The 47744-nt window shown below is 52.0% G+C and carries 42 protein-coding genes, 2 tRNA genes and 1 pseudogene; 27 read left to right on the top strand and 18 right to left on the bottom strand.

The window, feature by feature from the left end; genetic code table 11:
* Nucleotides 1–181: 181 nt before the first annotated feature.
* The 3 genes from dacD (at nucleotide 182) to tmaR (ending at nucleotide 3143) form a co-directional block, all read left to right on the top strand.
* Nucleotides 182–1345, top strand: coding sequence for a serine-type D-Ala-D-Ala carboxypeptidase DacD (dacD, locus tag AC2LB6_RS11965; RefSeq protein ID WP_490093666.1), 1164 nt, complete (start codon nucleotides 182–184; stop codon nucleotides 1343–1345).
* A 252-nt stretch (nucleotides 1346–1597) separates the two neighbouring features.
* Entirely contained in the window at nucleotides 1598–2656 is a 1059-nt protein-coding gene (locus tag AC2LB6_RS11970) for an FUSC family protein (protein WP_490093667.1), read from the top strand.
* Between the two features lie 160 nt (nucleotides 2657–2816).
* The gene (gene tmaR, locus AC2LB6_RS11975; protein ID WP_004571340.1) at nucleotides 2817–3143 is read left to right on the top strand and encodes a PTS system regulator TmaR; all 327 of its coding nucleotides are present in this window, start codon (nucleotides 2817–2819) and stop codon (nucleotides 3141–3143) included.
* 95 nt (nucleotides 3144–3238) lie between these two features.
* Here the strand turns inward: tmaR and AC2LB6_RS11980 are convergent, their stop codons facing one another.
* The 4 genes from AC2LB6_RS11980 to AC2LB6_RS11995 all read right to left on the bottom strand — a co-directional run bounded on the left by AC2LB6_RS11980 (nucleotide 3239) and on the right by AC2LB6_RS11995 (nucleotide 7250).
* Nucleotides 3239–4300: a LacI family DNA-binding transcriptional regulator gene (locus AC2LB6_RS11980; protein ID WP_490093668.1), complete on the bottom strand. Its 1062-nt coding sequence runs from the start codon at nucleotides 4298–4300 to the stop codon at nucleotides 3239–3241.
* A gap of 126 nt (nucleotides 4301–4426) precedes the next feature.
* The gene (locus tag AC2LB6_RS11985) at nucleotides 4427–5341 is read right to left on the bottom strand and encodes a ketopantoate reductase family protein (protein WP_490093669.1); all 915 of its coding nucleotides are present in this window, start codon (nucleotides 5339–5341) and stop codon (nucleotides 4427–4429) included.
* Between the two features lie 180 nt (nucleotides 5342–5521).
* Nucleotides 5522–6295: a phosphate/phosphite/phosphonate ABC transporter substrate-binding protein gene (locus AC2LB6_RS11990; protein ID WP_490093670.1), complete on the bottom strand. Its 774-nt coding sequence runs from the start codon at nucleotides 6293–6295 to the stop codon at nucleotides 5522–5524.
* A complete protein-coding gene (locus tag AC2LB6_RS11995; protein ID WP_490093671.1) occupies nucleotides 6288–7250 on the bottom strand; it encodes a fatty acid desaturase in 963 nt (320 codons plus the stop codon). The genes AC2LB6_RS11990 and AC2LB6_RS11995 overlap by 8 nt, the downstream gene beginning before the upstream one ends.
* Nucleotides 7251–7458: 208 nt before the next feature.
* Here AC2LB6_RS11995 and AC2LB6_RS12000 point away from each other — a divergent pair, with 208 nt between their 5' ends.
* From AC2LB6_RS12000 to katG, 4 genes are all read left to right on the top strand, one after another.
* Nucleotides 7459–8481 (top strand): LLM class flavin-dependent oxidoreductase, encoded by a 1023-nt coding sequence (locus tag AC2LB6_RS12000; RefSeq protein WP_136198062.1) that lies wholly within the window; start codon nucleotides 7459–7461, stop codon nucleotides 8479–8481.
* Between the two features lie 424 nt (nucleotides 8482–8905).
* Nucleotides 8906–10003 (top strand): efflux RND transporter periplasmic adaptor subunit, encoded by a 1098-nt coding sequence (locus AC2LB6_RS12005; RefSeq protein WP_490093672.1) that lies wholly within the window; start codon nucleotides 8906–8908, stop codon nucleotides 10001–10003.
* Nucleotides 10000–13095, top strand: coding sequence for an efflux RND transporter permease subunit (locus AC2LB6_RS12010; protein WP_490093673.1), 3096 nt, complete (start codon nucleotides 10000–10002; stop codon nucleotides 13093–13095). The genes AC2LB6_RS12005 and AC2LB6_RS12010 overlap by 4 nt, the downstream gene beginning before the upstream one ends.
* Nucleotides 13096–13283: 188 nt before the next feature.
* Complete coding sequence (katG, locus tag AC2LB6_RS12015) at nucleotides 13284–15503, top strand: catalase/peroxidase HPI (protein WP_490093674.1); 2220 nt, start codon at nucleotides 13284–13286, stop codon at nucleotides 15501–15503.
* A 100-nt stretch (nucleotides 15504–15603) separates the two neighbouring features.
* Here katG and AC2LB6_RS12020 read toward each other — a convergent pair whose 3' ends face one another.
* From AC2LB6_RS12020 to AC2LB6_RS12035, 4 genes are all read right to left on the bottom strand, one after another.
* Nucleotides 15604–16626 (bottom strand): type II toxin-antitoxin system HipA family toxin, encoded by a 1023-nt coding sequence (locus tag AC2LB6_RS12020; protein WP_490093675.1) that lies wholly within the window; start codon nucleotides 16624–16626, stop codon nucleotides 15604–15606.
* The gene (locus AC2LB6_RS12025) at nucleotides 16623–16934 is read right to left on the bottom strand and encodes a HipA N-terminal domain-containing protein (RefSeq protein ID WP_490093676.1); all 312 of its coding nucleotides are present in this window, start codon (nucleotides 16932–16934) and stop codon (nucleotides 16623–16625) included. The genes AC2LB6_RS12020 and AC2LB6_RS12025 overlap by 4 nt, the downstream gene beginning before the upstream one ends.
* Nucleotides 16919–17263 carry an XRE family transcriptional regulator gene (locus tag AC2LB6_RS12030; protein ID WP_490093677.1) on the bottom strand — a complete coding sequence of 115 codons (345 nt, stop codon included), beginning with the start codon at nucleotides 17261–17263 and terminating at the stop codon, nucleotides 16919–16921. Before AC2LB6_RS12030 ends, AC2LB6_RS12025 begins: the two co-directional genes overlap by 16 nt.
* Before the next feature lie 367 nt (nucleotides 17264–17630).
* Nucleotides 17631–17706, bottom strand: a tRNA-Asn gene (locus tag AC2LB6_RS12035).
* Nucleotides 17707–18039: 333 nt separating this feature from the next.
* On the opposite strand from AC2LB6_RS12035, the gene AC2LB6_RS12040 reads away from it, so the two are divergent.
* Nucleotides 18040–19161 (top strand): Gfo/Idh/MocA family protein, encoded by a 1122-nt coding sequence (locus tag AC2LB6_RS12040; RefSeq protein WP_490093678.1) that lies wholly within the window; start codon nucleotides 18040–18042, stop codon nucleotides 19159–19161.
* 90 nt (nucleotides 19162–19251) lie between these two features.
* Here AC2LB6_RS12040 and AC2LB6_RS12045 read toward each other — a convergent pair whose 3' ends face one another.
* The 3 genes from AC2LB6_RS12045 to AC2LB6_RS12055 all read right to left on the bottom strand — a co-directional run bounded on the left by AC2LB6_RS12045 (nucleotide 19252) and on the right by AC2LB6_RS12055 (nucleotide 22193).
* Nucleotides 19252–20082, bottom strand: coding sequence for a glycosyltransferase family 8 protein (locus AC2LB6_RS12045; RefSeq protein WP_490093679.1), 831 nt, complete (start codon nucleotides 20080–20082; stop codon nucleotides 19252–19254).
* 12 nt (nucleotides 20083–20094) lie between these two features.
* Nucleotides 20095–21477 carry a D-arabinono-1,4-lactone oxidase gene (locus AC2LB6_RS12050; protein WP_490093680.1) on the bottom strand — a complete coding sequence of 461 codons (1383 nt, stop codon included), beginning with the start codon at nucleotides 21475–21477 and terminating at the stop codon, nucleotides 20095–20097.
* A gap of 83 nt (nucleotides 21478–21560) precedes the next feature.
* Nucleotides 21561–22193 (bottom strand): TetR/AcrR family transcriptional regulator, encoded by a 633-nt coding sequence (locus tag AC2LB6_RS12055; protein ID WP_490093681.1) that lies wholly within the window; start codon nucleotides 22191–22193, stop codon nucleotides 21561–21563.
* A gap of 151 nt (nucleotides 22194–22344) precedes the next feature.
* Here AC2LB6_RS12055 and AC2LB6_RS12060 point away from each other — a divergent pair, with 151 nt between their 5' ends.
* Nucleotides 22345–22884 carry a DUF2058 domain-containing protein gene (locus AC2LB6_RS12060; protein ID WP_419138565.1) on the top strand — a complete coding sequence of 180 codons (540 nt, stop codon included), beginning with the start codon at nucleotides 22345–22347 and terminating at the stop codon, nucleotides 22882–22884.
* Between the two features lie 16 nt (nucleotides 22885–22900).
* On the opposite strand, the gene AC2LB6_RS12065 is transcribed toward AC2LB6_RS12060, so the two are convergent.
* Together AC2LB6_RS12065 and AC2LB6_RS12070 are read right to left on the bottom strand one after the other, a co-directional pair.
* Complete coding sequence (locus AC2LB6_RS12065; RefSeq protein WP_490093682.1) at nucleotides 22901–23599, bottom strand: RluA family pseudouridine synthase; 699 nt, start codon at nucleotides 23597–23599, stop codon at nucleotides 22901–22903.
* Between the two features lie 79 nt (nucleotides 23600–23678).
* The gene (locus AC2LB6_RS12070; RefSeq protein WP_490093683.1) at nucleotides 23679–23813 is read right to left on the bottom strand and encodes a hypothetical protein; all 135 of its coding nucleotides are present in this window, start codon (nucleotides 23811–23813) and stop codon (nucleotides 23679–23681) included.
* 199 nt (nucleotides 23814–24012) lie between these two features.
* On the opposite strand from AC2LB6_RS12070, the gene AC2LB6_RS12075 reads away from it, so the two are divergent.
* Both AC2LB6_RS12075 and AC2LB6_RS12080 read left to right on the top strand, forming a co-directional pair.
* On the top strand, nucleotides 24013–24279 hold the full coding sequence (locus AC2LB6_RS12075) for a hypothetical protein (RefSeq protein ID WP_490093684.1): 267 nt from the start codon (nucleotides 24013–24015) through the stop codon (nucleotides 24277–24279).
* 233 nt (nucleotides 24280–24512) lie between these two features.
* Nucleotides 24513–24662, top strand: a pseudogene (locus AC2LB6_RS12080) (hypothetical protein); the annotation flags it as partial.
* Between the two features lie 71 nt (nucleotides 24663–24733).
* Here the strand turns inward: AC2LB6_RS12080 and AC2LB6_RS12085 are convergent.
* From AC2LB6_RS12085 to AC2LB6_RS12095, 3 genes are all read right to left on the bottom strand, one after another.
* Nucleotides 24734–25594: a ketose-bisphosphate aldolase gene (locus AC2LB6_RS12085; RefSeq protein ID WP_490093704.1), complete on the bottom strand. Its 861-nt coding sequence runs from the start codon at nucleotides 25592–25594 to the stop codon at nucleotides 24734–24736.
* A gap of 2 nt (nucleotides 25595–25596) precedes the next feature.
* Complete coding sequence (locus tag AC2LB6_RS12090) at nucleotides 25597–27003, bottom strand: PTS fructose transporter subunit IIC (protein ID WP_490093685.1); 1407 nt, start codon at nucleotides 27001–27003, stop codon at nucleotides 25597–25599.
* Nucleotides 27004–27699: 696 nt separating this feature from the next.
* Nucleotides 27700–29622, bottom strand: a complete 1923-nt coding sequence (locus AC2LB6_RS12095; RefSeq protein ID WP_490093686.1) for a methyl-accepting chemotaxis protein — start codon at nucleotides 29620–29622, stop codon at nucleotides 27700–27702.
* A gap of 480 nt (nucleotides 29623–30102) precedes the next feature.
* Here AC2LB6_RS12095 and AC2LB6_RS12100 point away from each other — a divergent pair, with 480 nt between their 5' ends.
* The 9 genes from AC2LB6_RS12100 to AC2LB6_RS12140 all read left to right on the top strand — a co-directional run bounded on the left by AC2LB6_RS12100 (nucleotide 30103) and on the right by AC2LB6_RS12140 (nucleotide 36486).
* Nucleotides 30103–30375, top strand: coding sequence for a hypothetical protein (locus AC2LB6_RS12100; protein WP_490093687.1), 273 nt, complete (start codon nucleotides 30103–30105; stop codon nucleotides 30373–30375).
* A gap of 109 nt (nucleotides 30376–30484) precedes the next feature.
* Complete coding sequence (locus AC2LB6_RS12105; protein WP_490093688.1) at nucleotides 30485–30886, top strand: cell envelope integrity TolA C-terminal domain-containing protein; 402 nt, start codon at nucleotides 30485–30487, stop codon at nucleotides 30884–30886.
* 388 nt (nucleotides 30887–31274) lie between these two features.
* Nucleotides 31275–31628 (top strand): type II toxin-antitoxin system RelE/ParE family toxin, encoded by a 354-nt coding sequence (locus tag AC2LB6_RS12110; RefSeq protein ID WP_490093689.1) that lies wholly within the window; start codon nucleotides 31275–31277, stop codon nucleotides 31626–31628.
* A 4-nt stretch (nucleotides 31629–31632) separates the two neighbouring features.
* Nucleotides 31633–31935 carry a transcriptional regulator ProR gene (gene proR, locus AC2LB6_RS12115; RefSeq protein WP_490093690.1) on the top strand — a complete coding sequence of 101 codons (303 nt, stop codon included), beginning with the start codon at nucleotides 31633–31635 and terminating at the stop codon, nucleotides 31933–31935.
* A 476-nt stretch (nucleotides 31936–32411) separates the two neighbouring features.
* Nucleotides 32412–33188 (top strand): alpha/beta fold hydrolase, encoded by a 777-nt coding sequence (locus tag AC2LB6_RS12120; RefSeq protein WP_490093691.1) that lies wholly within the window; start codon nucleotides 32412–32414, stop codon nucleotides 33186–33188.
* Between the two features lie 116 nt (nucleotides 33189–33304).
* Entirely contained in the window at nucleotides 33305–33862 is a 558-nt protein-coding gene (locus AC2LB6_RS12125) for a peptidylprolyl isomerase (RefSeq protein WP_490093692.1), read from the top strand.
* A 49-nt stretch (nucleotides 33863–33911) separates the two neighbouring features.
* The gene (locus AC2LB6_RS12130; protein WP_490093693.1) at nucleotides 33912–34238 is read left to right on the top strand and encodes a hypothetical protein; all 327 of its coding nucleotides are present in this window, start codon (nucleotides 33912–33914) and stop codon (nucleotides 34236–34238) included.
* Nucleotides 34239–34248: 10 nt separating this feature from the next.
* Nucleotides 34249–35085: an MBL fold metallo-hydrolase gene (locus tag AC2LB6_RS12135; RefSeq protein ID WP_490093694.1), complete on the top strand. Its 837-nt coding sequence runs from the start codon at nucleotides 34249–34251 to the stop codon at nucleotides 35083–35085.
* A 186-nt stretch (nucleotides 35086–35271) separates the two neighbouring features.
* Complete coding sequence (locus AC2LB6_RS12140) at nucleotides 35272–36486, top strand: acyltransferase family protein (RefSeq protein WP_490093695.1); 1215 nt, start codon at nucleotides 35272–35274, stop codon at nucleotides 36484–36486.
* Nucleotides 36487–36634: 148 nt separating this feature from the next.
* Here the strand turns inward: AC2LB6_RS12140 and AC2LB6_RS12145 are convergent, their stop codons facing one another.
* Nucleotides 36635–37522, bottom strand: coding sequence for a LysR family transcriptional regulator (locus tag AC2LB6_RS12145; RefSeq protein ID WP_490093696.1), 888 nt, complete (start codon nucleotides 37520–37522; stop codon nucleotides 36635–36637).
* Nucleotides 37523–37990: 468 nt separating this feature from the next.
* Between AC2LB6_RS12145 and AC2LB6_RS12150 the strand changes: the two genes are divergently transcribed.
* The 4 genes from AC2LB6_RS12150 to AC2LB6_RS12165 are packed head-to-tail and all read left to right on the top strand — an operon-like array spanning nucleotide 37991 to nucleotide 42997.
* Nucleotides 37991–39418, top strand: coding sequence for a bifunctional 2-methylcitrate dehydratase/aconitate hydratase (locus AC2LB6_RS12150; protein WP_490093697.1), 1428 nt, complete (start codon nucleotides 37991–37993; stop codon nucleotides 39416–39418).
* A 48-nt stretch (nucleotides 39419–39466) separates the two neighbouring features.
* Nucleotides 39467–40609, top strand: a complete 1143-nt coding sequence (locus tag AC2LB6_RS12155; protein WP_490093698.1) for a hypothetical protein — start codon at nucleotides 39467–39469, stop codon at nucleotides 40607–40609.
* On the top strand, nucleotides 40606–41586 hold the full coding sequence (locus AC2LB6_RS12160; RefSeq protein ID WP_490093699.1) for an aminoglycoside phosphotransferase family protein: 981 nt from the start codon (nucleotides 40606–40608) through the stop codon (nucleotides 41584–41586). Before AC2LB6_RS12155 ends, AC2LB6_RS12160 begins: the two co-directional genes overlap by 4 nt.
* A gap of 28 nt (nucleotides 41587–41614) precedes the next feature.
* On the top strand, nucleotides 41615–42997 hold the full coding sequence (locus AC2LB6_RS12165) for a DHA2 family efflux MFS transporter permease subunit (protein WP_490093700.1): 1383 nt from the start codon (nucleotides 41615–41617) through the stop codon (nucleotides 42995–42997).
* Between the two features lie 226 nt (nucleotides 42998–43223).
* Here the strand turns inward: AC2LB6_RS12165 and AC2LB6_RS12170 are convergent.
* Nucleotides 43224–43299 (bottom strand) — tRNA-Asn (locus AC2LB6_RS12170).
* 505 nt (nucleotides 43300–43804) lie between these two features.
* Here AC2LB6_RS12170 and AC2LB6_RS12175 point away from each other — a divergent pair.
* The 3 genes from AC2LB6_RS12175 to AC2LB6_RS12185 are packed head-to-tail and all read left to right on the top strand — an operon-like array spanning nucleotide 43805 to nucleotide 47294.
* Nucleotides 43805–44728, top strand: coding sequence for a sugar ABC transporter substrate-binding protein (locus tag AC2LB6_RS12175; RefSeq protein WP_090959767.1), 924 nt, complete (start codon nucleotides 43805–43807; stop codon nucleotides 44726–44728).
* Nucleotides 44729–44760: 32 nt separating this feature from the next.
* Nucleotides 44761–46245, top strand: coding sequence for a sugar ABC transporter ATP-binding protein (locus AC2LB6_RS12180; RefSeq protein WP_490093701.1), 1485 nt, complete (start codon nucleotides 44761–44763; stop codon nucleotides 46243–46245).
* A 23-nt stretch (nucleotides 46246–46268) separates the two neighbouring features.
* A complete protein-coding gene (locus tag AC2LB6_RS12185) occupies nucleotides 46269–47294 on the top strand; it encodes an ABC transporter permease (RefSeq protein WP_175501452.1) in 1026 nt (341 codons plus the stop codon).
* Nucleotides 47295–47744: the final 450 nt, after the last annotated feature.

A 47744-nucleotide genomic window follows, 5' to 3' on the forward strand; every position in this document is an offset into this window, starting at 1 on the left:
CATCTTCTCTTACGCCGCCAGCTGACGACGGTAAGCCGACAACCACGCTTATCTGAGACCAGCCCGGTTCATACTTTTTTTCAATTTATTCAAACCTTCCCAACGCTTTTGCCGTAAAACGTGCGGCTGTTTCCGTTTCGTTTTTAGAAATTTTCTCTCCCGTGCAATTAAGGATGAAGTGTTGAAAAGGCGTCTGCTGTTCACCGTTACCGTTACTGTTTTCTGGGCCTCGCTGGCACAGGCTGATGCGATCCCCTTTCCTGTGACGCCTCCGGCGATTGATGCCGCTTCCTGGGTGCTGATGGATGCCACCACCGGGCAGGTGCTGACTGCGGGCAATCCCGATGAACGCCGTAACCCCGCAAGTCTGACCAAACTGATGACGGGTTATGTGGTCGATCGCGCCATCGACCAGAAAAAAATCAGCCGTGACGACATGGTCACGGTCGGAAAAGATGCCTGGGGGGCAGGTAATCCGGTGTTCAAAGGCTCCTCGCTGATGTTCCTGAAGCCAGGCGATAAGCTGAGCGTCCGGGATTTAAGCCGTGGCGTCATCATCGATTCCGGTAACGACGCCTGCGTTGCGCTGGCTGATTATGTGGCGGGCAGCGAAGCGAACTTCGTCGGCATGATGAATCACTACGTTGAGAAACTCGGCCTGCAGAACACCCATTTTGAAACCGTGCATGGCCTGGATGCGCCGGGTCAGTTCTCCAGCGCGCTGGATATGGCGAAGCTGTCACGCGCCATTATTGACGGTGAGCCTGACTTTTATGCCATGTACAGTGAAAAGACCCTGACCTGGAACGGCATCACTCAGAACAACCGCAATGGTCTGCTGTGGGACAATAATCTCCACGTTGATGGGCTGAAAACCGGTCACACTGAGACCGCAGGCTTCAACATCATCGCCTCGAATGTGGTGGGCAAGCATCGCCTGATCGCCGTCGTCATGGGCGGTAAAAGCCCGAAAGGCCGCGAAGAGCAGGCGCGTAAACTGCTGGTCTGGGGCCAGAACACCTTTGATACCGTTCAGCTGTTCCATGCCGGTAAGAAAATTGGCAGCGAAAACGTCTGGTACGGCAATCCTCATGAGGTGGATGTGGGTACCGCAGAAGATGTTTATCTGTCGCTGCCGCGCTGTGAAGTGCAGAACGTGAAAGCGAAGTACGTGATCGATCGCAAAGATCTGGAAGCCCCGCTGAAAGCCAATGAGGTCATCGGTGAGATTCAGGTGATGGATAAAGATCAGCAGATTGCCCATTATCCGCTGGTGGCGCTGAGTGCGGTTGAACCCGCAGGTGTTATTACCCGCCTGACGGATTATCTCAAGCAGAAGTTCTGATTAGCCGATTGTCAGCACTAAAACGGGTAGCCTGCGGGCTGCCCGTTTTCACGTTGATGCCCTGTGACTGCGTGTCGATAAAAGTTACAAATCCGTGGTCAGTTGTTTTTAACTTCCGGGCAGGTATGTGAGACGGATGTTGATAATTGTAAGCGAACGTCAAAACTGTTTGAAATATCCCGCCCGCGCTAAGCCTGAGCCGGGTTCAGGGTTAAGATAGCCTCATTATGTTCCCGCAACCGGAAAGTCACTTTGCGTCCTGATAAGCCCATATCAAAACTTGAGTTCTGGTTTTATCGCCATTACCGCTCCGTCCACGGCGTGCGCATCGCCATCGCCTTCATACTCTGCTTTATCTTTGTCCGGGCGACCGATATCCCGGAAGGCACCTGGCCGCTGATTACGCTGGTGGTGGTGATGGGGCCGATCTCCACCTGGGGGAATGTCTTTCCGCGCGCGCTGCAACGCATCAGCGGCACGGTGGCGGGATCAATTTCCGGTCTGATTGCCCTGAAGCTGGAGTTGATCTCGATGCCGATAATGCTGCTCTGGTGCGGCATCATCATGGTGATCAGCGGCTACCTGACCCTGGGCAAACATCCCTACATGGCGCTGTTGATCGGGATTACACTGAGCGTCGTGGTGGGTGCGCCAACCGGCGATTTCACCATGGCACTCTGGCGCGGCGGTGATGTGATTCTGGGATCGCTGATGGCGCTGCTGTTTACCGCGATCTGGGCGCAGCGTGCGTATACCCACTGGCGCATTCAGCTCTCTGACGCGCTGGCGGAAATGGCGAAGATCTATCACGCCGGTTTCTCGCCCAACCTGGTTGAAAAGCCGCGTCTCAACAAGCCGCTGAGCAAATTGCTGAGCAGCGTGATTAAGATGCGTGCGCTGCTGGAGCCGTCGAGCAAAGAGACGCGCATCCCGAAATCGGTGCTTGAAGCCATTCAGACCATTAACCGTAATATGGTTAACACCATTGAGATGCAGATTAATGCCTGGTGGGCATCGCGTGAAAGCCATCTGATTATGCTTAATGCGCCCGCACTTCGCCGCACCCAGCAGATGACCGAGAACACGCTGCGGGCGCTGTCGGTGATGGCGATTGAGGGGGAAACGGAAGAGGTGATCGCCAACAGCCATGAGCTGACCGAAATCAGCGGCGAACTGCGGCGGCTGATCGCCGACGCGGGCAGCGATGGTCTGGAAGAGACGCCAATCTACGGCTATGTCTGGCTGACGCTGGAACTGGCGAAACAGCTGGAGCGGATGACCGATCTGATGCGAATGGCGCTGCGCAAATAATCACCTCAGACAATGACTTAATGTAAAACCGGGTTTCTTTGCGCTAAGATAAGAGCCAGTCTGAATTTAGCTGTGAAAATTGCTTACCTGGCGGGCTAGCCGCTAAGCTGATCGTTTTGACTCTCTCCCTGCGTCAGCAGGCTCAAAGTAAGGTGCCATCATGGAAAATGCCAAGCAGTCATTTCAGGACGTACTGGAGTTCGTGCGTATGTTCCGCCGCAAAAACAAACTGCAGCGTGAAATTGTCGACAACGAGAAGAAAATTCGCGACAACCAGAAGCGCGTTCTGCTGCTCGACAACCTGAGCGAATATATCAAACCGGGCATGAGCGTTGAGGCTATTCAGGAAATCATCGCCAGCATGCGTGTGGATTATGAAGACCGCGTGGATGAGTACATCATCAAAAACGCCGACCTGTCTAAAGAGCGTCGCGAGCTGTCTAAAAAGATCAAAGCGATGGGCGTGGGCGAACACCCGAAAGCGTAAGGGCATATAGCCGAGCGCTAAGGCGACTTACCTCCCATGCGAACCCGCTTCCACTCTGGTGGAGCGGGTTTTTTATTGCCCGCGCCAGCGCGGTGTTATTTGCCCGCCAGCCTGCGGGCAATCCCCTGTAATTGCTGTGACAGCGCCACTAAATCGACCTGTTTATCAGCGGGCGGGGCGGTGGTCTCGCGGATCACCAGCAGGGTTTCCAGCGCGATGTGGGAAGCCTCTTCACCCTGAAGTCGGGCCAGCATCCGCTCGACGCTCTGTGCGCCAAGAAAGTGCAAATCCTGCCGCACCGTGGTCAGCGGCGGCTGATACCACGCGCTCTCGGCGGTATCATCATAACCAATCACCGAGATCTCGCCCGGAATGGCCACGCCATACTGATGCAGCGCCCGCATCGCACCCAGCGCCATCTGATCGTTCGCCACCAGCAGCGCCTGCGGCAGGTCGTCGGGTAGCTGCGCCAGCAGCGCCTGGTAACCCGACTGCGCGCTCCAGTCGCCGCGCAGGGAACAGTGCGGCGTTAACTGATGATCGACCAGCGCCTGACGCCATGCGTTTTCACGCTGGCGGGCGGACACCGAGCGCTGCGGCCCGTTTAACAGGCCAATCTGACGATGGCCCAGCGCCACCAGATGGTCCACGGCGGCTTGCGCGCCAGACTCATTCGGGTACTGACACTGCGCCACCGGGGCCTGAGGCTCGACATCCAGAAACAGCACTGGCTTGCTGCCACACAGCAACTGGATCTGTTGCGCCTCATCCGCATCCAGCGGGAGGTTAATCAGTAGCCCGTCGACCCGCTGTGCCAGCAGTTCATTGACGGTAGCGGCCGCATCGTTACCGCTGTCCATGGCAATCACCAGATGATAGCCCGCCCTCGCAGCACGCTGCTGAATCGCCGAGGCGATCTGCGCGGGTGCCATCAGCGCCAGATCGCTGGTAGCGAGACCCAGCGTGCGCGTCGCCTTGCCCGCCAGCTGCTGCGCCACACGATTAGGCACATAATTGAGCTGCTGCATCGCCGCCTCAACCCTTTCCCGCGTGCGGGCGGACACCTGTTCAGAACGATTTAAAACACGTGAAACGGTTTGATATGAGACGCCGGCAAGTTGAGCGACATCATCGAGGGTCACGGAGCGGGAAGTCATTGAACTCTCCAAATATGAAGCGACGAGTGTAGCAAATTTTCCTGCTGCGCTGCTGCTGCCGACCACACTTTTACCATCACGCCGCCGGGGGCCATTGCCGCACCCGGTCAGCGCAGTCGGCCGTTATTAACGCTGTTGCAGATAGACCTGCAGATTCACATCCACTGCGTTCAGCAACGGCGTAGCGAGGCCATTTCGTTTTGCCCGCAGCAGCAAATCGCCTATCACCTGATCAGCTTCGATATCAGAGCCCTGGGTAAGATCGCGATACATGGAGGAGGTCATTGGCGTCGCCGGATTGTTTAACAGCTCAAAAATGCGGGCGGTGACCGCCGGGCGCGGCTGATAGCCTTCGGCAGTGATGACAGACAGAATTTCCGCAAATATCCCCTGTAACAGCGCTTCGCCGCCGCGCGAGGTGAGGATCTGCTGGGTGTTGCCGCGCGCCAGACAGCAGACTGCGCCGAGCGTGCTCAGCAGCAGCCACTTCTCCCACAGCTCATCCATGATGTTATCGCTGAAAAGGGTATCAACCTGACAGTCGCGCAGTGCCGCATCAACCCGCTGCAGCCGCGCGTCGTTGTTGCCGTCCAGCGCACCGTATAAGAGCTGATGCAGCGGCGTCATCTGGATCACTTCGCCATCGTCGCCCAGGGTGGCGTTGATTTTGCACAGGCCGCCAATCACCTGATCTTTGCCGAAACGCTGTTGCAGCGTCGCGATGTGCCGCATTCCGTTGAGAATCGGCATAATTAGCGTGTCCGGGCCGACTGCAGGCGCAATGTCATCCATCACCTGATCAAGCGCAAAGCTCTTCACCGTCACGATGATCAAGTCATAGTGGCCCGTCAGCGTGCTCGCCTGGGTCAGCTGCGGCTGTAACTTTTCCGAGCCCTTTGGCGTCTGCAACACCAGACCATGGGTCTGCAACTGCTGATAACGCCGCTCACGGACCAGAAAAGTCACATCCTGACCCGCCTGAGCCAGTCGTGCACCAAAATATCCGCCAGTCGCGCCGGCACCTGCCATCAGAATGCGCATCCCACTCTCCCTCTGCTGAAAACCTCTACATTAAAACGCCGTGACCGGGCTTACCAGCCTTAGGCTCGGTTGAAGCGCATCGGGGAGCATGAAATAGCAGGCCGGGAAAGCGTGAGCAGGGCGTTGATGATGCTGAGGAATCAGATTTTCCTGTTCAGATGACCGAAAGGGAGTGGGGCATTACAGACGGGTGATGCCCAGCGCGGCGGCCTGCTGTTCCCACGCCAGAACGCCCTGATAATCGTCCCGCTGTACCGGGCTGAATCCGTCGATCAGATTGTCGTCGCAAACGGCGCGAAAGGCGGATTTACTCACCAGCTGATGCAGCGCCGTGCGTAGCGTCTCCAGCCGGGTCCCTGACGTTGAGGCTGCCGTGATCAGCGGTAATCCGGGTGCGGCTGGCGTCTCACCGATAATATGCAGGCCGCGCAGTTCTTCAGGCGCATAGCGCGTCAGCAGCGCCCAGCTGACGCAGTCGATCGCTGCGATATCCGCCTGTGAATCACGCAGTGCCGCCAGCGACTGACGGTGCCCGCCGCTCAGCAACAGCTTCGAAAACGTCACGCCCTGAAGCGCCGCTGCCAGGCGCAGCGCGTTATAGCCGGAGTGAGAATCCAGGCTGTTAGCCACGGCCCGCTGACCGTTAAAATCGGCGAGCGTTGCCTGTTTATCCCGCGCCACCAGCCAGCTGCGATAGTTACGATCAATGCAGCCCGGTGCCCGATAGTGAAATGCGCCGACCAGTTGCACTGCAGGCAACTGACTAACCAGCGGATAGCCGCAGGTCTGGCTCAGCACCAGCCGGTCATCCTGCCAGTGTGCCAGCAGATCGTCAGGCCAGACCGGCTGCGTGGCGATGTCGTGCTGCGCCAGCAGTGCACCCAGTGCCTGCATCAGTGCTCGCGTGGCGGGCGGGTGAATCGCATACATCGGCAAGGCGAGCAGGTTATTCATGCATTTTCTCCGCTGATCGTCCCGGATGGGCATTGACCCCGACCGGTCTGGCCCAGAACTGACGCAGCCAGACCCGATAGCCCGCCACGCGAAAGCCATGATTGCGCTGGTAGTAATGATCGCGGTCGCGCAGATAGAGACGGCGCAGGCCATACCAGGGGACGCCGGGGAGATCGTGATGCACTGAATGGTAGTTCAGATTCAGGAATAGCATGCGCCACGGCCACGACGCTTCATTATTCACCGACCGTGCCAGCGGATCGTCCGCCGCACGATGCTCATAGAAGGATCGCACTTTGGTCAGCGCCAGCGCCGGGTAACTGACCGCCAGCAGATACCACAGCGGCGAAAATCCCTGCCGCGCCATCCAGAAAAACAGCAGTGCCAGCAGCGTTCCGTGCAGCAGCCACATCGCAATCGCGGATCGATCGCCACGGCGCAGTACCTGCAACATTCCGCCCAGGGTTGCCACCACATCCAGCAGCGGGCCGATCAGCAACCGCCCCGGAAAAGTGTTACGCAGATGAACCAGGTGCTGCTGCCAGCGCGGTAACGTCGCCCAGCGAGCAGCGGAGAGGTAGTAGGTTTCCGGATCCTCATCCGGTTCGGTCAGGGTATGATTACGATGATGAGCCAGATGAGAATCGCGATAGAGTCCATAGGGATACCATACCGCCAGCGGCAGGGTGCCAAATAGCTGATTCACCCGCGGCCAGCGCGTGGGATGGCCATGGATCAGCTCATGCTGCAGCGACATATACCAGCTAGTGAAGACGATCAGCAGCAGAGTGGTGGCCAGCCGCCCCAGCGTCTGCACGTTCAGCATCACCGAAAACCAGCCGCCATAGATCGCACCCATTAGCAGCCAGGTCGGCAGTTCGCTGCGCCAGAGCCAGCTGCGTGCGCGCGCTTTAAGCCAGGCGCGCTGCTGTAAAGAGAGATAACCGGTGTGCATGATTCACCTGACAGCGGAAGCGGGAATCTGAACAGTGAAAGAAAGGGCGGGCAAAGGCAAAGTGGATAATCTGCTTTGCTATGTCGAAATTCCTGAATATGGCGCTGAAAGATATTGACTATCAGTGGCGGCTCCAGGGGCGTAACCTTTCTCTATCAAAAATCGCCTTGCATCCACGGGCGTTTACCGCCTGTCAGGAGAAATACAGATGAAAAATATTGGCTTCTTATCCTTTGGTCACTGGACGCCTTCGTCACAGTCCGCCACCCGCACAGCACAGGATGTATTACTGCAATCGATCGACTTAGCGGTCGCCGCCGAAGAGCTGGGCGCAGATGGTGCTTATTTCCGCGTCCACCATTTTGCCCGCCAGCTAAGCTCGCCGTTTCCGCTGCTGGCTGCCGTTGCAGCGCGCACCAAAACGATTGAGATCGGCACCGGTGTTATCGACATGCGCTACGAAAACCCGCTCTATATGGTGGAAGACGCCAGTTCAGCCGATCTGATCTCCAACGGTCGTCTGCAGCTGGGTCTGAGCCGCGGTTCACCGGAGCAGGTGATCGATGGCTGGCGCTATTTTGGCTTTGAACCGAAAGCGGGTGAAAGCGATGCGGATATGGGCCGTCGTCACACCGAAGAGTTTCTGGAAGTGCTGCGTGGGGAAGGCTTTGCCAAACCGAATCCACAGCCGATGTTCCCGAATCCGCCGGGCCTGCTGCGCCCTGAGCCGCTCTCGGAAGGCCTGCGTGACCGTATCTGGTGGGGCTCCGGCTCCAACGCCACCGCAGAATGGGCAGCAAAAATGGGCATGAATCTGCAAAGTTCAACCCTGAAGGATGATGAAACCGGCGAGCCGTTCCACATTCAGCAGGCGAAACAGATTCGCGCTTACCGCGAGGCCTGGAAAGCGGCGGGGCATCAGCATGCGCCACGCGTCTCCGTCAGTCGTAGCATCTTTGCGCTGGTGAATGATATGGACCGCGCCTACTTTGGCCGCAGCGGCAACGACCAGGATTCCGTCGGCTTCCTCGATGAGAAAACCCGCGCCATCTTTGGCCGCAGCTATGCCGCAGAGCCAGAGGCGTTGATCAAACAGCTGGCGCAGGATGAGGCGATTGCTGAAGCGGACACGCTGCTGCTCACCGTGCCTAACCAGCTCGGCGTCGCCTACAACGCACATGTGATCGAGGCGATTCTGAAGTATGTCGCCCCGGAACTCGGCTGGCGTTAAGTTACACAGCGCCCTGGATAACAGGGCGTCAGTTGATTGTCCGGACGCGCAGAGGATGTGCGTTCAGGGCAATATCCCCGGTAAATGCCCTTCATTCCCTCGTTTTCTTCTGCTTTATCTCTCTGAATTTAACGTTTCCGAGCCATTTCTGGCCTGACGGGGCACTGCACGTAATCCTTTTTCAACGCCCGCAATTCTCTGGCTTAGTGACTTTTAATTTTTCTGGTCACCTGCTTCGCCAGCAGATTCCGATGTCCATTCAGAGTCAGCCGCCTCTCTGGCTTTGCCTGAATTCCATTAATTCACTCTTTATCCGCCTCCTTCATCAACGGAGAGTCTCTTTCCGTTATTGGTGACTATTGACAGTATTGGTCACATGATAAGAGAATGGCGACACTCTCCTGCTAACTGTTGAAGGTAATCTATGCTCAGGTTCATTCCTGCCACTCTGGTTGTTTGTCTGATGCCCGTGGTGCTGGTGGGCTGTCGGGACAACTCGCCCACAGAGGATCCGCGCACCCAGCCGCCACTGGTCAGGGTAACGAAGGTCATCAGCGCCACCGAGGGCAGCCGTGCCTTCAGCGGTGTCGTGGTCGCCCGGGTTCAGAGTGAACTCGGTTTTCGGGTCTCGGGCAAAATCCTCGAAAGGCTGGTGGACAGCGGTCAGCGTGTGAAGCGTGGTCAGCCGCTGATGCGGCTTGACCCGGTCGATCTGCGGCTGCAGGCCCAGGCAGAGCAGCAGTCTGTTGCCGCCGCGCAGGCACGCGTCAGACAGACCAGCGCCGATCAGGCGCGTTACCGCACGCTGGTGGCAACCGGCGCAGTTTCCGTGTCGGCATACGATCAGATTCGGGCCGCTGCAGCCACCGCCCAGGCTGAGCTGAAAGCGGCGCAGGCGCAGGCCAGTGTGGCCGGTAACGCCAGCGGGTATGCACTGTTACTGGCGGATGACGACGGTGTGGTGATGGCAACGCTGGCGGAGCCGGGGCAGGTGGTGAGTGCGGGCGAGGCCGTCATCCGACTGGCCAGAGCCGGACAGCGTGAGGCGAGCGTTCAGCTGCCGGAGACGCTTCGTCCCGCAGTGGGCAGCGAGGCGCAGGCAACGCTCTATGGTGCAGGCAGTGCGCCGGTTTCAGCCCGACTGCGGCAACTGGCTGATGTGGCCGATCCGATGACGCGCACCTATGAGGCGAGATATGTGCTGGAGGGCGCACTGGCGAGCGCCCCGCTGGGTGCCACCGTCACGCTCTCGCTGACGAATAAACCGACGCAATCGCTGCTGCAGGTGCCGCTGGCTGCAGTCTACGATGCCGGTAAAGGACCTGGCGTCTGGGATATTACCGGCCACCCCGCCACCGTTGCCTGGCGGCCGGTCACGGTGATCGCGATCACTGACGAGGCGGCCACCGTGGCGGGGCAGATTAATGCAGGCGATCGGATAGTGGCGCTGGGCGCACATCTGCTGCAGCAGGGGGAGCGCGTGCGGCCCGACGACGCTGCCCCTGCAGGGAGTCAGCCATGAGTCACGGACGCTTTAATCTGTCAGCACTGGCCGTGCGCGAACGCGCCATCACGCTGTTTCTGATCATCCTGATTACCGTGGCGGGCGTACTGTCATTTTTCGAACTGGGACGGGCAGAAGATCCGCCGTTCACCGTAAAACAGATGACGATTATCTCCGCGTGGCCGGGTGCGACGGCGCAGGAGATGCAGGATCAGGTGGCCGAACCGCTGGAGAAGCGGCTTCAGGAGCTGAGATGGTATGACCGCAGCGAAACCTATACGCGTCCCGGCCTGGCCTTCACGCTGCTCTCCCTGCAGGACAAAACGCCGCCCTCCCAGGTTCAGGAGGAGTTTTACCAGGCACGTAAGAAGCTGGGCGATGAGAGCAGCAACCTGCCCGCCGGGGTCATCGGACCGATGATCAACGACGAGTTCTCCGACGTGACCTTTGCGCTGCTGGCGCTGAAGGCAAAAGGGGAACCGCAGCGCCTGCTGGTGCGTGAGGCGGAATCGCTGCGTCAGCGACTGCTGCATCTGCAAGGTGTGAAAAAGGTCAATATTATCGGTGAGCAGAGTGAGCGCATCTATGTGTCGTTTTCACACGATCGGCTGGCGACGCTCGGCATCACTCCGCAGACGATTTTTGCTGCGCTGAACGATCAGAATGTCCTGACGCCCGCGGGCTCGATTGATACCCGGGGGCCGCAGGTCTTTATCCGGCTTGATGGCGCGTTCGATAAGCTGGAAAAAATTCGTGAGACGCCGATTGTCGCGCAGGGCAGAAGCCTGAAGCTGGCGGATGTGGCTACGGTGACACGAGGATATGAAGATCCCGCCACGTTTATGGTGCGTAATCAGGGCGAACCGGCGCTGCTGCTCGGTATCGTGATGCGTGATGGCTGGAACGGTCTGGAGCTAGGTAAGGCACTGGCCGCTGAAACGGTCGGTATTAACCAGGCGATGCCGCTGGGAATGTCGCTGACTCAGGTCACCGATCAGTCTGTCAATATCCGCTCAGCCGTTGATGAATTTATGATTAAGTTCGTCGTGGCGTTACTGGTGGTGATGGTGGTCTGCTTTGTCAGCATGGGCTGGCGTGTTGGGGTAGTCGTGGCGGCGGCCGTTCCACTCACTCTGGCGGTAGTGTTTGTGGTTATGGAGGCGTCCGGTAAAAACTTTGACCGCATCACCCTGGGATCCCTGATTCTGGCGCTGGGCCTGCTGGTGGATGACGCCATTATCGCCATTGAGATGATGGTTGTGAAAATGGAGGAGGGCTACGATCGCATTAAGGCGTCGGCTTATGCCTGGAGTCATACGGCGGCACCGATGCTTGCGGGCACTCTGGTCACTGCCGTGGGATTTATGCCCAATGGCTTTGCACAGTCCACGGCGGGTGAGTACACCAGCAATATGTTCTGGATAGTCGGCATCGCCCTCATCGCCTCCTGGATCGTGGCGGTGGTGTTCACCCCTTATCTCGGCGTAAAGCTGCTGCCTGCCATTAAAACGGTGGAAGGCGGTCACGCAGCCATCTATAACACGCGTCACTACAATCGCTTTCGCCAGTTGCTGACTCGCGTTATTGCCCGTAAAGGCTGGGTGGCAGGCGTGGTGATTGTGCTGTTCATCATCGCTGTGCTCGGTATGGCGCTGGTAAAAAAACAGTTTTTCCCGACCTCAGACCGGCCGGAAGTGCTGGTTGAAGTTCAGCTCCCCTACGGCAGCGCCATTGAACAGACCCGGGCTGCGGCTGAAAAGGTTGAAACCTGGCTTAAACAGCAGCGTGAGGCAAAAGTCGTCACCACCTATATCGGTCAGGGGCCACCGCGTTTTTATCTGGCGATGGCGCCAGAACTGCCTGATCCAGCCTTTGCCAAGCTGGTGGTACTGACTGACAGTCAGGATGCGCGCGATGCCCTGAAAGCACAGCTACGCGCTGCAATCGCCAGCGGTCTGGTGCCTGAAGCGCAGGTTCGCGTGACGCAGCTGGTGTTTGGTCCATATTCACCTTATCCGGTGGCGTGGCGGGTGATGGGGCCCGATCCGGCACGCCTGCGTGTGATTGCTAATCAGGTGGAAACGGTACTGCGGGCCAGCCCGATGATGAGGACGGTGAACACCGACTGGGGCGCGCCCGTGCCGACACTGCATTTCTCGCTGGACCAGAACCGATTGCAGGCGGTGGGGCTGACCTCCACTGAGGTCGCCCGGCAATTACAGTTTCTGCTGACGGGCGTGCCTGTCACCACCGTGCGGGAAGATATCCGCGCGGTCCAGGTCGTGGGGCGTGCCGCCGGAGAAATCCGGCTTGATCCGGCTAAAATTGCCGACTTCACGCTGGCAGGTGCTGCGGGTCAGCGTATCCCGCTGTCCCAAATTGGTGATGTGCAGGTAAAAATGGAAGATCCTCTGCTGAGGCGGCGCGACCGTACACCCACCATTACCGTCCGGGGTGATATCGCCGATTCCCTGCAGCCGCCGGATGTCTCCACGGCGCTGAATAAAACCCTGCAACCGATCATCACGACGCTGCCGGCGGGCTACCGCATTGAACTGGCCGGTTCGATAGAGGAGTCCGGTAAAGCGACACAGGCGATGGCACCGCTATTCCCAATCATGATAGCGATCACCCTGCTGATCATCATTCTGCAGGTGCGCTCTCTGTCGGCAATGGTGATGGTCTTTCTCACCGCACCTCTCGGGCTGATTGGTGTTGTGCCGACGCTGCTGCTGTTCGGTCAGCCGTTTGGTATCAATGCGCTGGTCGGGCTGATTGCCCTGTCGGGCATCCTGATGCGTAACACGCTGATCCTGATAGGGCAGATCCACCATAACGAACAGGAGGGGCTGGCACCTTTTGCTGCGGTGGTAGAAGCAACCGTGCAGCGCGCCCGGCCGGTGCTGCTGACGGCAATGGCGGCAATTCTGGCGTTTATTCCCCTGACCCACTCGGTGTTCTGGGGAACGCTGGCTTACACCCTGATCGGCGGTACGCTGGGCGGCACCCTGATCACGCTGGTGTTCCTGCCAGCGATGTATGCGATCTGGTTCCGCATTCGTCTGCCGGACAGCAAAACGGCAGTTGTGAAACCGGCGCCGTCGGAATAGTCTCAGGGTGACGGTTGCCGCTTCGCTGCTTTTTTTAAGCACAGCGGCGGCCGTCAATTCATTGTCTTAAGCTTTTGAAGAAGGTGTATAAAAAGGTAAAAGCTATCAAACATATAGGATGAGACAGGTGTGCGATCCTGAAAATCCTCTATAGAGTAGCGATGAAAATACAAAAAAGAGGTGTGACCATGAGCAATTCCGTTGATGAAGATGCAAAAGATGCAAAGCCTATTGTCGAAGCCGATCGCGAAGCGCCTGAGGGCAAATGTCCTTTTCATGCTGGTAAGCCACCTCAGTCAAACCAGGCTCCGGGCGGCGGAACAACCAACCGCGACTGGTGGCCTAATCAACTCCGGGTTGACCTGCTGAACCAGCATTCATCCCGTTCGAACCCGCTTGATGAATCCTTCGATTACCGTAAAGAATTTGCCAAATTAGATTATTCTGCGCTGAAAGCTGACATCAAAGGGTTGCTCACCGAGTCACAAGCCTGGTGGCCTGCTGACTGGGGCAGCTATATCGGCCTGTTCATTCGTATGGCCTGGCACAGCGCCGGAACCTATCGCTCCGTGGACGGACGCGGTGGTTCGGGCCGTGGTCAGCAACGTTTCGCCCCCTTAAACTCCTGGCCAGACAACGTCAGCCTGGATAAAGCGCGCCGCTTACTGTGGCCGGTGAAACAGAAGTATGGTCAGAAGATCTCCTGGGCCGACCTCTATATTCTGGCGGGTAACGTTGCGCTGGAAAACTCAGGCTTCCGTACCTTCGGCTTTGGTGCCGGACGCGACGATGTCTGGGAACCGGATCTGGATGTGAACTGGGGCGAGGAAGCCGCCTGGCTGGAACACCGTCACCCGGAATCCCTGGCGCAGTCGCCCCTGGGCGCAACAGAAATGGGTCTGATCTATGTGAACCCGGAAGGTCCGGAACACAGCGGCGATCCTGCCTCTGCGGCCCCGGCTATTCGCGCCACTTTCGGCAACATGGGCATGAACGACGAAGAGATTGTGGCACTGATCGCAGGTGGACATACGCTGGGTAAAACCCACGGTGCCGCACCGGCCAGCCACGTTGGCGTCGATCCGGAAACCGCACCGATTGAAGCGCAGGGCCTGGGCTGGGTCAACAGCCATGGCAGCGGCGTTGGCGCGGATGCGATTACCTCCGGTCTGGAAGTGATCTGGTCTCAGACACCGACCCAGTGGAGTAACTACTTCTTCGAGAACCTGTTCAAATATGAGTGGGTTCAGACGCGCAGCCCGGCGGGTGCCATCCAGTTCGTGGCAGCTGATGCGCCGGACATTATCCCGGATGCGTTTGATTCCACTAAGAAACACAAACCGACCATGCTGGTAACCGATCTGACGCTGCGTTTTGACCCGGAATTTGAAAAAATTTCGCGTCGTTTCCACAACGATCCGCAGGCGTTCAATGAAGCCTTTGCCCGTGCCTGGTTCAAGCTGACTCACCGTGATATGGGGCCAAAGGCGCGCTACATCGGTCCGGAAGTTCCGCAGGAAGATTTGATCTGGCAGGATCCGCTGCCTGCACCGGTTTATCATCCAACCGTGGCAGATATCGCCCAGCTGAAAGAGAAGATCGCAGCATCTGGCCTCAGCGTCAGCGAGCTGGTTTCTGTTGCCTGGGCGTCGGCATCGACCTTCCGTGGCGGCGACAAACGGGGTGGTGCCAACGGTGCCCGACTGGCACTGCTGCCGCAGCGTGAGTGGGACGTCAATGCCGTCGCAGCACGTGTACTGCCAGCGCTGGAAGCCATTCAGCGCGAAGCCCACAAGGCTTCACTGGCGGATGTGATCGTGCTGGCGGGTATCGTTGGCGTTGAGCAGGCGGCGAAAGCAGCTGGCGTTTCAATCGAAGTGCCATTCACGCCGGGCCGTGTCGATGCGCGTCAGGATCAGACCGACATCGAGTCGTTTGATCTGCTGAAACCGCGTGCTGATGGCTTCCGTAACTATGGCACCGGCTTCGGCAAAACCACCACCGAAAGCCTGCTGATTGATAAAGCGCAGCAGCTGACCCTGACCGTACCGGAGTTAACGGTGCTGGTGGGCGGGATGCGTGCACTGGGTGCCAACTTTGATGGCAGCCAGCACGGCATCTTCACGCACAACGTGGGTTCGCTGAACACGGACTTCTTCGTGAATCTGCTGGATATGCGCACCGAGTGGAAAGCCACCGATTCAACCAATGAGAAATTCATTGGTCGCGATCGCGTCAGCGGCGAAACCCGTTTCACAGCCACGCGTGCCGACCTGGTGTTTGGTTCCAATGCGGTGTTACGCGCCTCGGCGGAAGTCTACGCCAGCAGCGACGCCCGTGAAAAATTCGTCAAAGACTTTGTTGCCGCCTGGACCAAAGTGATGAATCTGGATCGGTTTGAACTCTGATTGCTGTTGACGTTCTGAAATCTGAAACCCGCTGATGCCAGCGGGTTTTTTTATGGGTTTAAGCAGGGTTCTTCTGCTGATTAACGGTTCTGCATCACGTTTAAATTTCGGTCACAGCCAGTAACGTGATTCTTCGGGCAACATAATCAAGTACGACTTCCCGCTGTGATTCAGGCATATGACTTTCGGTATAGGTATTGATAATAAGCTGATGGTGAGTCACCACCCCGGAAAGCCATTTTCGTGCCAGAGCCGGGTTAATATCCATGCCCTGCGCAAGCAGGATAAAGTCTGCGCCCAGATATTCCCCATATCCTGAATTCATTCCCGGCGCGTTTCCTGCATCATTTTCTTCCCGTTCAAGCAGGGGCAAAGCTAAATACTCACCAAATGCTGCAGGGTAGGGCACCACGCTGATAAAGTCATAAACCGGGGCCAGAAAGGGAGGATTCTTTTCAGGAAGGATAATCCCGATATTGCGCAGATGAAAATCATTGTTGCCCAGCACATACGCATAAACGATGCGCAAAAAGAGGTCTCGCTTACTCTTTAAACTATTACTCACTCTGGTGTTCAGAAATTTAGCAGCTTTCTCGTAACTGATGGCTTTATTATTATCAATCCTGCCATATTTATCGCCGAGACCCATCGCGCCATCCAGCTGTTCCTGATGTAATCTGACTTTATCTGACTCTGAACGGTCATATCTTTTGATAACAAACGCCAGTTCATCTGGCCGATTTTCATCATGTCTGAATGCCATAAGCCCGAACGGGGGAACGTCAAATTTCAGACGCTGCATAACGCACATGGTGGCATGCTCGTTTTCTGCAAGGTGTGGATATTCTTCCGGAGAGGGTTTCAGAATATAGGTGCCGTCATTGCTGGCGACCACCAGCTCTCCTTTTTCCAGGCGAAGGGACAGCTTAGGCTGATAGCCTGAAATGCTCATCCCTTTCTGACGTTCGGGCAGTTCCTGAATAAACTGACTGCGCGTGAAAGGCAGGCTAAGAGCCACGTTAAGGCTACCCATCAGATGCCGGATACCTTTTGATGAGTAGCCGGTTTTCAACTCAGATTCTTTAAGCCGGTTCAAAGTGATCAGGCAGCGCTCTGTATTCATGATGTTATCTCTTTGAAGACGACGGCCCCAAGCATATCGTTACCATTTTTCATCAGTAAACCGAACAGATCGTTATCATCAATTTTTTGAATTTCAGAATAGCGCTTTCGCAGCCAGCCCTCTGGCGCTAAACCTTTAAAGAAGGGGTGCAGCTCTTCACTGAAATAGGGCTCTGCCCTTACCGGCATGCTGAGAGATATCGCACAGCCAGCATAGGCTGGCAGGTAGCAGAAAGTATAACCACTTTGCTCTTCACTCAACGTTCCTGCCAGTTTGTTGTAAAGCCACACTTCTATTTTTCGAGCCACAATTTTATACCCAGTTCTTTGAGCAAGGCATAAAGATTGATTGCCTTTGCAGAAGAAGGCCGACCAATCAGTCGTTTAAATGTTGAGAGTGATACACCGATCTGAGTCGCCATCTCTTCATAGGTGATGTTTTGTCGTTTGAGTTCACTGACCAGTAGTTGTGGCAGCGTCTGAAAAGTCAGAGCATTCAACGCCGATCGGGTGTCCGGTTCGTCTGCTTTTAGTGCCCCTTTTGCGGTTTCTGTACTTAAAGTTAATTCCGCTAATACCTCTCTCCGCTCGGACTCAGAAAGGCTTATCAGCGAATATTTAATCTCATCAAGGTTCATTTTTGACCTTTTCTGCGTTTTCAGCACGTTTTTGATACGAATAGTTCGACTATAATGCGCAAAGTGTCATTTTTGAACCATTGATTGGTTTAATTCTGAGATTTTTACATCTGGAGGGTAAATTACGCTGATAAAGGGTCATTTATGACTCTTTAAGAGGCTATTGATGCTTTTGATGAAAGGATTATGGGGTTAAGCGTCAGAAATGACCCTTTCAGCGATGGCTGAATTGGATGTTTTAACATCATTTAATAACGAAAGGACCGTTAATTTAGAGGGGCAAAAGCATTAATAAGACACAGGAATTTTATCAGAAGAAAAAAAGCAAAAAGCCCGCTCAGGTTTCCCTGAGCGGGCTTCTCGAATTTGGCTCCTCTGACTGGACTCGAACCAGTGACATACGGATTAACAGTCCGCCGTTCTACCGACTGAACTACAGAGGAATTGTTTGAACGGGGCGCATAGTAACGGCCACGCCGGGCCATGTCAAAGCTCTTTTTCATAAATTAGCGCGACTGCTGAAATAGTCGCCACTGTGGCGTTTCAGGCACTGAAAGAGCGGCCTGTGCGGCTAACGCTACGGGTAAAATATCAGATGGAAAACTGAGGTGTTTATGAGGTGTTCGGGTACGCCACAGCCCTTGTCAGAAAGCAGTGCGCGTGATTTAACCGGATAGTTTTTTATCGCCATCACAAAGTCCCGATTCTGGCTTTGTCAGCAACCAAAACGAAACGTAGATTCCATTTCAACCCTGAACAGAATCTCTGGAGTTGAAATGAACAAAGTCAGAATCGGCATGATTGGCAGCGGCTATATCGGGCGCTGTCACGCGATTGCCTATGCACAGGCTCCCACCGTTTTTGCGCTGAAAGGCGAAATCGTGCGAGAGATGCTGGCCGAAGTGAATCCTGAGCTGGCGGCCCGTCAGGCGGCGACCTTTGGTTTTGCGCGTTCTACCGGTGACTGGCGCGCGCTGGTCAGCGATCCAGCGATTGATGTGGTGGATATCTGCGCGCCTAACTTCCTGCACAAAGAGATGGCGCTGGAGGCGATCCGCCACGGCAAGCACGTCTATTCAGAAAAGCCGCTATCGCTGAGCGTGGCGGACGCGCAGGAGATGGTGGCCGCCGCCGAAGCGGCAGGGGTGAAAACCCTTGTCGGCTTTAACTATATGAAAAACCCCACCAGCCAACTGGCAAAAGAGATCATTGCCAGAGGCGAGATTGGTGACGTGGTGCATTTCTACGGCACCCACAACGAGGATTATCTCGCCAGACCGGAAACGCCGCTCGACTGGCACTGCCAGAAAGCGCTGGCAGGCCTTGGTGCATTGGGCGATCTGGCGGCGCACATCGTGAATATGGCGCACTACCTGGTGGGTGATATTGCAGAAGTCAGCGGCGATATGATGACGGTCATCACTTCACGGCCCGACCCGAAAGAGCTTGCGCGGCAGTTGCCGGTAGAAAACGAAGATCAGGCCAGCGCGCTGCTGCGCTTCCATAACGGGGCGCATGGCGTAATTGAAACCTCACGCATTGCCTGTGGCGCTAAGATGGGCCTGACCTACGTCGTCACCGGCACTAAAGGCACGCTCCGTTACACCCAGGAGCGTATGGCGGAGCTGGAGCTTTATCTGCATGACGATCCCGCCGGGCGGCAGGGTTTCAAAACTCTTCTCACCGGGCCAGCCCATCCTGATTACGCGAACTTCTGTGTTTCTGCAGGACACGGCATCGGCTTTAACGATCAGAAAACGGTGGAGATCCGCGACCTGATCAACGGCATCGCGGCGGGCGATCGCATGTGGCCCGATTTCGCAGAGGGGTTACAGGTGCAGAAGGTGCTGGAAGCGATTGCGTATTCAGCAGAGCAGCGCCGCTGGATTGAGGTGTAATGCAGAATCAGAGGCAGAGAGGCTATTGCCGCTTTTGTTGATGAATGCAGGGGAGCAGGGCGGGAACACAGGTCTCCCGCCCGGAGCCAATCAGATCAGACCGCTTTTTTCCCACCACAATTTATCCAACGCATAGAAGCGATCGCGCTGGCTCTCGGGCTGGTTAAGATCGCGCTTCCACGGCTTTGCCAGAATATAGTGCAGGTTCTTCACCTCATCACCCTGCCAGAGACCGCTGTGCTGGAATGGCAGCGTTTTTAACGCATTGTAGATATAAGAGAGCGGTTTCCAGCGATCGGCAAACACCTCATTCAGCAGATCCTGTTCAGAGAAAGGGTAGGTGCTGAGATCATCAATCGCGGCAATACGTTTTTCCAGTGCGTCGAACATCGCGTTGTCGGGTTTCAGCACCAGAAAACCGCCGTTCAGATAGTAGTCGACGCTCTCCGGGGCCTGCTCACCGCGTGCCTGCCAGGTGTAGTGACACTGCTCTGGCTGCCATTCTGGCGGATAAGAGGCAATCTGGTTCGGATTACAGCGGCAGGCGTGACAGGCGGCCAGCGGGTTATCCCCCAGATCCAGGGTAAACAGCTCGTCCATGTTTTTCAGGACCAGCATATCGGCATCCAGAAACACCACGCGCTGATAATCGGTGAGCTGCCATGCGCGCAGCTTGGTCCAGACTTCACCGAACTGCGCCGAGGCGTAATGCTGATCGAGATCGTCGCGCGGATAGAGGGGGTCAACCGGTTTAATCACGCAGCCTTCATCCTGCAGAATCTGACAGTCAGCCTCTGAAATCGCCGATGTGGTCATCACCACCAGCGGCCACTGGCTCTGGCTCTCTTTCAGCGAACGGTGCAGCGCTTTCACGCCCACCAGATAATCGGGTTGTGTTAACAGCGTTACCCAGGCAAACATAGCTTTCCTCAATCAGTCAAAAAGTGGCGTGATGTAGTCGTTACCCAGTCGGCGCTGCGGGTCAAGCTGGCTGCGCAGGGCGCGAAAGGCGTCCCACTGCGGATAGATCTCACGCCAGTTGTAGCGTTCTTCGTCGTAATACTTGCCCCAGTGCGGGCGTCCACCCTCTTCGGCGAGCAGTTTTTCCACTTCTGTCAGGAAGTGCAGTCCTTCCTGTGACAGTGAGCCATCGTCGGCGTAATAGACCACAAAGCCGAAAAAGCAGGTTGGCTGGCCTGCGGCCGGGCTGAGCCAGGCCGACGAGGCGCCGGTGCAGCGCAGGATAATCGGGTAGTGCATATGTGGGCGATTTTCGGCATACCACTGCTTGATGCGGCGAATGATGGCCGGGGTTCTTGCCAGCGGCACGCCGATTTCCACATTAATTTGCGGCACTGCAATGCCACGGCAGAAGAGTTGGTAAATGTCACCGGTAACATCGGTAAAGTCACGAAAACGGGAGACGGTACGAAACTGCTTGCCGCCTTTGCCCTGAATCTGTGTATCGCGGTGCATATGCGCCAGCGTCTGGTCGATAGTGTCGTTAAGACTTTCGTCAACCTCACCCTCATGTTCCACCACCTGACAACCCTGCGCTTCATAGCGCTGACGCTCTTCATCGCTTGCCTCATGGGCATTCCAGACATGCACCAGATTGTCATCGACAAACCACCAGGCCTTGCTCAGCGGGTAGTCGTTGTTCCAGCGCAGCAGATCCTCTTCCAGCGTATCGGCGGAGACGGCATTTTTGTGGCAGGTGAAGATGCTAAATGGTTGGGTACGCAGTGTTACTGCGGTAACAATCCCTAATGCGCCCAGGGAGACCTGCGCTGCCGGGAAGTCAGCTTCGCCACGGACAAACTCGCGCACGCTGCCATTGGCCAGTACCATCCGAATGACCAGCGCTTCATCGGCAATCGAACTCTGCTGCAAACCCTGGCCGTGTGTGCCAGTTGCCATCGCACCCGCCAGCGTCTGAATCGCAATTACGCCTGGCGATGACGCCAGCATGCGGTTCATTTCGGTCAGGCTGCGATAAACCTGCTCAAGCGGGGTCGCGCCACCAAAGGTCACACTCTGTTCATCACTGGCGAGCTGGCCGCTCAGTGCGCTGAGATCGAGCAGCACATCGTCATTACTGACATGCAGCATCCGGCCAGGTGACAGCTTGCTGCCGATTACCCTAATCTGGCCGCGTGACTCCCGGATAAGTCTCTGTAATTCCGCTTCACTGGCGGGGCGCTGAACCTGCTGACGGCTGCCAATTTGCGCGTTCTGCGCCCAGTTCCACAGCGCATCATCATCGGGTTCTATATGGGTCTGGCGAAGCGGATAGAGGCGTGCGTCTCTGCTCACAACAGCATTCCTTATTATTGCATTTTAATGACAAGTGTAACTAAGCGTAGACTATGGATAAGCGGAGCCCGGCTGGCGGGCATTTATTTGCGGATATAACGTAACGTTGCGGTGACAGCGAGCTGACGATTGCGGCGAATACTCTCTTCTTCGCTGTTGTCAGGGCTGAAAAGGGCGTTGAAGGTATAGCGGTTTGAAACGTGGTGAACACAAATACTGCTGATCAGGCGATGGACATCGATGGTCTGCACCTCAGCAGTGAACACGCCCTGTTGCTGGCCGCGTGCCAGGATGTCATCCAGCAGATCCAGCGCGCTGCGGTTTAGCGCTTTGATCTGCGGCGACTGGGTGATGTAGCGACCACGCAGCAGGTTCTCACTGCATACCAGCCGGATAAAATCGGGATGCTCGACGTGGTAATCAAAACTGGCTTCAACCAGCCGCGTCATGGCCAGTTCCGGCTCCATCGCCGCCAGGTTCAGGCCCGTTTCATGCTGACGTATCTGCTGATACACCTGCTCCAGCACCTCAATGTAAAGCTGCTCTTTACTGCCGAAGTGATAGACCACCATCCGTTTCGTGGTCTGCGCATGCTCAGCAATCTGCTCAAGCCTGGCTCCCTGCATACCAAACTCAGCAAAGGCTTTCAGTGCGCCTGCAATAATGCGTTTCTTCAGCCCTTCAGGGTCATTTTTACGTTTTGTTAGTTCTGACATGGTGCTCAATAAGGTGATTTTGACCGGGGAATGTTAGCACAGTGTTGAGAGGCTGCCCGCAACTGCGGGCGCGGCAAATGCGGCAACCTGGCACACTCCGGACGATTGCAGGTATAATCCCGGACATGATTTCACAGGTTCAGAGACGACAATGACAAAACTCACCTTGCAAGAGCAGATGCTGAAAGCGGGATTAGTATCCAGCAAGAAAATGGACAAGGTTCAGCGGACCGCCAAAAAATCCAGGGTTCAGGCACGCGAAGCCAGAGCGGCAGTGGAAGATAACAAAAAAGCACAGCTTGAGCGTGATAAGCAGCTGAACGAGCAGCAGAAGCTGGCTGTGCTGTCGAAAGAGTACAAAGCACAGGTCAAGCAGCTGATCGAAATGAACAAAATCGCCGTAGAGAGAGGCAACATCAGCTTCAACTTCACCGACAATAATCTGATTAAAAAGATCATGGTGGATAAGCCGACGCAGACTCAGCTAATCAATGGCCGTCTTGCTATTGCCCGCCTGGCGGCTGACGCGAACGGTGAGAACCAGTACGCCATCATCCCGGCCAGCGTGGCGGATAAAATTGCCCAGCGTGATGCCAGTGCGATCGTATTAAACAGCGCATTAAGCGAAGAAGCACAGGACGAAGATGATCCGTATGCTGATTTCAAAGTGCCAGATGATTTGATGTGGTAATGACGCGCTGACGCATTCAGAACGGGCTGGCGGCAGAGAGTTGCATCACCTCACCGCTGACGGGATGAACAAACGTCAGCCCGCTGGCGTGCAGCATCAGTCTCTCTGCCTGCTTAGCGCCAGGCGGTAACAGCCCGCCGTAAAGATCACAGCCCAGAATCGGGTGCCCCAGCTGCTGACAGTGAATGCGCAGCTGATGGGTGCGTCCGGTCTCTGGTGTCAGTTCAACCCGGGTAACCGGCAACGCCTCTCCCTCTTTCCCCTCATAATAACCGCGTTCCATGACCCGGTAGCGTGATCGCGCGGGTTTGCCCTGAATCGCGCATATCACCATGCGGGGAAACTGCGCCGGATCTTTGGCTATCGCGGCATCAATAACGCCTTCGTCATCGGCAAGGTGTCCGCACAGCAATGCCTGATAAGTTTTGCCAACACTGCGCTGGCTGAACTGCTGACAAAGTGCGGCATTAATCGCCTTGTTGCGAGCGACGACCATCAGCCCGGAGGTGCCAAAATCGAGCCGATGAACCAGCGTGCAGCCAGGAAAGAGTTTTACCAGCCGATGATGTACAGAATCGAGGTTTTGTGGATTTTTGCCGGACAGGCTTAGCAAGCCGCTGGGTTTATTGATCACCAGCAGATGTTCGTCCTGAAAGAGGAGGGTGATCTCATCAAAGCAGGGCGGGGCGATAAACGTATCGATAATGGCAGACATCGGGTATCCGGCAGGTAAAGGTCAACGGATCATAACCGATTGCCCGGTCACTGACGACGCCGGGCTAAATCATAAGCGCTTATTCTTCTGTGACTGTTTCACCATTTTGCGTGAAGAGCGACTGGCTGGTCTGATGCGTTCCGAATCCACCATGGGCAGCAAATACCGAGCATACCGTCGCGGCTAACAATGTGAGAAGAACAGAGAGTTTCATGGTGGCATCCCGTGCTGATAAGACCAGCCAGTCTGGCAGGGTGAACGGCAGAGACAAACAGAACAATCCGGAAAAAAACATTTAGTACATTCGATCAGGAGGTTGCGCGATTTTCAGTGATTAATTCGGGCAGTTCTCGCTTTTACGACTACAGTCTCTGGTGAGGTTGTCATCAATTCGTACTAATGGAGGATTTTCTGTGTTACTTCAAAACGACGAGAAAGGCCACGTCATTATTGGCGAAGCGGCACTAAGCCTTGCCCTGGGTGAGAAAGAAATCAGTATCGCATCACTTTTTACCCAACTGGGTTTTATGGCGAAATCTGAACGCAACGCGGATCGGCTGACGAAAATCTCCGAAGCCAGAAGCTGGCTGAGCAGTTTTACGTCACCAGCGGTTGCCCAACAGCAGGTGCCGTACCTGCGAACGCTTGCAGGCCTGAACGAAGAACTGAACCAGCAATAATTGAACTGACGCCAGTGGACGTAGTCCGGCTCCGGCCGGAAAACGACGAAGCAGACGACCTCAACGGTTGCGCGAGAGCGTATACCGGCCGGAGAAATTATCAGGGACGATATTTCCTCCAGCCAGCCTCCGGGACAGGGACATGGCTCTCAGACCACCTCTCTTTTTTGCCTCCTCCACAGACATTCTGCAATAAACGAGCTCCCTGAAAGGCCAAAAAATCGGGTGTTATCTCAGCGGGATCGATTGAAGATTCAGGCAAAGCGACTTAAGCGATAGTACCGCTGTTCCCGATCATGATTGCGTTTTCGCTGCTGATCATCCTGCAGGGGCGCTCAATATCAGCGATGATCATGGTGTTCATGATCTCGCCGCTGGGGCTGGGTTCATCTCCTGCTGAGGTAGTAAGAGAAACGGGGAGCACAAAAGGCTCCCCATTGTCATCGTTATGCTGTTAACCATAAAGCGCGGCTTTTCCCACTGAGGAGAACAGCTGCATTTTGTGCATCACGACTTTTTTTACCTCTTCCATTGGCCTGATATAGAGGACATTGGGTTCATGACTTCCTGACTTCAGCCCCGCTTCCAGGGCAACAAAGAACGCTTTCTTGATGTCGCTGGAGATGTTGATTTTAGCTACGCCATACAGGATAGACTCTGCAACTTCAGCATCCTTGTTGCCTGAACCGCCATGTAATACTAACGGGATAGAGATTAACTGCCTGATAGTTTTCAGCCGTTCAATATCAAGTTGGGGTTGTTTTCCCGGTGGGTACAGCCCGTGCGAGGTACCAATCGCGATGGCCAACGAATCGACGCCCGTTTCGTTGACAAACTGCAGTGCCTGCTGAGGATCGGTATAAAGGATCTCTGCATGTCCGCCTTCGCCACTCCCTTCGGCAACGCCGATGGTGCCCAGTTCTGCCTCAACGGAAATGCCGGCAGCATGAGCAATTTCCGTAATGCGACGGGTGACGGCGATATTGTCAGCCAGTGAAAGGGCCGATGCATCGATCATCACAGACGTATAACCCGTCTGAATGGCGCGCATCACCTGTGCCAGGGTCTGCCCATGATCCAGATGAATAACCACCGGCACCGTTGCCCTTAAGGCAAGCTCACGAAGATAACCGATAAACGCGTCACCAATAAAGGCGTGCTCTTCAGGGTGAACTTCCAGAATCACAGGAGAACGCAGCGCTTCCGCGACATCAATAACGACCCGGGCGAACTCTGCCGACGCGATATTAAATGCACCCACACCAAACTGATGTTTCTGTGCAACGGCCAGGACCTCTTTCATATTCATCAACATCATTAAATCTCCTGTGCTGTTTCAGTAATGTCTTTCTTAATAAAACGAAGAATGAAGGCAGTCAGCAGGGCTCCGGCAGCGATGGCGACCAGGTAGCCCAGAATATTGGTGATGACATTAGGAATGAACATCACAAAGATGCCGCCGTGTGGGGCTCTGGAGGCACATCCCCATGCCATAGAGAGCGCGCCTGCAAGACCGGATCCCGCGACAATCGCCGGGATAACACGCAGTGGATCAGTGACGGCGTAGGGAATGGCACCTTCAGTAATAAAGGAGAATCCCAGCACATAGGTGACTTTGCCGGTATCCCGCTCCAGTACGGTAAATTTGCGTTTAAACAGGGTAGTGGCGAGCGCGATACCCAATGGCGGCACCATACCGGCTGCCATACAGGCGGCAATAGGCTCATAAATGCCGGTCGACATCAGACCGATGGCAAACATACAGACGGTTTTATTCAGTGGCCCACCCATATCAAAAGCCACCATCATCCCAATTAACAGACCCATAATGGCAGCATGGGTGTTACCCAGATTTTCAAGGAATGAGGTGAGGGCATCGAGCAACAGCTTGATCGGCGCACCGACCACCAGCAGCATTAGCGAACCGGTAACCAGAACGCTGAGCAACGGGACAATCAGGATTGGCTTCAGACCGGCAACCGCTTTGGGAAGGTTGACATAGCGGATGATGAGCAACGTGGTATATCCCGCCAGGAATCCCGCCAGCAGTGCCCCTAAAAAGCCCGACTCTGTCTGGATAGCCAGCATCCCGCCAACGGCCCCCGCAACCATCCCCATGTTGCCGCTGATCGATTTACTGATCCCCAGCGCCAGGATGGGTAACATCAGGGCAAATGCTGCCCCGCCGCCAATATCGGCCAGCATCTTCGCAACAGGATTAAAATCAGGATCGCCGGGTGTCGCAGCCGTTATCCCGAAAGAGAAACTGAGAGCAATTAAAATCCCCCCTGCCACTACAAACGGAATCATTAAATTAACACCCGTTATGAGGTGGACATAAACCTGTGAAAACGGTGATTTTTTCGTATCAATGACAGGCTGCGCCTCTCCCTGACTGACTTCCCGATGACGTATTGGTTTTAATGTCCCGGAGAGGATTTCATCAAGTAATCCTGCGGTGTCTCTGACGGCGCGTGAGACGGAAACCTGAATAACGTTCTTATTATGGAAGCGCGATAGATCGATGACTTTATCGGCTGCAATTAAAACCACATCGGCTTCCTGAATGTCTTTGTCAGTTAAAATATATTCACTTTCAACGGCGCCCTGTGTTTCAACACGTAAATCTATCCCTCTTTTACTGGCATTCTTTTTTAGCATGGCTTCTGCAAGGTAAGTGTGTGCAACGCCTGTCGGGCAGGCGGTAATTGCAATTATTTTCATAATAATTTCCTTATGAAGAGATTATTAACCACTGCTGATAATTAATGGGCAATCAGGCGTAAACACTGCGTTCTGACCCAGGGGGATGTCGGAGCGTGGTGTCATTGTCATGCCGATAAATAAACCTCCGGAGGCCAGTTTCTATTGATGGCTTAATTATTTCGAAAGGTGATAAATAAATAAGAGATGTAACTTTTATTGAATAAAGATCCTGTGTCAGTCGATGGCGGTATTATATGGGCATGTTTGTCAATAAACGTACCTTTGAGAAAATAAAACAATATGATAAGGGTGTTTTTGGAGGGAAATATTATCAGACTGATCGTCCTGTTAATTCTTTGACGATATCTTTTTACATGAAAAACCAAAAGATAAATGAATCCCAAACGGAAAACATTTATTCAGCGTCAGGAAGATTAACGGAGGGGGAAGATGCGTACCGGATGAGAGCGTTGTGCCTGAATGACAAGTCATAAGCTCGTCCGGGCTTATCTTTGTGTTTGCAGGAGTGCCCAGACAACAATCCCAAAGCCTTGCCGGAGATCGAAACGCCTGATGACAAGCGTGCCGCTTAAATCAGGCACAACTGAAACGACAGTGTACAGCGTGGACCTGCAGACAGGGCAGCCAGCCTTATTGACGCAAGGCTGGCTGCTCGCCGCATCTTTACGGCAGGATTAAAACGCCGGGTGACTGTTAAAAGCTTTCCCAGCTGGCATCTGCGGAGGCGCTGACTGGCGCGCCGGGAACGACACGCGGTGCTAAAGCAGGTGCGGCCCGGCTGACGCTGTTTTGTCCGGGAGAAAGACGGAACACGGCCACCGTTTTTTCCAGTTCGTCTGCCTGAGATTCCAGTGAACTGGCAGCAGCGGAAGACTCCTCAACCAGCGCGGCGTTCTGTTGCGTGGTGGTATCCATCTCGGCCATTGCCGTTGCGATCTGAGAAATGCCGCGGTTTTGCTCATCAGATGCGGCAGCAATCTCACCCATAATGTCTTTAACCTGGCTGACAGAACGGACGATCTCATCCATGGTGGTTCCAGCGCGTTCCACAAATTCAGAGCCGTCATGAACCCGATCCAGTGACTCGCTGATCAGCGTCTCGATCTCCTTAGCGGCCAGCGCGCTGCGCTGTGCCAGATTTCTGACTTCACCAGCAACTACCGCAAACCCTCGCCCCTGTTCACCGGCGCGTGCCGCTTCAACCGCCGCGTTAAGCGCCAGGATATTGGTCTGGAAGGAGATGCTGTTGATGACATTAATGATTTCGCCGATTTTGCCTGAACTCTGGCTGATGCTGTTCATGGTGACGATAACGTCACGAATGATCTCGCCCCCGCGCCCGGCATTCACCGACGCATCGGTCGCCAGCTGACTCGCATGGTGGGCGTTCTCCGCATTCTGTTTCACCGTAGAAGAGAGTTCTTCCATACTGGCAGCCGTCTGAACCACGGCGGCAGACTGTTGTTCGGTACGGGATGACAGGTCGGTATTGCCCGCTGCGATTTCCGCGGAAGCACGCGCCACGCTGCTGACGCCATCACGCACATTAGTGATGATGTTCTGCAGGCTGATATTCATTGCATCCACCGCCTGCATCAGCTGACCTAACTCATCGCCACGTGTGGTTTTCAGGGAGGTGGTTAAATCACCGCTGGCAATACGTTGCGCGGCGTTCAGCGTCTCTTTCAATGGCAGCGTAATGTTGCGGGTAATCCGCCAGGCAATCAGCAGGCTCAGGATGACACAGGTCAGTGCGGCAAACGCAATGCGCCACTCCGCCTGTTTGATAAATTCAGCGGATAACTGGGACTGGAAGGCAAAGGTATCGCCTACCGCCGCATTGAGACGCTCCGCCGTGGTGCTCAGGCCCGCAGATTGCCCTTTTTCTTTCTCTGTGGCATCAACATAGCGCGTCAAGGGCTCGCGCTGCTGTGCCAGCGTGCTGATCACATTCCGCGTGACCTCGTTGATATTGGGCTGGGCGAAACTGTCCAGTTGCTCACTCAGGGTGGTGATCGCAGTATATTCCTCAATAACTGCATTTCTGCTGGCCTCAGACGGCTTATCGAGAAAGGCTTTTTCAACATTGGTCGCATCAAACAGCGCAGCGGCCATGTGCATGACCGGCAGCGCCGCATCGGGTGTCAGAGCCATATCGAGTGATTCAAACTGATGCGCAAGCGCAATCAGGGTGCCCGGTTTAATGGCATCAAAGGCAGCGGATGTTGCCTCCGCAGACGCCACGAATTCCTCACGCTGGTTCTTATATTCGTTAAACAACTGACCAATCAGCGTGACTTTCTGCTGACCCATCTCATCCCATTTGAATCCTTCCAGCCGTTTATAAAGGGCATCTAACTCCTTCAGGGCCTGGACGTTCTGCGTGGCAAATTTAGGATCTTTGGTGTACTGGTAGAGGGTGCGATTAAGGCGGGCCTTGCTTAAGGTGTTCACCATCTCCACGGTAACTGTGCGCCGGGCAGAGTTGTCTTTAATACTGCGAAAACAATCGAAAGCGATAAAGGTAATGGCAAGGGAGGCAGCAATGACGATGATAAAACCAACGCCCAGTTTTTTCCCTATCTTAATATTGGAGATGTGTTGAGCAAGACCCATGAGGTTCACCTTTAATGAGGTTTCAGAAATAGAAAAAAGGAATTTAACTAATCTAAGATGATCTTCTTATCGACCAGGAGGGATGAATCTTTAATTTTATTTATGATTTCATGCCCCGCTAATTAATTCATCAGAAACTATTCTGGTAAGCAATCATCGGGTTTTACATCAGGAGTTTTAATACTTAAGGATTTGAAAAAATTACTGTTTTTTCTGTGTGTTGTTTTTTTTTTGAAATTATATGAATATTTGTTGATCCTGATCACATCTAAAAAGTCGTGGCTCGTAGTAACGCTTACTGTTGAAATGAATGATTTTTCATGGATAACTATTCAATAGTGCTAAACCAACCAAAAGCATTGCACAGGCATAAATGTCAGAGCCAAATATCGTGACTGAATTTGCTGCATAATCACTGCTACCGATTACGGGTCCTATCCGATAGAGTAGAAATTCGACTCTTAATGGTGAGCACAGCCAATGCCAGATTACTGTTTTTATACTCAGGGAAAACAGACCGTTGCCCTGGCACGATCAGACGTGAACCGCGCCGCTGATCTGCTGGCGCAGGGATATAAGAAAGAGGATGAGGAAGTGCATGCCGCTGATGAAAAGCAGGCTGCTGCGCGCTTTGCCGATATCAGAAAAAACAATGCGATTGATCGACATAACTTTCTGGCAGGTGCGGGCACGATGCCGTGGATCGGGGTGCTCACAGCGTTGGCTGCCTTTCTCTTCTGGCGTAAAAAATAGTCCTGATTCCAGGCAAATTTTCAGAAAATAATCGACCACTATCCAACTTTAACCGGGCACCGCATGAACACAGGACGTTTTGTCCGGGCGTTACCTTAAAAGGACTTATATGAAAACGATCATTCTGATACTGCTCTCTGTTGCTTTAGCAGGCTGCACGCCTCTTTCTCCCCGCGAATGTGAGAAAAAGACGGCGCTTGAAACCTGCAGCTTTAAGCGATCAGGTAAAGTAGGGGACAAGGATATTTATGGGCAGCAGGCGTCGGGCATCAAGAAAGCACTGGATGCCGCGCTGTCAGAGCCGCACGCCTGGAATGGAAAACGCTGTAATGCCCATCTGGATTTTAAAATTGATGGCACTTTGGATAATTTCATCGTCAAGGGGGGCGACAAAGATTACTGTAATGCGCTGATAGAGGCGGCAAAACACGCCAGATTCCCGGCGTTCACCGACCAGCATGTTTTCGATGTGATGGGATCAGCTCGCTGGAATATGGAAGGTCAACCCTGATCCTGGCTAAGTTCGTTTGATCATAAGTCCCGCCATCTCAATCGCGGGCCTTTCATATCTCACAGATAATGAAGTCACGTTGCTGTAATCTCTCATTTAATGCACTGCCCTTTAGCGGCAGAACCGCGATATCTGGTTAAAACGCCAAAAGCCCGCCCGGCGAAACCAGAGCGGGCTTTATTGACCGTAATACCCCCATTAACCCAGCTCACAGCAAATCAGTTACAGCTCGCACATGAGTGAAGGTTTTGTGCAAGCTGTCACAGACAGAACGGAACCTATCTCTGGCATTTCATCAAACACCCATGCATCCAACATTCCCCCGCATCACACTCCATTATCGCTTTACGCCTATATAGCATTTAACCTATATTGATAAGGAGATCCCGTGTGGATGATTAAAACGACGGAACGGTTTGATTGCTGGTTTACGTTGCTTAATGACAGCGACCGCGCCTGCGTGCTGGCGGCATTAATGGTGTTGAGGGAAAAGGGGCCGGGATTAGGCCGACCTTATGCGGATACGCTCAAAGGCTCCGCTTATATCAACATGAAAGAGTTACGTATTCAGAGCCGCGGCGACCCCATCCGCGCTTTCTTTGCTTTTGACCCGAGCCGCACGGTGATTGTGCTTTGTGCCGGCAATAAGGTGGGCAATGAAAAACGCTTTTATCGGGAGATGCTTCCGGTTGCGGATCGGGAATTCACACACTGGCTGAACACCTTTAACCATGAGGAGTAACGTGATGGGCAGAACGCTGGAACAACTTATTGCGGATGAAAAACCGGAAGTCGTTGCTGAAGCACAGGCAATGGCGACGGATATCTTGCTCAACATTCACCTTGCCGAACTGCGTGAGAAAGTGCAGAAAACACAGGTGGAAATGGCTCAGACGTTGGGCATCACCCAGCCTACGGTGGCAGGCATGGAGAAGCAGGGGCGTGACCTGAAGCTCTCCACGCTGAAACGCTACGTCAATGCAGCCGGGGGTAAGCTGCGGCTGGTGGTGGAGCTGCCGGACGGCTCGAACTACGGATTCGTGGTGTAAGCCACTCAGGCGGAAAAACCATCCCGCCCTAACTGAAAGCATCAATGCAAAAAGCCCGCTCAGGTTTCCCTGAGCGGGCTTTTCATATCATGGTGAGTCTGGTCAGTTCGACAAACGCAGGAAAAATGACTTATCAAAAAGGGTTACGATGTCTGATTGACCGGATTAGGGGTGAAAAGCTGGCAATAATTAAGATCTCGTTAATTATGTATCTCACTCGTATTGATAAATTCGATAGCTGTATCGAAATTATTCGCTAGAGAGAGATCCTTAACTGTTCTAATAATGGTAACGCCAGCAGAGATGAAGTTAAAGATAAGAAACATACACTGCATGTAAATAAAGAGTATTTGAGAAAATGTCTCCAGCGTCCGTATTGACAGCATTTCTATCTTTCGCCTGTTTCAGGGTGACGGTTCAAAGACTCTGCTATTTAAAGTCGATGTGATAAAGCAAAATTATAAAGGGCTTTCTAAATGTTTATTCGACCTCTCAAGTTAACCCAGCATGTTGATGTGCAAGGACCTGAAAATGCGCCAACCTTGGTGCTTCTGCATTCGCTAGGGACAGATTTGCATCTCTGGGATTTGCAAATGCCACGTTTGAGTGAACGTTATCGCGTTGTTCGGCTGGATATCCGCGGGCATGGATTAAGTGCGGTCGATTCTTTGGAGTTTTCGATGTCAGATTTAGCCGATGATGTCATCGCGGCTCTTGATTATCTTCATATCAACACGTTCTACGTGGCCGGAGTTTCGATAGGGGGAACAATAGCGCAATGGATTGGCTTCAGGATCCCAAAACGCGTACAGGGTATGATTATAGTGGATACGGCTCTGGTAAATGCTGCACCACCAGCACTCTGGCGAGCCCGGGCTGAGGATGTATTTCAGCACGGTATTGAACATCTCGAAATGGGTATTTTAAGTAAATGGGTAACCCCTAAATTTATCGATTCCCCCTATGCTGATGGTATGAAACAGATGCTACGTCGGACGACGGTCGAAGCGTTCGCGGGTTGCTCTTATGCTATTGCCAATACCGATCTAACCGATATGAATATTTCAGGGGTTAGGGCAGTAGTACTAAGAGGAAGTGAGGATCAACTCACACCGCCGGACTTTGCGCAGCGCCTTGCCGAAAAGCGAAATGCACAATTGCATACCCTACACGGAGCTGCACATCTGCCCAATTTTGAACAACCTGAAGCGCTGACTAATGAAATTATCTCGTTTATTGAGACGAGTAAATGATATTAAAAATACTCGGCAGAAAGTCTGATGCTTAGTGAGTTCAAATGTACAGGGTTAATGATCACCTCTGTCCTGAAACTCGGTAAAAAGTCTGGATAAGAAATGGAAAAAATAATATGAATCGTCGAATGTTTATTGGCGGAGGGCTGGGTCTGTGCACGGGAGCGATAATAATTCCTCCCTTATTCAAAGGGGTAATCAGCAAGAATGATCTACTAAAAATGGAGCTTGAGTGCGGAACAGTAACAATGCGTTTATTTTCCGACATCGCCCCCGGGCATGTAGAACGTATTAAAACACTGGTACAGGCCGGGTTTTATGATGGCATGCCATTTACGCGTGTCATAGAGGGTTTTATGGCCCAAACCGGTGAACCATCAAAAGAGATGCGTTTAAACCACCGGAAATTACCTGCCCTGGCAGCAGAATTTAGTCGTTTGCCGTTTGAGCGTGGCACTCTGGGTATGGCCAGGTCACGACATCCGCACAGTGCCACTCATCAGTTTTTCATTACCACTGCCAGAGCCCGTTATTTAGAACAAAACTATACGGTATTTGGCAAAGTGACAGATGGTATGGAGTTAATAGACCAGCTTCAATATGGGCACAGTGATACGGGGTCAGTTGTGAATCCTGAGTTAATAAAGAGCATAAGTTTCGCGACAGCAGAGTAGGTCAAATGAAATCTGCGGGCTTAATATTCATACGGAGAATCGATTAAGAATGCCCAGTATCACTCTTTACACATCTGAAAGGCATCGGTTAGATGCAGAATCATATACAAAATTTTCAACGGCTTTAGTAGCTCTTGTAAAGGAGATGTTGAAGGCGAAAGAAAATAATATTCACATTAGTTATCTCATTTCAGAGATAGGTTTTGGCACACCTATTTACTTTGAAGTACGGCTTAGACAGGAGCTTTTCCGTACGACATCCCTTATGGAGAAATTCATGCATGAGGTGGATCTGTTAATTAAGGAGTGGACGGGTATTCCAGCAAGGATTCGCTGTTTTTCTTTTGACGCGAGTAATATTTATGGAAAGAACTAAGGAGCATAACATGAAAACCAGTTTCCCTACAAGAGATCTGGGGGATATAAAGGTGAGAGCAATCAGCGATGGATATCTTGACGTCGGTTTTAACATGCTTTCAAATGTTGATGAAAAAGAGTGTGAGCGAATTCAACGCGAAGAAAAAATTAATGAACTGAACGCTGTTCATATAAATACCTTTTTAGTTAGCCGTAATGGGAAAAATTTCCTCATTGATAGTGGAGCCGGTGGCGTAAAAGGCTGGGGCGGCAAGTTAGTTGCTAATCTTGGCAGTCTGGGCATACAACCACAGGATATTGATGCTGTTCTTCTCACACACGCGCACCCTGACCATATTGGCGGGTTATTGAACTCTGAAGGTGAGGCTGTGTTTAGTAATGCGGATTTAATTATAAGTAGCAATGAATTTGATTATCTTGAAGATGACGAAGTTTTTTCCTTAGTAAGTGACAGGATAAAGGGTAATTTTCTTTTGGCGCGAAGTATATTTAAAAAGTATCAGAAAAAAATTCGTCTCATCGATCAAGGCGAGGTGTTTCCTGGTATTTTTGCAATCCCGTTAAAAGGTCATACCCCTGGCCACACTGGTTACCGGATTGAAGGTGAAAAAAATAGTCTTTTTATTTGGGGGGATATTGTTCATTTTCCGCATATTCAACTGAGAAAACCAGAGGTGGCAATAGCCTTTGACTATGATCCACAAATTGCGGCTGAGACGCGTGCGCGAATACTTGATGTGGTAAGTTCAGATAAGATTCTTGTCGGCGGTATGCATTTCGGTGAACGAGGTTTTGGCTATATTGAAAAATGTGAGTCGGGATATCGCATCATCAATAATGATTAGGTACTGACCAGTAAGTTAAAGATTTATAATTTTAAATAAATTATTTTATGAACGGCATCGCAGTAGTGAATGACTGACATTCAGCCCGTCTTTTTATATTGCGTTGCCGTGATTATTCCTGTGTATCGTTACCGCTATACGATCTGCTAAGAATTCTGATATATAATCTGTCTTGGGGAAAATGCTATGAATGCTGACATAAACAAAAAAATTAGTATTAATTCTATGGGTAGTGACTTAAATACGTTGCAGGGGAATATCTTCATCCCGAAAGAAAAAACAACTTTGCAGCTTAAACTGCCTTCGCTTACCGGCAGCAGGTTTTGGGCTGCATTGCTGGTTTTTTTATTTCACTCATCGCTACCCAGCGACCTCGCGCCATTTTCAGACCCGACTATTCAGCATTTATTTACCATGATTGTAGGTAAGGCGGGATGGCTCGGTGTTTCATATTTCTTTATTTTGAGTGGGTTCATTATGGTGTGGTCTGCGAAAAATCATGACACTGCGGGGGATTTTTATCTGCGGCGATTCGCAAAGATTTATCCTACTCATTTTCTGACCTGGGTTATAGCACTTATTATTGGTGCAATGAGTATATATCAGTATAAGTTATCGTTTTCTAATCTCTTTTTATTGAATACTTGGGTTGATGATGTGCATTATTTTTTTATAGGTAATCGACCGAGTTGGTCTTTGTGTATTGAAGCGATGTTTTATCTTTCCTTTCCCTTTATTTTCAAAGTAATGAAAGCCATACCTGAAAAGTATGATTTACGCGCATTAATCATTGTTACCGCAGCATCCTTATTGGTTCAAAGCTGCATATATTTTTGGGTTGAGCCGAACCATTTAATGGGGGCATTTCCAATTTCGCAACGCCATTTTTGGGTTTCATATATTTTTCCGCCTTCACGTATATTTGAGTTTATTGCTGGCATGTTTGCAGCCCGATTGCTGATGAACGGAAGAGCATTAATCCTCACGAAAAAAGTTTCATTTACTCTGCTTGCAGTTACGTACATGGGTTCCATGTATCTTCCTTATCAGTTCAGCATGAGTGTGGTTTTCATAATTCCTGTTTGTTTAGTGATCATTTCGATGGCGGCTGATGACTTAAAAAATAGAAATACCCCCTTAAACACGAAAACATCCGTGTGGTTAGGCGAAATATCTTATTCATTCTATATGGTGCATTTTCTTGTGCTTTTTTATTTTTTAAATCTGACAGATGGCAGAAAATATGACCTTGCCGAAGGTATTGCGCTTATTGCTGTTGCATTAGTTCTCTCGGTGTCGTGTGCCTCTTTTTTATATAAATACTTCGAAGTCCCCATGATGAAGCTGATACTGGAAAAGTGCAGGGCTAAGAGGCTAGGCATTCTGCCTGAATCTGTGTGAGGTGATAGAGAACATAAAACATGGGGTCATGAACTTAAGGGGTAGTTTAACGGCGAGCAGGAGAAAAGTGCAAATGTTGTATGCATGCTCTCCTGCTCTCTGTTTGTTACAAACTTTCCTAACAGGATGAATTTTAAAAATTAAAAATTCAGTAGCCGATATTATTTAATCGGGGATCCTGAAAAACTGAATTCATAACACCTCTGAATTTAGTGCCATCCATATGCGCTGAGTCAGTACGATAAACAAGCTCTATCTTGAAATCATTGAACTGGCCGTTGAGTTCATGGATTTTTATTTTACTTTGTACTTCACTACTGATTGAGCAACGTAGTACGAGCGATACGCCTTTACCAGCAGCAATGCTGGAGAACAGAACAGGGTAGGATCCACATTCAACAACGCGTTTAGGCGTGATTTGGCCCTCATTAAACAGAAAGTTGTAGTTACGGGTAGTCGTTGCGCATTTTTTACTACTCAGTAAAAAAACTTCTCCGTCCAGAACAGAGAGATCTTTTATTTCCGGATAGCTCTTCTCTGTAATAATAACAAGCTCACTTGAGAGTAGCGTTGAACGTGCGTGTTGCGTATTAGAAAATCCCGCTCCAATGATAACTGCATCAAACTCATTCTGTTCAAAAGCATTCAGCAAACTGATTGTGTTCCCAATTGAAATATCTATATTCCATCCCAGATCATGGCCAAGATCGATGAGTGAACTCACAATGTAGGGAGGTAAACACTCTATAATGCCAATACGTATGTTCAGTTGACTATTTTTTGAGTGCGAAATGTTGTTTTTACAATCATCTGCAAGATTTAATATTTTAAGCGCATACTCATAGAGTATCTGACCTTGTGCAGTCAGTGTGCAACCATCAGCTTTTCGGTCTAACAAAGTCACATCCAGGTTATCTTCCAGGCTCCTGATTCGGTGAGAAATGCTCGATTGCACTCGGTTAAGACGTTCGGCTGCCTGGGTTATGTTCCCTGTCTCCACGACTGTCACGAATGCAAGAAGTTCGCTTATCTTCATTTGAAACCTCATGCTTAAAATTGGTTTATCATCACAACAATTATTTATATTCTGTATTAATTAATTTGTCACCATGTTTACCACTTCTGTCTTAGAGAGAAATACACAAAGGGGGTTGCATTTTCAGATGGGAACGACGGCGTTATACACGGGATAGATATTAATCCTGGTTTGAAAGATTAAACGACAGATTCTGCTTTTATTTCGCCTTTTAATTCATTCTCATTTCCCTGACCTTCAGGCCTGCCTCAGATCTTATAAATATTCTGGTGGGCATCAATATTTTCGATGATCGCCTCGGTTTTATTCACTGGTTTTTTTATGCCATGACAATTACGATTTTAATAAGACGTAATGAGTAATCCTATATAAATCAATGAATTGTCAGTTTCTGTAAATTTCATTTAGTCATTGCATTAGGGTATTAATTATATTTAAGAGCATTCTTATTCATGTGTGGGGTGAGGTATGGGTTGTGCAGATTTTGATGAGGTAATGGTGCAACTGGTTGACTATGCCTATGAGCAGTCAACTTTTGATGATGAGACTTTACGTCTGGCACGTTATTGCCTGCTAGATTCGATAGGTTGCGCGATCGCTGCCGCTACTGATTCTGACTGTATGAGGCTGATGAAGGGTGCACAGTTCAGCAAGAATCGTGAAGGTGTGCCTGTAGCCGGTACGGCATTAAGACTAGGACCTGTTGAGGCCGCTTTTCATATCGGTTCAATGATTCGCTGGCTGGAGTTTAATGATACCTGGCTTGCTCAGGAGTGGGGACATCCATCGGATAATCTGGGGGCTATCTTGGCCGCCGCCGCCTGGCATAGCCTGGATGAAACCAGTCAAACCGTCGTTGATATGACAGCGATCCTGAATACGATGATTCGTGCCTACGAGATTCACGGCGTGTTATGTCTGTCGAACTGCTTCAATGCATTGGGGATTGATCATGTGGTATTGGTTAAAGTGGCTTCAGCTATTGCCTCAGCACAACTGATGGGCCTGTCGAAGGACCAGGCGTTGAGTGCGCTTTCTAACGCTCTCATCGACGGGCATTCGCTCAGAACCTACCGGCATGCACCCAATGCGGGAACACGCAAGTCATGGGCTGCGGGTGATGCTACGGCGCGAGGTCTGCAGCTGGCTCTTTTCGCTCAAACCGGAGAAATGGGTTATCCCAGTGCGCTTACAGTCAGTCGCTGGGGATTCGACGAAGCTGTTTTAAGAGGCAAGCCTTTTAATCTGTCGCGCAATTTATCGGATTTTGTCATTAAGAACATCTTATTCAAAGTGCCTAACCCCGCTGAATACCATGCCCAGACAGCTGTTGAAGCAGCCATTAATCTGCGAGCACGCTTACTGGCCGCAGGCTTCACCTCTGAAAGCATTGAGTATGTACGCGTTGAAACAACTCGACCGGCAATTCAGATCATCGATAAATCGGGCCCAATGAAAAACTCTGCGGATCGCGATCACTGTCTCCAGTACATGGTCGCTGTGGGGCTTCAAACCGGAAACCTGACTATTAAAGATTTCCACGAACCGCTTGCCACTGATCCGCAACTGGAAAAACTGCGGTTAAAAATTACCTGCACGGAACGCCCTTCATTTACTGAGAGCTATTACGATCCTGAGAAACGCGCCATTCCTAACGCCCTCTTCCTGAAATGTTATGGCATGGACGAAGAGCTTACAGAAACCATCGAATATCCGCTCGGCCATGTTCGTCGTCGTGAAGAGTGTTTCGACGCGCTGTTAACGAAATTCCATCTGAATTTGTCAGACAGCCCATTACGTGGCCGATCCCATATTTTGTCCGAGACCCTGATTTCCGAAACAAAGCTGGATGCCATGTCCGTTATCGACCTCCTGAAGATGTTTTCCTGGGATTAGGTCGCCTCTGAAACACATTCAATTAATCATTAAGCAGGGAGAAGTGAAATGAAAAAAGCAATACTGGTTGGCTGTGGAGCGGAGATAGGTGCAAACCTTCTTATTCAGAATAATCCGGAGAAAGATGGTTTTGCTATTCAAACAGTCGTGACTAATCCACCTTCCCTCGATAAACATTATCCTGAACTGCGCCCTATTGATGGAATCGTGGCACGATTGGCAATGGCATATCCCGGCATACAATCCCACGTATCTATTGTCAATAATGAAACGCTGCGTATCCATGAACGCGAGGTCCACTTTTTCTTTGGCGATCTTGGCAAAACGCTTCCCTCAGAAATAGGCCGCTTCGATATTGGCTTTATCGCCACCAGTAAGCTGGACATGGATAGGGATAGTCCTGTTGCCCGTAACATGCAGGAACTTGCGGACGTAGTTCTGGGCGTTGCAGAGGCCGACCAGTTGCCGAGTATCTATGGTTGTCTGGAAGATCTGACTCGTGATGATATCAATACAATAGAACGTAAAGTCGTCGACTCGGGTATGTATTGCCTGGGTTCCTGTCAGACCAATGGGATGCATGCCTCACTGCGCATACTTATTGATGCGCTAAGGGCCATCCACTGTAATGCTTCGCATATCCTTTCGGTGGAAACCGATATTGTGCATCCGGATACACCAAACGGTGTGCTCGGTACCCGTTCATTTGAGGGACGCTTGCAGGATGCACGAGATAATCTCCGTCCGAGTTTCTCACAAATAGCCATGAGTCAGGATAAAGTGATGCCCTGGGCACCGTTGGTGAATACAGTTTCATTACGCGCACCTGTGCATGCGCCTGGATATCAGATTAACCGTTTCATCGTCAAAGATGCTGGAGCATTAACCATCAGTCTGATTGAAGAGGCAGTTGACAGGGTTAACGGAACACATCCCCATGTTGCAGAAGCATCGCGAACGCCTCTGGGTAGCCGTGCCTATGCTTTTGAGCGTCGTTGCTCAACCATTCTCAGCGATCACAACCATTTGCTAATTCTCAGACCTTCCTATCTGGCAAGCCAGAATTTGAGTGAAATTATCATCCAGTCATTTGTTAACAACACTGTCGGTTACAGCGCTGTTGTCCGTGCCGTGGCACGGAGTATCGCATCAGGCCAGCCCGTTGCCACTTTCCGGGGGATTCAAAAATGACACGCTCTCATACCGTAGACTTCTTGAGTTCAGGCTTTGTTGTTAAGACAGCTATGTCCGAAAAGTTTAATGGAAAGCTGAAAGCAGAAGTCGAACAGATCCGTGCATTACACGATATTTACCCGGAACTCATGGTGCCGGTATTACATGATGGGCTGGCTGCAGGACGGCAATTCTATATTCTTGAAAAGATGGATTCCCTGCCGTTATCCAGAATCGTATTTGATGATCAACGCTCGTTGGCTGGGCGCCGTATTATCGTAAGGAACACACTGGAAAATATACAGAAGGCAATTGGTCTGGAATCAAAAACCTCGTCGGCCAGGACATACGATATGCCTTCCAGATTACTGGATGAGTGGGAAGGCACACGTTTCGCACATGACTTATTTGATAAACAAATTTTTCTTAATGGTGCGCGGTTCACTATCACTGCCCGCGAAGTCTATGAAAAAGCGGCCGAAATGGCCCGGATAGAAGAGTTCAGATCGGTTGAAAAAGCCCATTTCAATTTTCATTTCGGCAATGTGCTCTATAACGAGGAGCATGCTCAGACACGATTTATTGATCCGGACTTTTCAGTACGTGGTCTGGATCCACTTTTTGGCTTCTCCCGGTTTGCTTTTTCGTTCTGGCATGAGCTTGCGGCAGAAATAAAAGATGCTGTCAAAGTGGTGCCCATGGCTGATGCATTGATGTTTGTACTGGCTAAGCCAGATTACGGAAATATTCTCATTGAAATCCCGGAGTTGGGAGGCATTTCAGGTCTGCTGCCGTTGATGGGGGAAAGTCTGCGGAACCGATTCTACGTACTCACCACCTACTGTTTCCTGAGGAGCATACGCATCAATGGCAGTAAACAGTCCTGGAAAGCGCCTCGATCTCCTGTCGTCGCTAGCCCTGAAGAAGTCCTGATGCTTGGCCTGCTGACCTACCTCGAAGGAACAGTGGCTGAGGCGGCAAGCCTTTGTGCATAACAGACACTCACTTAAGGATATACGGCATATGTCGTTGGTTAGCAGTAGTACCTTAGAGCAAGGTTTTGACACGCCCAGACGCTATCTGGCGGCTGCGGCCATTCTGATAGGTGTTGTCATGGCAGCGCTGGACAGCTCCATTGTCAACATTTCCTTACCCTCTATTGCTGAGGCATTACATGTAGATTCAGCGTCGGTCATCTGGGTAACTAACGGCTATCAGGTTGCCAGTGCTGCAACAATGCTAATCTGTGCATCTCTTGGATCACGAATAGGGGAGCGGCGCTTCTATACAGCGGGAATGGTATTATTTACGCTAGCATCGTTGGGTTGCAGCCTCTCTTCAACCTTCGGCATGCTGGTCGCTATGCGGGTACTTCAGGGGGTGAGCTATGCCGTTATGATTAGCGTGGGATTGGGTCTCTATCGGGTTATTTTTCCACCAAATGCGTTAGGAACCATTTTAGGGCTTAATGCGCTGGCTTTTGCGGTGGGTACGGCCATCGGCCCTGCGTTAGGTGGCCTGATTATCTCCAGGCTCGACTGGCCCTGGCTGTTCTATATCAATATTCCATTGGGTGCACTTGCCATAGTGTTCGCGATCATCTCACTTGGCATTGATACTGAACGTGAGAAAGGCTTCGACTGGGCAGGCGCTGTCACTTCAGCGGCGGCTCTGGGCCTGATGGTTATTGCTGTCGATCAAATCGGGCGTTGGGATAGCCGTATACTTATATTATGCGGCGTTGTCTCAATAGTACTGATCGCTATCTTTCTCAAGGCGCAAACGCGATCTAAACATCCATTACTACCTCTGGATATATTTCATTCCCGACGATATTCATTCGCTGTCGTATCTTCATTTTCAATGTTTGTCGCTCAGGGGATGGCATTGGTAGGTTTGCCTTTTGTACTACAGCATGCCTATCACTATTCTGTACTGGAGTCAGCCTTCATCTTTACGCCCTGGCCGATTGCGGTTGCAATCTGTGCCCCTGTTGCTGGCAGACTGTCAAATCATTTAAATCCTTCCCAGATATCGACAGTGGGCGTGGTGATCTTTTGCATAGGTTTAGGATCACTTGCAATGCTACCCGAGGCAGCCACGATAAATGATTTCCTATGGCGTGTAGCAGTATGCGGAACGGGTTATGGACTCTTCCTGCCACCGAATAATAAAGAGATGTTTTCAAACGTTGCCGCGAAACGAACGGTAACGGCGTCAGGTCTGTTATCGACTGCCCGAACCGCAGGACAATCTATTGGTGCAGCGCTGGTTGCGATGGTTATAGCATTATTAAACGGATTAACGGATGGTGCAGATGCAAAGTTCGCCGTTTATCTTTTTGGGCTGGCCTGCCTCATCTCAGCACTCTCGTCCCTTACAAGCATGCTGCGTCTCCATAAATGATTTGTTGAATTGAATAATAGTCATAGAACGTGACATAGGAAGGCATGAAAACGACAAGGGTGCAGATGCAGATTCTGGTTTGATATCGTTCTTAGGATTCAGGGTTAGTGAACTGCCGGACGGCTCGCAGTACGGATTCGTGTTGTAAGCCCCCCAGATGTGAAAGTAACTGAAACATCAATGCAAAAAGCCCGCTCAGGTTTCCCTGAGCGGGCTTTTCTAATTCTGGCTCCTCTGACTGGACTCGAACCAGTGACATACGGATTAACAGTCCGCCGTTCTACCGACTGAACTACAGAGGAATCGCTTGAACGGGGCGAATATTAACGGCGCTGATCCCGCTTGTCAAAGCCCTGTTTACTGAATTGCGTTCAGATGCTCGTAAAAGCAGCGGATTGGTGATTTTTACCTGATTCTGATGGATTTTCAAACTGCCAACAGGATCTCACTTTGCGGGCATTTCTCAGCAGATGTTAGAGGCATGTCAAAGTTTTGTTGTTTGCCGATGTTAAAACAACCGTTTCAGTGCTTTTATGATAAAAATTTCAAAACGTGATTATATGGAATAAATAAACTGCTTATCATCACGGTCGTCATTATCGTCTGAAAGTGAAACGCTATTTTGAAGTTAACTGTTTGCAGATCAAGTGATTGTGAAAAGGAGTGGTCGATCACAAAAATAGTCAGAACATGAAGTCTTACCTCAAATTTCCCGAAACAGACGCCAGACAGGCTGGGTGAATGTAAAAGATATTTTTCATTCGCAGTCACAGCCGCTGAGCAAGTTAACAAATAAGAAGGGTCCCTATGAACATTAAAAAAACGATTGTCGCCTCACTGTTAGCCTGCATGTTACCTGCCGCGGTTATGGCAAAAGATATCTCCGTTGGCGTCTCGATGGCGCTGTTTGATGACAACTTCCTGACGATTCTGCGTACCTCAATGCAGAAAGAGATGCAGAAAGATGGCGTCAAAGGACAGGTTGAGGATGCAAAGGGCGACGTTTCACAGCAGCTGCAGCAGGTACAAAACTTTATCGGTCAGGGTGTTGATGCACTGATCGTTAACCCGGTCGACACCAACGCGGTGAAACCGATTATGGATCAGGCGAGCAAAGCGGGTATCCCGCTGATCTTCGTAAACCGCCGTCCAGGGGCTGAGCTGACGGGCAAAATGGCCTATGTCGGTTCCGATTCAGAACTGGCCGGACGCTTACAGATGGAAGCGCTGGCTAAAGCGATGAACGGAAAAGGCAACGTCGCCATCCTGATGGGTGACCTGGCGAACGAAGCGACCCGCGACCGTACCAAAGGCGTGGAAGAAGTCGCGGCTAAATTCCCTGGTATCAAAATCGTTCAGAAACAGACTGCCAAATTTACCCGTAACGACGCGGTGGATGTTGTCAGTAACTGGATGACGGCCGGTGATCAGATTAATGCCATCGCCTCCAACAACGATGAAATGGCAATCGGTGCGCTGCAGGCGCTGGGTAAAAACCCGGATAAAATCCTGATTGCTGGCGTCGATGGCACCCCGGATGCGCTGCAGATGCTGAAGCAGGGCAAGATGGTCGCCACGGTGTTCCAGGATGCGCAGGGCCAGGGTGAAGGCGCGGTGCAGACGGCGATCAAACTGGTGAAAGGCGAGAAAGTTCAGAAAATCATCAACATCCCTTACCAGCTGATTACCAAAGATAATATGGAACAGTTTGCTAACCGTAACCTGAAATAATTGTACCCGACCCAGCTGTACGGAGGTGATGTATGAACGCGTTTGCGCTTGAAGCCGAAGGCATCAGCAAGTTCTTCCCTGGCGTTAAAGCCCTCGACAATGTGTCGTTACGGGTGCGTCCGGGAACGGTACATGCCTTGATGGGCGAAAATGGCGCGGGCAAATCCACTTTAATGAAGTGCCTGATCGGGATGTATCGTCCCGATCAGGGCACGATTAAAATTAAAGGGGAGCCAGTGCAGTTTCAGGACACCATGGACGCGTTGCGTTCCGGCATTTCAATGATCCACCAGGAACTCAATCTGGTGCCTTACATGACCGTTGCTGAAAATATCTGGCTGGGTCGTGAGCCGATGAGATTTGGTTTTGTCGATCACGCCCGACTTAATCAGAAGACGCAGGAACTGCTTAACCGCCTGAATATCCGCCTGAAAGCCGATCGGATGGTGGGCGAGCTGAGCATTGCGTCGCAGCAGATGGTCGAGATTGCCAAGGCGGTCTCCTGGGATTCAGATATCGTCATCATGGATGAGCCGACCTCCGCGCTGACCGAAACCGAAGTGGCGCACTTGTTTACCATCATTCGTGACCTGCGGGAGCAGGGCAAAGCGATCATCTACATCAGCCACAAGATGGATGAAATTTTCACCATCACCGATGAAGTCAGTATCTTCCGCGACGGCACCTGGATTGCCAGCGATCAGACGGCGAAATATACCCGCCAGTCGCTGATTACCCAGATGGTAGGCCGCGAACTGACCCAGCTGTTCCCAAAATTCAACAACGCCATCGGGGAAGAGGTGCTGACGGTTCGCAATCTCACCTGCAAAGATCGTTTCACCGATGTCAGTTTCAGTGTGCGTCGGGGTGAAATCCTCGGCGTCGCCGGACTGGTCGGTGCCGGTCGCAGCGAGGTGATGGAGAGCCTGTTCGGCATGGAGAGCTTCGATAGCGGCGAGATCTTAATTGATGGCGTGCCGGTGACGATCGATTCACCTTCAACGGCGATTGAAAAGGGCATGGCATTTCTCACCGAGGACCGTAAAAAGTCCGGGCTGTTTCTGGTGCTGTCGGTGATGGAAAACATGAGCATCGTCAACATGCCGGAGTACAGCGGCAAAAGCGGTTTTGTCAGCCATGTGAAGATGGCGCAGGACTGCATGGACCAAATCCGTCGGCTCAATATCAAAACGCCGACCATGGATCAGATCATCAACAACCTCAGCGGCGGTAATCAGCAGAAGGTTCTGATTGCCCGCTGGCTGCTGGCACAACCGAAGATTTTGATTCTGGACGAACCGACGCGCGGCATTGACGTCGGTGCAAAGGCGGAGATTTACCGCTTGATCAGTGAACTTGCCAACCGTGGCGTAGCTATCATCATGGTCTCTTCTGAACTGCCGGAAATCCTTGGCATGAGCGACCGGGTGATGGTGATGCACGGCGGGCGTATAACCGGCATCCTCAATAAAGAAGAAGCCGATCAGGAAACCATTCTGTCGTTGGCATCCGAGTGAGGCGCGAGACCACTATGAGCAATATGAAAGCTACTGCCACCCCGGCAGCCCCGCAGCAACCCTCTTTTTTTGCCAGCCTGCGTCATAAATTGCCGAAAGATACCGGCATATTCGTGGTGATGGTGGGGATTGCGTTAATTTTTGAAATGTTCGGCTGGTATGTGCGTGACCAGTCTTTCCTGCTCAACACCAACCGCCTGATTCTGATTGTGCTGCAGGTGGCAATTATCGGGATCATCGCCGTCGGCGTGACCCAGGTCATCATCACCACCGGTATCGATCTCTCCTCCGGTTCCATCATTGCTCTGGCGGCGGTGGTGGCCGCGAGCCTGGCGCAGACCTCTGACAGTCTGTCGCCGATGTATCCGTCGCTGGTAAATATGCCTGCGGTAATCCCTATCGCGGCCGGGGTTGGTGTTGGTTTGCTGGCGGGTGTGGTCAATGGTGTACTGATTACCCGTACCGGTATTCCGCCATTCATCGCCACGCTGGGCATGATGGTGTCGGCACGCGGTCTGGCGCAGTATTACACCCAGGGCAACCCAATCAGCTTCCTTTCCGACGGCTTTACCTCAATCGGTCAGGGCGCAATGCCGGTGGTGATTTTCCTGGTGGTGGCACTGCTGTTCCACATCGCCCTGAAACATACCCGTTACGGTAAATATGTTTACGCCATTGGCGGCAACATGACTTCGGCGAAAGTCTCCGGTATCAACGTTAACAAGTATCTGATCATCGTCTACACCATAGCTGGTGCGCTCTCTGGCCTGGCGGGTGTGGTACTGGCGGCGCGTGTCAGCAGTGGCCAGTCGAGCATGGGGATGTCCTACGAGCTGGATGCGATTGCCGCAGCCGTTATCGGTGGCAGCAGCCTGATGGGCGGTGTGGGCCGTATCACCGGCACATTAATTGGCGCAGTGATCCTTGGCCTGATTAAAAGCGGCTTTACCTTCGTGGGTGTCGATGCGTACATTCAGGACATTATCAAAGGGATGATCATCGTGGCTGCGGTCTCTATCGACATGCACCGTAACCGCAAAAAACGTTAATCAGCAGGCGTTGCCTTCTTCCGCATGCGGGAGAAGGCAACGGTTGCTTTTTACCCGCTCATATCCGCCAGCGATAAGAAACCCCGCTGATAACGTTTACATTTCCCACCCTCTTCTTCACGCTTCGCTTCAGGCCCGGCAAGCCTTCATCAGGTGCAATGCGTTTCCACTGCACTAAAACTGTACAGCCTGTCATCACTTTTCTGCACGTCTGACTCGCAGCGTCTGCACTGTCACAGTGCGTCTGACACTGTCACTCTATCTGTTCAGGCATTCCTGATGCTTATTAACCCTTAAGAGGTAATCAGAAACGCTTATTTTCCGGGCCGTTAGGAAAAATCTGGCTGATGGATAGCGGGAGTCGTTTAAACCTGGCCTGCATTTTGCAAAATCTCTGTTATCAGGGCGATGGGATCAGACCCATTTCGCTATTCGGGGTGAGTGACGGAG

Source organism: Pantoea sp. RCC30.1 (assembly GCF_058148845.1).

Coding starts and splice junctions, on each gene's coding strand:
- AC2LB6_RS12030 (WP_490093677.1), bottom strand. CDS start 17,263: ATGAACCTTGATGAGATTAAATATTCGCTGATAAGCCTTTCTGAGTCC.
- AC2LB6_RS12140 (WP_490093695.1), top strand. CDS start 35,272: ATGAATGCTGACATAAACAAAAAAATTAGTATTAATTCTATGGGTAGT.
- AC2LB6_RS12100 (WP_490093687.1), top strand. CDS start 30,103: ATGCCAGATTACTGTTTTTATACTCAGGGAAAACAGACCGTTGCCCTG.
- AC2LB6_RS12150 (WP_490093697.1), top strand. CDS start 37,991: ATGGGTTGTGCAGATTTTGATGAGGTAATGGTGCAACTGGTTGACTAT.
- AC2LB6_RS12155 (WP_490093698.1), top strand. CDS start 39,467: ATGAAAAAAGCAATACTGGTTGGCTGTGGAGCGGAGATAGGTGCAAAC.
- AC2LB6_RS12185 (WP_175501452.1), top strand. CDS start 46,269: ATGAAAGCTACTGCCACCCCGGCAGCCCCGCAGCAACCCTCTTTTTTT.
- AC2LB6_RS11990 (WP_490093670.1), bottom strand. CDS start 6,295: ATGAATAACCTGCTCGCCTTGCCGATGTATGCGATTCACCCGCCCGCC.
- AC2LB6_RS12160 (WP_490093699.1), top strand. CDS start 40,606: ATGACACGCTCTCATACCGTAGACTTCTTGAGTTCAGGCTTTGTTGTT.
- AC2LB6_RS12065 (WP_490093682.1), bottom strand. CDS start 23,599: ATGTCTGCCATTATCGATACGTTTATCGCCCCGCCCTGCTTTGATGAG.
- AC2LB6_RS12010 (WP_490093673.1), top strand. CDS start 10,000: ATGAGTCACGGACGCTTTAATCTGTCAGCACTGGCCGTGCGCGAACGC.
- AC2LB6_RS12005 (WP_490093672.1), top strand. CDS start 8,906: ATGCTCAGGTTCATTCCTGCCACTCTGGTTGTTTGTCTGATGCCCGTG.
- AC2LB6_RS12045 (WP_490093679.1), bottom strand. CDS start 20,082: ATGTTTGCCTGGGTAACGCTGTTAACACAACCCGATTATCTGGTGGGC.
- AC2LB6_RS12040 (WP_490093678.1), top strand. CDS start 18,040: ATGAACAAAGTCAGAATCGGCATGATTGGCAGCGGCTATATCGGGCGC.
- AC2LB6_RS12180 (WP_490093701.1), top strand. CDS start 44,761: ATGAACGCGTTTGCGCTTGAAGCCGAAGGCATCAGCAAGTTCTTCCCT.
- AC2LB6_RS12020 (WP_490093675.1), bottom strand. CDS start 16,626: ATGAATACAGAGCGCTGCCTGATCACTTTGAACCGGCTTAAAGAATCT.
- AC2LB6_RS12090 (WP_490093685.1), bottom strand. CDS start 27,003: ATGAAAATAATTGCAATTACCGCCTGCCCGACAGGCGTTGCACACACT.
- proR (WP_490093690.1), top strand. CDS start 31,633: ATGGGCAGAACGCTGGAACAACTTATTGCGGATGAAAAACCGGAAGTC.
- AC2LB6_RS12095 (WP_490093686.1), bottom strand. CDS start 29,622: ATGGGTCTTGCTCAACACATCTCCAATATTAAGATAGGGAAAAAACTG.
- AC2LB6_RS12135 (WP_490093694.1), top strand. CDS start 34,249: ATGAAAACCAGTTTCCCTACAAGAGATCTGGGGGATATAAAGGTGAGA.
- AC2LB6_RS12130 (WP_490093693.1), top strand. CDS start 33,912: ATGCCCAGTATCACTCTTTACACATCTGAAAGGCATCGGTTAGATGCA.
- AC2LB6_RS11985 (WP_490093669.1), bottom strand. CDS start 5,341: ATGCGCATTCTGATGGCAGGTGCCGGCGCGACTGGCGGATATTTTGGT.
- AC2LB6_RS12120 (WP_490093691.1), top strand. CDS start 32,412: ATGTTTATTCGACCTCTCAAGTTAACCCAGCATGTTGATGTGCAAGGA.
- AC2LB6_RS12175 (WP_090959767.1), top strand. CDS start 43,805: ATGAACATTAAAAAAACGATTGTCGCCTCACTGTTAGCCTGCATGTTA.
- tmaR (WP_004571340.1), top strand. CDS start 2,817: ATGGAAAATGCCAAGCAGTCATTTCAGGACGTACTGGAGTTCGTGCGT.
- AC2LB6_RS12165 (WP_490093700.1), top strand. CDS start 41,615: ATGTCGTTGGTTAGCAGTAGTACCTTAGAGCAAGGTTTTGACACGCCC.
- AC2LB6_RS12105 (WP_490093688.1), top strand. CDS start 30,485: ATGAAAACGATCATTCTGATACTGCTCTCTGTTGCTTTAGCAGGCTGC.
- AC2LB6_RS12000 (WP_136198062.1), top strand. CDS start 7,459: ATGAAAAATATTGGCTTCTTATCCTTTGGTCACTGGACGCCTTCGTCA.
- AC2LB6_RS11980 (WP_490093668.1), bottom strand. CDS start 4,300: ATGACTTCCCGCTCCGTGACCCTCGATGATGTCGCTCAACTTGCCGGC.
- AC2LB6_RS12125 (WP_490093692.1), top strand. CDS start 33,305: ATGAATCGTCGAATGTTTATTGGCGGAGGGCTGGGTCTGTGCACGGGA.
- AC2LB6_RS12085 (WP_490093704.1), bottom strand. CDS start 25,594: ATGTTGATGAATATGAAAGAGGTCCTGGCCGTTGCACAGAAACATCAG.
- AC2LB6_RS11995 (WP_490093671.1), bottom strand. CDS start 7,250: ATGCACACCGGTTATCTCTCTTTACAGCAGCGCGCCTGGCTTAAAGCG.
- katG (WP_490093674.1), top strand. CDS start 13,284: ATGAGCAATTCCGTTGATGAAGATGCAAAAGATGCAAAGCCTATTGTC.
- AC2LB6_RS12060 (WP_419138565.1), top strand. CDS start 22,345: ATGACAAAACTCACCTTGCAAGAGCAGATGCTGAAAGCGGGATTAGTA.
- AC2LB6_RS12055 (WP_490093681.1), bottom strand. CDS start 22,193: ATGTCAGAACTAACAAAACGTAAAAATGACCCTGAAGGGCTGAAGAAA.
- AC2LB6_RS12070 (WP_490093683.1), bottom strand. CDS start 23,813: ATGAAACTCTCTGTTCTTCTCACATTGTTAGCCGCGACGGTATGCTCG.
- AC2LB6_RS12145 (WP_490093696.1), bottom strand. CDS start 37,522: ATGAAGATAAGCGAACTTCTTGCATTCGTGACAGTCGTGGAGACAGGG.